This is a genomic window from Flagellimonas alvinocaridis, assembly GCF_965248585.1.
GTDB classification, from domain to species: Bacteria; Bacteroidota; Bacteroidia; order Flavobacteriales; family Flavobacteriaceae; genus Flagellimonas; species Flagellimonas alvinocaridis.
The window spans coordinates 3,608,344-3,665,015 of the sequence record NZ_OZ252111.1 but is presented as its reverse complement, the minus strand read 5'-3'; the positions used below and the strand labels follow the sequence as shown (position 1 = coordinate 3,665,015).

Annotated in this window: 60 protein-coding genes (2 of these 60 only partly in view); 33 read left to right on the top strand and 27 right to left on the bottom strand. The window is 42.9% G+C overall.

Translation table 11 applies throughout. The features are described 5' to 3' along the window. A protein-coding gene (locus tag ACP14V_RS16495; RefSeq protein WP_272609023.1) for an SPOR domain-containing protein crosses the window boundary here: on the bottom strand, window positions 1–511 show its 5' portion. It extends 434 nt beyond the left edge of the window; 511 of the gene's 945 nt are visible here — the first part of the coding sequence; the start codon lies at window positions 509–511; its stop codon lies off the left edge, out of view. Window positions 512–616: 105 nt separating this feature from the next. Here ACP14V_RS16495 and dprA point away from each other — a divergent pair, with 105 nt between their 5' ends. Then, a complete protein-coding gene (gene dprA / locus ACP14V_RS16490) occupies window positions 617–1,723 on the top strand; it encodes a DNA-processing protein DprA (RefSeq protein ID WP_272609022.1) in 1,107 nt (368 codons plus the stop codon). 114 nt (window positions 1,724–1,837) lie between these two features. Here dprA and trpS read toward each other — a convergent pair whose 3' ends face one another. Then, on the bottom strand, window positions 1,838–2,806 hold the full coding sequence (trpS, locus tag ACP14V_RS16485) for a tryptophan--tRNA ligase (protein ID WP_272609021.1): 969 nt from the start codon (window positions 2,804–2,806) through the stop codon (window positions 1,838–1,840). An 83-nt stretch (window positions 2,807–2,889) separates the two neighbouring features. Then, window positions 2,890–3,132 (bottom strand): GlsB/YeaQ/YmgE family stress response membrane protein, encoded by a 243-nt coding sequence (locus tag ACP14V_RS16480; protein WP_116216735.1) that lies wholly within the window; start codon window positions 3,130–3,132, stop codon window positions 2,890–2,892. Window positions 3,133–3,190: 58 nt separating this feature from the next. Between ACP14V_RS16480 and ACP14V_RS16475 the strand changes: the two genes are divergently transcribed. Further along, a complete protein-coding gene (locus ACP14V_RS16475) occupies window positions 3,191–3,931 on the top strand; it encodes a lysophospholipid acyltransferase family protein (protein WP_272609020.1) in 741 nt (246 codons plus the stop codon). Window positions 3,932–3,939: 8 nt separating this feature from the next. On the opposite strand, the gene ACP14V_RS16470 is transcribed toward ACP14V_RS16475, so the two are convergent. The 5 genes from ACP14V_RS16470 to recA all read right to left on the bottom strand — a co-directional run bounded on the left by ACP14V_RS16470 (window position 3,940) and on the right by recA (window position 8,867). After that, window positions 3,940–5,103 (bottom strand): histidine kinase, encoded by a 1,164-nt coding sequence (locus ACP14V_RS16470; protein WP_272609019.1) that lies wholly within the window; start codon window positions 5,101–5,103, stop codon window positions 3,940–3,942. Window positions 5,104–5,239: 136 nt separating this feature from the next. After that, the gene (locus ACP14V_RS16465) at window positions 5,240–6,745 is read right to left on the bottom strand and encodes a hypothetical protein (RefSeq protein ID WP_272609018.1); all 1,506 of its coding nucleotides are present in this window, start codon (window positions 6,743–6,745) and stop codon (window positions 5,240–5,242) included. Window positions 6,746–6,756: 11 nt separating this feature from the next. Next, the gene (locus ACP14V_RS16460) at window positions 6,757–7,287 is read right to left on the bottom strand and encodes an RNA polymerase sigma factor (RefSeq protein WP_136564969.1); all 531 of its coding nucleotides are present in this window, start codon (window positions 7,285–7,287) and stop codon (window positions 6,757–6,759) included. A 36-nt stretch (window positions 7,288–7,323) separates the two neighbouring features. Further along, window positions 7,324–7,761: a hypothetical protein gene (locus ACP14V_RS16455; RefSeq protein ID WP_272609017.1), complete on the bottom strand. Its 438-nt coding sequence runs from the start codon at window positions 7,759–7,761 to the stop codon at window positions 7,324–7,326. A 98-nt stretch (window positions 7,762–7,859) separates the two neighbouring features. Next, entirely contained in the window at window positions 7,860–8,867 is a 1,008-nt protein-coding gene (gene recA, locus ACP14V_RS16450; protein ID WP_272609016.1) for a recombinase RecA, read from the bottom strand. Between the two features lie 286 nt (window positions 8,868–9,153). Between recA and ACP14V_RS16445 the strand changes: the two genes are divergently transcribed. The 7 genes from ACP14V_RS16445 (at window position 9,154) to ACP14V_RS16415 (ending at window position 16,542) form a co-directional block, all read left to right on the top strand. Further along, window positions 9,154–10,185, top strand: a complete 1,032-nt coding sequence (locus ACP14V_RS16445; RefSeq protein ID WP_272609015.1) for a rhodanese-related sulfurtransferase — start codon at window positions 9,154–9,156, stop codon at window positions 10,183–10,185. A gap of 103 nt (window positions 10,186–10,288) precedes the next feature. Beyond that, on the top strand, window positions 10,289–11,443 hold the full coding sequence (locus ACP14V_RS16440; protein WP_136564965.1) for a PSP1 domain-containing protein: 1,155 nt from the start codon (window positions 10,289–10,291) through the stop codon (window positions 11,441–11,443). Next, window positions 11,436–11,921 carry a gliding motility lipoprotein GldH gene (locus ACP14V_RS16435; RefSeq protein WP_272609014.1) on the top strand — a complete coding sequence of 162 codons (486 nt, stop codon included), beginning with the start codon at window positions 11,436–11,438 and terminating at the stop codon, window positions 11,919–11,921. The genes ACP14V_RS16440 and ACP14V_RS16435 overlap by 8 nt, the downstream gene beginning before the upstream one ends. A 3-nt stretch (window positions 11,922–11,924) precedes the next feature. Then, on the top strand, window positions 11,925–14,252 hold the full coding sequence (locus tag ACP14V_RS16430) for a penicillin-binding protein 1A (protein ID WP_136564963.1): 2,328 nt from the start codon (window positions 11,925–11,927) through the stop codon (window positions 14,250–14,252). Window positions 14,253–14,348: 96 nt separating this feature from the next. Continuing rightward, complete coding sequence (locus ACP14V_RS16425; RefSeq protein WP_272609013.1) at window positions 14,349–15,050, top strand: CoA transferase subunit A; 702 nt, start codon at window positions 14,349–14,351, stop codon at window positions 15,048–15,050. A gap of 2 nt (window positions 15,051–15,052) precedes the next feature. Further along, a complete protein-coding gene (locus ACP14V_RS16420; RefSeq protein ID WP_136564961.1) occupies window positions 15,053–15,706 on the top strand; it encodes a 3-oxoacid CoA-transferase subunit B in 654 nt (217 codons plus the stop codon). A 311-nt stretch (window positions 15,707–16,017) separates the two neighbouring features. Then, the gene (locus ACP14V_RS16415; RefSeq protein ID WP_136564960.1) at window positions 16,018–16,542 is read left to right on the top strand and encodes a GNAT family N-acetyltransferase; all 525 of its coding nucleotides are present in this window, start codon (window positions 16,018–16,020) and stop codon (window positions 16,540–16,542) included. On the opposite strand, the gene ACP14V_RS16410 is transcribed toward ACP14V_RS16415, so the two are convergent. Continuing rightward, window positions 16,531–16,851: a hypothetical protein gene (locus ACP14V_RS16410; RefSeq protein ID WP_136564959.1), complete on the bottom strand. Its 321-nt coding sequence runs from the start codon at window positions 16,849–16,851 to the stop codon at window positions 16,531–16,533. The two genes, ACP14V_RS16415 and ACP14V_RS16410, sit on opposite strands and share 12 nt — an antisense overlap. Window positions 16,852–16,998: 147 nt before the next feature. Between ACP14V_RS16410 and ACP14V_RS16405 the strand changes: the two genes are divergently transcribed. Then, window positions 16,999–17,712 carry a helix-turn-helix domain-containing protein gene (locus ACP14V_RS16405; RefSeq protein WP_272609012.1) on the top strand — a complete coding sequence of 238 codons (714 nt, stop codon included), beginning with the start codon at window positions 16,999–17,001 and terminating at the stop codon, window positions 17,710–17,712. An 11-nt stretch (window positions 17,713–17,723) separates the two neighbouring features. Here the strand turns inward: ACP14V_RS16405 and ACP14V_RS16400 are convergent, their stop codons facing one another. The 5 genes from ACP14V_RS16400 to ACP14V_RS16380 form a co-directional block, all read right to left on the bottom strand. Continuing rightward, window positions 17,724–18,869 (bottom strand): methionine aminotransferase, encoded by a 1,146-nt coding sequence (locus ACP14V_RS16400; RefSeq protein ID WP_409557920.1) that lies wholly within the window; start codon window positions 18,867–18,869, stop codon window positions 17,724–17,726. Then, a complete protein-coding gene (locus ACP14V_RS16395; RefSeq protein ID WP_313791637.1) occupies window positions 18,862–19,368 on the bottom strand; it encodes a very short patch repair endonuclease in 507 nt (168 codons plus the stop codon). The genes ACP14V_RS16400 and ACP14V_RS16395 overlap by 8 nt, the downstream gene beginning before the upstream one ends. A gap of 393 nt (window positions 19,369–19,761) precedes the next feature. Then, complete coding sequence (locus ACP14V_RS16390; protein ID WP_116216756.1) at window positions 19,762–20,508, bottom strand: succinate dehydrogenase/fumarate reductase iron-sulfur subunit; 747 nt, start codon at window positions 20,506–20,508, stop codon at window positions 19,762–19,764. 6 nt (window positions 20,509–20,514) lie between these two features. After that, entirely contained in the window at window positions 20,515–22,518 is a 2,004-nt protein-coding gene (locus tag ACP14V_RS16385; protein ID WP_272609011.1) for a fumarate reductase/succinate dehydrogenase flavoprotein subunit, read from the bottom strand. A 2-nt stretch (window positions 22,519–22,520) separates the two neighbouring features. Then, a complete protein-coding gene (locus ACP14V_RS16380; protein WP_136564955.1) occupies window positions 22,521–23,189 on the bottom strand; it encodes a succinate dehydrogenase cytochrome b subunit in 669 nt (222 codons plus the stop codon). A 223-nt stretch (window positions 23,190–23,412) separates the two neighbouring features. Between ACP14V_RS16380 and ACP14V_RS16375 the strand changes: the two genes are divergently transcribed. Further along, the gene (locus ACP14V_RS16375) at window positions 23,413–24,300 is read left to right on the top strand and encodes a RimK family alpha-L-glutamate ligase (RefSeq protein ID WP_272609010.1); all 888 of its coding nucleotides are present in this window, start codon (window positions 23,413–23,415) and stop codon (window positions 24,298–24,300) included. Next, on the top strand, window positions 24,281–25,240 hold the full coding sequence (locus ACP14V_RS16370) for a succinylglutamate desuccinylase/aspartoacylase family protein (RefSeq protein WP_272609009.1): 960 nt from the start codon (window positions 24,281–24,283) through the stop codon (window positions 25,238–25,240). Before ACP14V_RS16375 ends, ACP14V_RS16370 begins: the two co-directional genes overlap by 20 nt. On the opposite strand, the gene ACP14V_RS16365 is transcribed toward ACP14V_RS16370, so the two are convergent. The 3 genes from ACP14V_RS16365 to ACP14V_RS16355 all read right to left on the bottom strand — a co-directional run bounded on the left by ACP14V_RS16365 (window position 25,220) and on the right by ACP14V_RS16355 (window position 27,475). Beyond that, entirely contained in the window at window positions 25,220–25,663 is a 444-nt protein-coding gene (locus tag ACP14V_RS16365) for a hypothetical protein (RefSeq protein WP_136564952.1), read from the bottom strand. The genes ACP14V_RS16370 and ACP14V_RS16365 overlap by 21 nt on opposite strands. A 90-nt stretch (window positions 25,664–25,753) precedes the next feature. Then, window positions 25,754–26,932, bottom strand: coding sequence for a DUF1624 domain-containing protein (locus tag ACP14V_RS16360; RefSeq protein WP_272609008.1), 1,179 nt, complete (start codon window positions 26,930–26,932; stop codon window positions 25,754–25,756). A 153-nt stretch (window positions 26,933–27,085) separates the two neighbouring features. Then, the gene (locus ACP14V_RS16355; RefSeq protein WP_272609007.1) at window positions 27,086–27,475 is read right to left on the bottom strand and encodes a DUF2721 domain-containing protein; all 390 of its coding nucleotides are present in this window, start codon (window positions 27,473–27,475) and stop codon (window positions 27,086–27,088) included. Window positions 27,476–27,553: 78 nt separating this feature from the next. On the opposite strand from ACP14V_RS16355, the gene ACP14V_RS16350 reads away from it, so the two are divergent. The 6 genes from ACP14V_RS16350 (at window position 27,554) to ACP14V_RS16325 (ending at window position 31,147) form a co-directional block, all read left to right on the top strand. Further along, the gene (locus tag ACP14V_RS16350) at window positions 27,554–28,846 is read left to right on the top strand and encodes an aminopeptidase P family protein (protein ID WP_272609006.1); all 1,293 of its coding nucleotides are present in this window, start codon (window positions 27,554–27,556) and stop codon (window positions 28,844–28,846) included. After that, on the top strand, window positions 28,846–29,406 hold the full coding sequence (locus ACP14V_RS16345) for a Crp/Fnr family transcriptional regulator (RefSeq protein ID WP_272609005.1): 561 nt from the start codon (window positions 28,846–28,848) through the stop codon (window positions 29,404–29,406). The genes ACP14V_RS16350 and ACP14V_RS16345 overlap by 1 nt, the downstream gene beginning before the upstream one ends. Window positions 29,407–29,524: 118 nt before the next feature. Next, window positions 29,525–29,728, top strand: coding sequence for a tautomerase family protein (locus ACP14V_RS16340; RefSeq protein WP_136564947.1), 204 nt, complete (start codon window positions 29,525–29,527; stop codon window positions 29,726–29,728). Then, window positions 29,725–30,468: an SDR family NAD(P)-dependent oxidoreductase gene (locus ACP14V_RS16335; protein ID WP_272609004.1), complete on the top strand. Its 744-nt coding sequence runs from the start codon at window positions 29,725–29,727 to the stop codon at window positions 30,466–30,468. The genes ACP14V_RS16340 and ACP14V_RS16335 overlap by 4 nt, the downstream gene beginning before the upstream one ends. Continuing rightward, window positions 30,458–30,844, top strand: a complete 387-nt coding sequence (locus ACP14V_RS16330; RefSeq protein ID WP_272609003.1) for a nuclear transport factor 2 family protein — start codon at window positions 30,458–30,460, stop codon at window positions 30,842–30,844. The genes ACP14V_RS16335 and ACP14V_RS16330 overlap by 11 nt, the downstream gene beginning before the upstream one ends. Window positions 30,845–30,970: 126 nt before the next feature. Then, entirely contained in the window at window positions 30,971–31,147 is a 177-nt protein-coding gene (locus tag ACP14V_RS16325) for a hypothetical protein (protein WP_272609001.1), read from the top strand. A gap of 243 nt (window positions 31,148–31,390) precedes the next feature. Here ACP14V_RS16325 and ACP14V_RS16320 read toward each other — a convergent pair whose 3' ends face one another. After that, window positions 31,391–32,740 (bottom strand): hypothetical protein, encoded by a 1,350-nt coding sequence (locus ACP14V_RS16320; RefSeq protein ID WP_272609000.1) that lies wholly within the window; start codon window positions 32,738–32,740, stop codon window positions 31,391–31,393. Between the two features lie 413 nt (window positions 32,741–33,153). Between ACP14V_RS16320 and ACP14V_RS16315 the strand changes: the two genes are divergently transcribed. After that, a complete protein-coding gene (locus ACP14V_RS16315) occupies window positions 33,154–34,068 on the top strand; it encodes a ketopantoate reductase family protein (protein ID WP_272608999.1) in 915 nt (304 codons plus the stop codon). 45 nt (window positions 34,069–34,113) lie between these two features. On the opposite strand, the gene ACP14V_RS16310 is transcribed toward ACP14V_RS16315, so the two are convergent. Continuing rightward, entirely contained in the window at window positions 34,114–34,725 is a 612-nt protein-coding gene (locus ACP14V_RS16310) for a CPBP family intramembrane glutamic endopeptidase (protein WP_272608998.1), read from the bottom strand. A gap of 572 nt (window positions 34,726–35,297) precedes the next feature. On the opposite strand from ACP14V_RS16310, the gene ACP14V_RS16305 reads away from it, so the two are divergent. Further along, window positions 35,298–36,050, top strand: a complete 753-nt coding sequence (locus ACP14V_RS16305; RefSeq protein WP_272608997.1) for a phosphatase PAP2 family protein — start codon at window positions 35,298–35,300, stop codon at window positions 36,048–36,050. Window positions 36,051–36,060: 10 nt separating this feature from the next. Here the strand turns inward: ACP14V_RS16305 and brnQ are convergent, their stop codons facing one another. Further along, entirely contained in the window at window positions 36,061–37,332 is a 1,272-nt protein-coding gene (gene brnQ / locus ACP14V_RS16300) for a branched-chain amino acid transport system II carrier protein (RefSeq protein ID WP_272608996.1), read from the bottom strand. Window positions 37,333–37,592: 260 nt separating this feature from the next. Here brnQ and ACP14V_RS16295 point away from each other — a divergent pair, with 260 nt between their 5' ends. Beyond that, window positions 37,593–37,847, top strand: coding sequence for a hypothetical protein (locus ACP14V_RS16295; protein ID WP_136564941.1), 255 nt, complete (start codon window positions 37,593–37,595; stop codon window positions 37,845–37,847). A 121-nt stretch (window positions 37,848–37,968) separates the two neighbouring features. Here ACP14V_RS16295 and thiL read toward each other — a convergent pair whose 3' ends face one another. Further along, window positions 37,969–39,015 (bottom strand): thiamine-phosphate kinase, encoded by a 1,047-nt coding sequence (gene thiL / locus ACP14V_RS16290; RefSeq protein WP_424987596.1) that lies wholly within the window; start codon window positions 39,013–39,015, stop codon window positions 37,969–37,971. Window positions 39,016–39,170: 155 nt separating this feature from the next. Between thiL and ACP14V_RS16285 the strand changes: the two genes are divergently transcribed. The 10 genes from ACP14V_RS16285 to ACP14V_RS16240 all read left to right on the top strand — a co-directional run bounded on the left by ACP14V_RS16285 (window position 39,171) and on the right by ACP14V_RS16240 (window position 47,708). Further along, window positions 39,171–39,500 carry a HesB/IscA family protein gene (locus ACP14V_RS16285; RefSeq protein ID WP_136564939.1) on the top strand — a complete coding sequence of 110 codons (330 nt, stop codon included), beginning with the start codon at window positions 39,171–39,173 and terminating at the stop codon, window positions 39,498–39,500. 45 nt (window positions 39,501–39,545) lie between these two features. Beyond that, complete coding sequence (sufB, locus tag ACP14V_RS16280) at window positions 39,546–40,991, top strand: Fe-S cluster assembly protein SufB (RefSeq protein WP_129653989.1); 1,446 nt, start codon at window positions 39,546–39,548, stop codon at window positions 40,989–40,991. 19 nt (window positions 40,992–41,010) lie between these two features. Then, complete coding sequence (locus ACP14V_RS16275) at window positions 41,011–41,886, top strand: N-acyl homoserine lactonase family protein (protein WP_272608994.1); 876 nt, start codon at window positions 41,011–41,013, stop codon at window positions 41,884–41,886. A gap of 18 nt (window positions 41,887–41,904) precedes the next feature. Continuing rightward, window positions 41,905–42,657: a Fe-S cluster assembly ATPase SufC gene (sufC, locus tag ACP14V_RS16270; RefSeq protein ID WP_116216773.1), complete on the top strand. Its 753-nt coding sequence runs from the start codon at window positions 41,905–41,907 to the stop codon at window positions 42,655–42,657. Window positions 42,658–42,752: 95 nt separating this feature from the next. Further along, complete coding sequence (gene sufD / locus ACP14V_RS16265) at window positions 42,753–44,069, top strand: Fe-S cluster assembly protein SufD (protein ID WP_136564937.1); 1,317 nt, start codon at window positions 42,753–42,755, stop codon at window positions 44,067–44,069. A 27-nt stretch (window positions 44,070–44,096) separates the two neighbouring features. After that, complete coding sequence (locus tag ACP14V_RS16260) at window positions 44,097–45,323, top strand: aminotransferase class V-fold PLP-dependent enzyme (RefSeq protein WP_272608993.1); 1,227 nt, start codon at window positions 44,097–44,099, stop codon at window positions 45,321–45,323. Window positions 45,324–45,395: 72 nt separating this feature from the next. Then, window positions 45,396–45,818, top strand: a complete 423-nt coding sequence (locus ACP14V_RS16255; RefSeq protein WP_136564935.1) for a SufE family protein — start codon at window positions 45,396–45,398, stop codon at window positions 45,816–45,818. A gap of 6 nt (window positions 45,819–45,824) precedes the next feature. Beyond that, window positions 45,825–46,154: a DUF59 domain-containing protein gene (locus ACP14V_RS16250; protein ID WP_136564934.1), complete on the top strand. Its 330-nt coding sequence runs from the start codon at window positions 45,825–45,827 to the stop codon at window positions 46,152–46,154. Window positions 46,155–46,218: 64 nt separating this feature from the next. Next, entirely contained in the window at window positions 46,219–46,725 is a 507-nt protein-coding gene (locus ACP14V_RS16245; protein ID WP_272608992.1) for a DUF2480 family protein, read from the top strand. A 50-nt stretch (window positions 46,726–46,775) separates the two neighbouring features. Next, window positions 46,776–47,708, top strand: a complete 933-nt coding sequence (locus tag ACP14V_RS16240) for a DUF3078 domain-containing protein (protein ID WP_272608991.1) — start codon at window positions 46,776–46,778, stop codon at window positions 47,706–47,708. A gap of 277 nt (window positions 47,709–47,985) precedes the next feature. Here the strand turns inward: ACP14V_RS16240 and hflX are convergent, their stop codons facing one another. Continuing rightward, on the bottom strand, window positions 47,986–49,197 hold the full coding sequence (gene hflX, locus ACP14V_RS16235) for a GTPase HflX (RefSeq protein WP_272608990.1): 1,212 nt from the start codon (window positions 49,195–49,197) through the stop codon (window positions 47,986–47,988). A gap of 98 nt (window positions 49,198–49,295) precedes the next feature. Here hflX and ACP14V_RS16230 point away from each other — a divergent pair, with 98 nt between their 5' ends. Both ACP14V_RS16230 and ACP14V_RS16225 read left to right on the top strand, forming a co-directional pair. Continuing rightward, on the top strand, window positions 49,296–50,243 hold the full coding sequence (locus ACP14V_RS16230) for an endonuclease/exonuclease/phosphatase family protein (RefSeq protein WP_272608989.1): 948 nt from the start codon (window positions 49,296–49,298) through the stop codon (window positions 50,241–50,243). Between the two features lie 154 nt (window positions 50,244–50,397). Then, the gene (locus tag ACP14V_RS16225) at window positions 50,398–52,596 is read left to right on the top strand and encodes a S8 family serine peptidase (protein WP_272608988.1); all 2,199 of its coding nucleotides are present in this window, start codon (window positions 50,398–50,400) and stop codon (window positions 52,594–52,596) included. A gap of 246 nt (window positions 52,597–52,842) precedes the next feature. On the opposite strand, the gene ACP14V_RS16220 is transcribed toward ACP14V_RS16225, so the two are convergent. The 5 genes from ACP14V_RS16220 to ACP14V_RS16200 form a co-directional block, all read right to left on the bottom strand. Continuing rightward, window positions 52,843–53,556 carry a 3'-5' exonuclease gene (locus tag ACP14V_RS16220; RefSeq protein WP_272608987.1) on the bottom strand — a complete coding sequence of 238 codons (714 nt, stop codon included), beginning with the start codon at window positions 53,554–53,556 and terminating at the stop codon, window positions 52,843–52,845. 9 nt (window positions 53,557–53,565) lie between these two features. Beyond that, window positions 53,566–54,036 (bottom strand): methylated-DNA--[protein]-cysteine S-methyltransferase, encoded by a 471-nt coding sequence (locus ACP14V_RS16215; RefSeq protein ID WP_272608986.1) that lies wholly within the window; start codon window positions 54,034–54,036, stop codon window positions 53,566–53,568. After that, entirely contained in the window at window positions 54,036–55,157 is a 1,122-nt protein-coding gene (locus tag ACP14V_RS16210) for a CNNM domain-containing protein (protein ID WP_272608985.1), read from the bottom strand. The genes ACP14V_RS16215 and ACP14V_RS16210 overlap by 1 nt, the downstream gene beginning before the upstream one ends. Window positions 55,158–55,233: 76 nt before the next feature. Continuing rightward, window positions 55,234–56,091 carry a hypothetical protein gene (locus ACP14V_RS16205; RefSeq protein ID WP_272608984.1) on the bottom strand — a complete coding sequence of 286 codons (858 nt, stop codon included), beginning with the start codon at window positions 56,089–56,091 and terminating at the stop codon, window positions 55,234–55,236. An 18-nt stretch (window positions 56,092–56,109) separates the two neighbouring features. After that, window positions 56,110–56,672, bottom strand: partial view of an Ig-like domain-containing protein gene (locus ACP14V_RS16200; protein ID WP_272608983.1) — the 3' portion only. It continues 121 nt past the right edge of the window; the window shows 563 of its 684 coding nt (coding positions 122–684); its start codon lies beyond the right edge, outside the window; it ends in the stop codon at window positions 56,110–56,112.

Sequence of the window (56,672 nt, the reverse complement as noted above, 5' to 3'; positions counted from 1 at the left end):
AAGGCCTGAACGAGGTTTGTTCCCGTTTTTCAGGAGTGATGATGAACGGAATCTTTTCTTCGAGTTCCTCAACTTCCTCTTTGAGGACCTCACGCTGGATAGGGGTGGCCGAAAAAGCGGTTAGCCCAAAAGATGACGTCAAAAAGTTGGTTTTGTTCTCTGGTTGGAATTGGATGCGTTGTTCCCTATTGTGCCAAAGCTTTCCAACCCCAAAAAGTTCAATGCTTTCCCCTTGTTCCAACTTATTTTTCCATGAACGGGATACTTCTTCCACTTCTTGCAACAACTCCTCATAGCCCAATTTTTTTTCCTTGGCAATATGGGACACCAAAAGCCCATCATTTTTGGACAATTGGGCATTAAAGGAAATGGTTTTGGAAGGAGGGACCAAAGTGTTGGTGGTCACATCAATCTCTGCGGATTTTCCATGTGCCAAAAAAGCCCCAAAACCGGGAACCACAACACAATTGTAATCGAACAGCAATTTTTCTATGTAAGAATCAATCCGCATGGCCACAAATATTGCAAAAAATATAGGAGAACAAAATAGGAGGGATAACTTTTTATTAACATTTGAAAATCTGTATTTTGTGAACAATTATCACACCCAAATCAAATGACTGAACCTGAAATTATTGCGGCGCTCCGCCTGCAGGCCATTCCCAATATTGGTGATATCACGGCCAAGAAATTAATTTCCCACTGCGGTAGTCCAACGGCCATTTTTAAGGATAAACCACATCACCTTTTAAAGATAGAGGGGATTGGCCGGTTTACTTTGAAGGGACTCCACGATGCCATGTATCTGGATGAGGCCGAATCCGAATACCAATTTATTTCCAAGGAGAACATCAAAGCCTCCTATTTTATGGAGGAAGACTATCCGACCTATTTGAAACATTGTGTGGATGGTCCCATTCTTATTTTTAAGAAGGGTAACATCAATTTAAGGGAAAGAAGGATTATCAGTGTAGTGGGCACTCGAAATATCACAAGCTATGGTACTGCTTTTTGCGAGGCGTTTGTGGAAGAGATTGCCCCATTGGACCCTATTTTGGTGAGTGGCTTTGCCTATGGGGTGGACATTGCCATCCAAAAGGCGGCCATGAAGAAGGGTTTGCAGACCGTGGCATGCTTGGCCCATGGACTCAATCAGATTTACCCTAAAGCACACAAAAAGTATGTGGCGGAAATGGAACGGAATGGAGGGTTTATCACGGAATTTTGGAGCAGCAGCAAACCGGACCGGGAAAATTTTCTAAAACGGAACCGGATCATAGCTGGGATGAGCGAAGCGACCTTGGTAGTGGAGTCGGCCGAAAAGGGAGGAAGTCTTGTCACGGCAGATTTGGCCAATGGGTATAATCGGGAAGTGTTTGCAGTACCGGGAAGGTGTACGGATAAGTATAGCAGGGGGTGCAATGACCTTATTAAAAGGCAAAAAGCCCATTTGCTTACTTCCGCAGCAGATTTAATCTATCTTTTGGGATGGGAATTGGAGGAAAAAAAGGAAAAATCCCCATTGCAAAAACAGCTTTTCATCGATTTGGATGAAACAGAAAATTCAGTCTATTCGTACTTGCAGTTGAACGGGAAACAATTGCTGGACACCGTAGCTTTGGAGTGTAAACTACCTATCCACAAAACCTCATCCACACTTTTGAACTTGGAAATGAAAGGATTGATCCGACCATTGCCCGGGAAATTGTTCGAGGCGATTTGAGGAATACGATTTTATGTCATGCTGAGCGAAGCGAAGCATTTCAACAAAATTTTTCTGTCGTACATTGGATTCTTTACCGTTGCTTTGGCTCAGATTCAGAATGACACTAAAAAATCAATAGCCTAACTTCTCCCGTACCCGTTCCAAAACCCCATTGGCCACCTTTTGGGCCTTTTGAGCGCCAATGGCCAAGGCTTGATCCACCTCATCCAAGTGGTTCATGTAGTAGTCGAACTTTTCACGGGGCTCTTTAAACTTCTCCACGATAAGCTCGTACAAGGCCTGTTTGGCATGTCCATAGCCATAATTGCCTGCCAAATAGTTGGCGCTCATCTCTTCTATCTGTTCAGGAGAGGCCAAAAGTTTGTAGAGGGCAAAGACATTGTCCTTGCTTGGGTCTTTGGGCTCTTCCATGGGCGTACTGTCGGTTACTATGCCCATAATCTGTTTGCGCAACTTTTTGTCTGGTTGAAATAGGTTGATGAGATTGTTGCGGCTCTTGCTCATTTTTTCCCCATCGGTGCCGGGAACATACATGGTGCCTTCATGTACCTTGCCTTCCGGTATTACAAAGGTCTCTCCCATCTGGTTGTGGAAGCGGGAGGCCACATCGCGGGTCATTTCCAAGTGTTGCAGCTGGTCTTTCCCTACGGGAACAATATCGGCATCATACAATAGAATGTCGGCGGCCATGAGCATGGGGTAGGTGAAGAGTCCTGCATTTACATCTTCCAACCGATCGGCCTTATCCTTGAACGAATGGGCCAAAGTCAGTCGTTGGTAGGGAAAAAAGCAGCTCAGGTACCAAGCCAATTCGGCGGTCTGTGGCACATCGCTCTGGCGGTAAAAAACGGTTTTGTTTATATCGAGCCCAAACGCCAACCACGCGGCTGCTATGGCATGGGTGTTGCTTCGCAACAGTTCCCCATCCTTGATCTGGGTGAGCGAATGCATATCGGCAATAAAAAGAAACGAATCATTTTTGGGGTCTTTTGCCATTTCAATGGCAGGCATTATAGCACCCAAGATATTTCCCAAATGGGGCGTTCCTGTACTTTGGATTCCGGTGAGGATACGGGCCATGTTACATTTTTGCCCGTAAAAGTACACATCCGTAGGGTATAAAAAAAGCGGCAAAAGCCGCTAATTTGTTTTCTTTGAAAAAGCTACTTCTTAAACAGACTGGCCACAAAAAGAAGGACAACCGCCCCAATGACCCCAGTAAGTAGATCACCAATGACCCCAGAACCAATATGGATGCCCAGAGTACCAAAAAGCCAATTGCCAACAATACCGCCAACAATACCAAGAATAATGTTCAGTAGAACGCCAAAGCCTCCCCCTTTCATAATTTTCCCGGCTAGCCAGCCAGCAAGTGCTCCGATCAATAATGCATAAAGTAATCCCATTGCTACAAGTTTTAATGGTTAGCCTTATAAAGATATTGAAAAATTCTACTTTTGAAACATGCTTCCAATAATCAGAAATGCAGGGCATGCTCTGTACAGGATTTGGTTTTACGTGCTGGTGGCCGCACCTATTTTTGTTTTTTTTCCTTTTTTACTGTTGGCCACAATATCAGAAAGGACCTATTCCCAATTTTTCTGGATGGCCAAAAACTTATGGGCAAAGCCCATTCTATATGGTATGGGATGCTTCCCAAAGATTATACGGGAGCAAGATATGGAAAAAGGGAAGAGCTATATGTTGGTGGCCAACCATGCGAGTATGTTAGACATTATGTTGATGTTGATGGTAAGCAAAAACCCCTTTGTTTTTGTGGGTAAAAAAGAACTGGTTAAGATTCCAGTTTTTGGATTTTTCTACAAAAGAGTCTGCATTATGGTGGACCGCGAGGATGTGCGGAGCAGGACTGGGGTATATCGTCGGGCCCAACGACGGTTGGACCAAGGCCTGAGCATCTGCATATTTCCAGAGGGGGGAGTGCCCGAGGAACATATTCTTCTGGATGAATTCAAGGATGGGGCCTTTAAAATGGCCATTGCCCATAAGATACCTATAGTCCCGATTACGTTTTATGACAACAAAAAACGTTTTTCTTTTACATTTTTTAGTGGAAGACCTGGCAGGATACGTGCCAAAGTGCACCATTTTTTTGAAACCGGGATATTGGCGGAAGAGGATAAATCAACCCTAAGGGAAGAGGTAAGGGAGGTAATTTTAAAGGAGCTGACCGAAAGTTTATAAAGATTGATTCAGGTAAGATTGGGAAGTTTTAAGGCCATGTTTCTAATGTAGTTGCCTTCATTGTTGGATTCCGTAATGGTATGGGTAATGTTGTACTGTTTCAAGGTGTTCAACAAATCAATTTGATCTTGCCATTGCAAAATATTCTGCCGGTGTTCAGGATGATTTTCGGAGAATGCCCCAGTATTTTGTTTTTTGTGTTGCACCTCCATAGTGACCGAGTTTTCAAAAACTTTAAAAGTGATTTTGAAATGCTGATTCTTTTGTTGGTTGGACATGGACTGTTCTATAGTGTTTTCAAAAAAAGTTTGAACCACAAGGGATGGAATTATAACTTCACCCACTTTGTCTGAACCTTCGGAAATGGAGATTCCAAAATCAAACGAGTCATCATAACGGAGCTTCTGGAGTTTCAGGAATGCATTCAGCATATCAATCTCTTCCTTGAGGGATACTGTGTCCCGCTCCAATTGCTTTAAATAAAACCGAATCAATTTGCTGAAGGTTGATAAGTATTCCAAGGCCAACCTCTTTTTTTCCGAAGTGATGAAATACTGGATGGAATTGAGCGCATTGAAAACAAAATGAGGATTTAATTGGGAGTTCAAGGTTTTCAATTTCAACGCCAACATTTCTTCCTTAATTTCAAGTAATCTATCCTTTTCCTCCATCAAGGCCAAATTGTCCCTGACACTTTTAATTTTTATGGCACAGATGGATGCAATGGCCGAAAGCATTTTAAGGTGATGGGCAGTAAAAAAATTGGCTTGGGGATGTTCGCAATCAATGACTCCGTAAATGGTGTCTTCATATACAATAGGCACACAGATTTCGGAAAGCCGTAGAGCATCATCTTCTATATACCTATTATCTTTTGATGTGTCTTTGATGATTTCTGCTTGCCCGCTTTGGGCCACATATCCAGTAATTCCATCCCCAATATTTATTTCAACGGGGTTGTACAATTTCTGGTCTTTTGGATTTTTTGGACCATAGGCTGCTTTTTGTACAAGTAACCGGTTGTCATGGTCCAACAGATACACCACACAGTCCACAAATCCTAATTTGGCAATACAGTTTTTGGCCAAATCCCATAGGATATCCTCTTCATTAGCCTTTCCCATCAATGATTTTGAAAAATAAATGAGAATATTCTCAAACTGCTCATTCATAGGTTGATATAGGTTAGTTTACAGCCATAATGTACTAAATATTTTTTTAGATGGAGCCATAAAAAAAGTGCTCCAAAGTCTGGAGCACTCAAGTGATTGCCTAAAGGGGCAATCTTCCTAACCAACTTCTTTATAGCTAGAACTTAAAGCTGACACCGCTGTATACACCCAAGGAAAAGGGTTGAAATTCCCCAGCTGTTTTGGAAAAGGTGTTCATTTGATATTTAAAAACAGGTTCTATATTAAGCTGTACTTTAGGGGTAAACTTGTAATTGAATCCCATGCCAAAATTGGCACTGAAGTTTACGTCATTGGCATTAGTGGCCTCTCCAATTTCAGTAACCAAACCTTCCGCTTCCAGCAATACCGAATTGTCCACTAAGAACAGGGAACTTACTCCTCCAATAAGGTCAACGCCAAATTTTCTATCTATCAAGGCATAGTCCACTTCCAAAGGAATTTCTATATAGCCCAATTGTTGTACCATTTTCCCATCCAGAACAGGGATTTCGTTGGATGTAAGCTCTATAAAGGCATCTGTTGGCAAATCGTTGGGTAGATTGTTTTTACTCTGCACCACCAAGGTCTGCGATTTTTGGCTATAATTAATATTATCCAACTTCTCATCTGATGACACCCTTGAAGATGAAGAGAACACTACATCATTGGTGTCGTACCCAAAGTTTACCCTATGTACCCCGGAACGCACCTTTACTTTCTTGCCAACTTCATAGGCAACGGTAAGCCCATAACTTAAATTAAAATTACCGGATTTGGAGTTGCTTGCAAAATCTGAATGTATGGGAGAACCATCTCCAGTAGCATTAAAATATACAGGGGCAACGGAAGGGCCTACGGACCATTTGCCAGAGTTATTGTTGGCCACGACTATTTCCTCTTCTTCTTGTTCTCTTATGGCATCATAAATGGACTTCTTTTCTGTTGACTCTTTTTGACTGGCAGCGATGGCTTCTCCCTTGTTTTTTTGACCCAAAGCTTCAGAATGAGGTTGCTCAATATTGTTTTTGTCCGTGGAATCGTTTTGGGCTATTGCCTCTTGGGATTTGTCCCCTGTATGGGGAATTACCTCTTCTTTGTCTAGAATCTTATCAAGTGTTTGACCTTCTTCTGGAACATCTTCGTTCAAAGCCAAAGCAACATCTTTTTGATTTTGAAGCTGTGCTGGAATATTTTGGTCAGCTTTGGCAGTACCCCTCTTTTTGGAGTCTGTATCGACCACTTGTTCTTTGGAATTGATACTCCTATTAAAGTTCATAGTACCTTCGGAGCCATTTTCCACATTTGTTTTATCTTCTTCCGAAGAAGAATCCACTAAACCTTGTACTTCTTCATTGGTGGAGGTATTGTTGCCCTCACCTGTTGCATTATTTTGTACAGGAGTTTCTGTATCTGAGATGATGATTTCACCTTCTTGGGTTGTTCCCAGCGGATTGATAATGTAAAATAGAATGGCCAATAATGCGGCCACGCCACCCAATTGCCACCAAATAGGCACAACCCGTTTTTTTCGTTTCTTCTTGTCCAAGGAAGCTTCAATGGACTCCCAGACGTTATCGTCCGGGGTTTCTTGAAATCCCTCAAAGGTTTCCTTGAACAATTGCTCTAGATTCTTTTTCCCCATGATCAAGCGCTTTAAGCAATGTTTATTTTTTCTTTCTCTATTTTTTCCCTCAAAATCATTTTGGCCCTGGCCAAATTGGATTTTGATGTTCCAGTGGATGTCCCCAACATCTCACTGATTTCCTTATGGCTGTAGCCGTCCAAAACATAAAGATTGAACGTGAGCCTGTACTTGGTTGGTAATTCTTGGATGTAGCCCAATAGGGTAGACAGGCTTACGTCTGTCTGTTCAACTTCCAAGTCGGGCTCATCTCCCATATTTTCGGACACCACGTCCAAATACTGTTCTTTTCGGTATTTCTGTAAAACGGTATTTACGGTGATCCGTTTGATCCAACCCTCAAAAGACCCTTGGAAACTGTACTGATCTATTTTGCTGAAAATGGTCATAAAGCTGTCATGGAGGTTATCCTCCGCTTCAGCTTTATTCTTGGAGTACTTAAGACACATACCGAAAAGAATACCGGAATATCTCCGGTATAGTTCGGCCTGTGCGTGCCTTTTCCCCTTTTTGCAGTTATATATCAGTTCTTCTAAATCCAAATGTTGGTCAATTTTGGATAGTTACTGTCTAAATTTTTAATTAGTTTGAGCCTCATCCACCGGTACAGTGTATTCCAAGAATACAGCTTCGTCATTGGCATCTTGGCCGGCATAAAATTTAAAATTGTATTCTCCCGTGAAAATTACCCTGAAAGGTAAAGTGGCTTCAACCTCCTGAACAGCTTCTGTGCATGCTGTGTCATCATCGGTCAATACAGAGCCCACTACTACGACCTCGCGGTCGGTCTCTCCCAATTTGGTTACATCGAATCCTTCAAAAAACGTGCAGCCATTGGGCCTCAAATAGGTAACTTTAATGTTGTAGGTTTGGTTGAGTTCAAAAGACTCAGGCATTTCCGCTTCCACGGCAGCCAAGGTGGTAAAATAAAAATTTGGGGTATCATCGTCCAGATTACAAGCGCTGAACAACGAACATGCCACAAGTACCAATATGGGCACAAACACTTTTTTCATATAAATCCTTTTTAGTCCCTAGATGTACAGTATTGTCAAGGGTTGCGTTGGATTTTCACAGGAAAAAGTTAAACCTGTCCGGATATATCGGGCTGGGTTTACGAAGTAACTGCGGAAATAGCTTCCTTGATTTTGGTTTCAAGTTCTTCGGATAGTTCTGGGTTGTCCAATAAAAGTGCTTTTACGGCATCCCTTCCCTGGCCCAATTTGGTGTCGCCATAACTGAACCATGAACCACTTTTCTTGATGATTTCATAGGCTACACCCAAATCGATTACTTCTCCTACTTTGGAAATCCCTTCGCCATACATGATGTCAAACTCAGCAGTTTTGAACGGTGGAGCCACCTTGTTCTTTACCACTTTCACACGGGTCTTGTTTCCTTGTACATCCCCATCGGTGCTCTTTATCTGGGTGGAACGTCTGATATCCAATCGTACCGAAGCATAGAATTTAAGCGCATTACCCCCGGTGGTGGTTTCAGGATTCCCGAACATGACCCCGATTTTTTCCCGCAATTGGTTGATGAAGATTACGGTACACTTGGTCTTGCTTATGGTAGAAGTCAGTTTTCGCAAAGCCTGAGACATAAGTCGGGCATGGAGTCCCATTTTGGAATCTCCCATTTCGCCTTCAATTTCACTTTTTGGGGTCAAAGCCGCAACAGAATCCACAATAACAATATCAATGGCCCCGGAACGAATCAGGTTGTCGGCAATCTCCAACGCTTGTTCCCCATGGTCGGGTTGTGAAATGATGAGATTGTCGATATCCACCCCCAATTTTTTGGCATAAAAGCGATCAAAGGCATGTTCCGCATCGATAAAGGCAGCAATACCCCCAGCTTTTTGGGCTTCGGCAATGGCGTGCAAGGTCAATGTGGTCTTACCGGACGATTCGGGGCCGTAGATTTCGATGACCCTTCCCCGTGGGTATCCGCCAACGCCCAAAGCAACATCCAATCCCAACGATCCAGTGGGGATTACCTCAACATCTTCCACTACACTATCACCCATTTTCATAACGGCACCCTTGCCGTAAGTCTTGTCCAACTTGTCCAGTGTTAGTTTAAGGGCTTTTAATTTTGCTTCTTTTTCGTTGCTCATGGTTCAATGGATTAGGAAGGCTAAAATACCATTTCTTTCTTCATACGGCAAAGGCCACGCAACCTTTTTATCAGATATGAATCTAAGGGGTACTAACTCAATATCCATAGGGCGAACATTAGTTCGACATTCAAGGTAGGGAGAAAATTTAGCTGTGAAAAAGACCAAAGTGGTTTTAAAAGGGTTTCTGTATTAAGGAAACCCTTTTCTTTTTACCTCAACGGGAATTTGTATCTTTGCATCCATTTTTAGAGAACCATTCTTTAACTTAAAATATTGGTATAGCATGCAACTGTACAATACATTAAGTGCAAAGGAAAGGGAGAAACTCATTGAGGAAGCGGGCAAAGATCGGCTTACCATCTCTTTCTACAAGTACGCACATATTGGGAACCCCAAAATTTTACGAAACCATCTTTTTTTGGCTTGGAATGAGATGGAGGTTTTAGGCCGAATCTATGTGGCCCACGAAGGGATCAATGCGCAACTTTCTGTTCCTGCGGAAAATTTTGAAATCTTTAAAGCGCACTTGGACAGCATTACTTTCTTGGAAAACGTTCGATTGAACATTGCCGTTGAGCAGGACAATAAATCCTTCCTGAAGCTGAAAGTCAAAGTCCGTGAGAAAATTGTGGCCGATGGATTGAACGACAACACCTTTGATGTCACCAACAAAGGAATTCACGTAGGCGCCGAACAGTTCAATGCGCTTATTGAGGACCCTGATACGGTTTTGGTGGATATGCGAAACCACTATGAAAGTGAAATAGGCCACTTTAAAAATGCCATTACACCGGATGTGGATACATTTAGGGATTCTTTGGATATTATTGAAGCTGATTTGGCCGAACACAAGGAAGATAAGAAATTGGTCATGTACTGTACCGGAGGCATTCGTTGCGAAAAGGCCAGCGCTTATTACAAACACAAAGGTTTTAAAAATGTGTACCAGTTGGAAGGTGGTATCATTGAGTATACCAGACAGGTCAAGGCCAACAATCTTGAAAATAAATTTTTAGGCAAAAACTTTGTTTTTGACCACCGAAGAGGGGAGCGTATTTCGGATGACATCATTTCCAATTGCCACCAATGCGGTAAACCTTGCGATACCCATGTCAATTGTGCCAATGAAGCATGTCATTTGCTGTTTATCCAGTGCGAGGAATGTGCTACGGCAATGGATAATTGCTGCTCTACGGAATGCCAAGAAATCCATGCCCTGCCTTATGAGGAGCAAAAGAAACTCCGAAAAGGCAAGGAAGTCAGCAACAAGATTTTTAAAAAAGGACGTTCTCCCGTGTTGAAATACAAAAACTAGCATTTCACGATAGCCACAAATTGTGCTATATTTACAATTGAGTAATTTTTATGAACCCTATTTGGGAAAAGGGCATACCTTTTCTTGAATCAAGATACAAAATATGGCGTGTAGCAGTTGTTCAACCGGCAAGGATGGACAACCGCGTGGTTGCAAGAACAATGGGACTTGCGGCACTGATGGTTGTAACAAGCTAACGGTCTTCGATTGGCTTTCCAATATGTCGTTGCCCAACGGTCAAAAATCTTTTGATTGCGTTGAGGTGCGTTTCAAGAACAGTAGAAAAGAATTTTATAGGAATGCGGACAATCTTCCATTATCCATAGGTGATGTTGTGGCTACCCAAGCCAAATCGGGTCATGATGTGGGCATGGTGACCCTTACCGGGGAATTGGTGCGTATCCAGATGAAACGAAAAAAGGTCGCAGCGGATGACAAAGCTCTCCCAAAAATCTACAGAAAAGCCACCCAAAGGGATATTGACATCTGGCAAAAGTGCAGAGACCGAGAAGAAGAAATTAAAAAACGATCTCGGGAAATTGCCATTTCACTAAAGCTGGAAATGAAACTCAGTGATGTTGAGTTTCAGGGTGATGGATCTAAGGCAACTTTTTACTACACGGCGGAAGATCGGGTCGATTTTAGACAATTGATCAAAGACATGGCCAAGGCTTTTGGCATTCGAATTGAAATGCGCCAAATAGGCTACCGCCAAGAAGCACAACGTTTAGGAGGCGTTGGTTCCTGTGGACGGGAACTTTGTTGCTCCACTTGGTTAACAGATTTTAGATCGGTAAGTACGGCATCTGCCAGATATCAGCAATTGGCATTGAACCCACAGAAATTGGCAGGTCAGTGTGGTAAACTAAAGTGCTGTCTAAACTATGAGTTGGATATGTACTTGGAAGCACTCAAAGGATTTCCGTCTCAAGACAGCAAGTTGTTGACCAAAAAAGGATTGGCCTTTTGTCAAAAAGTGGACATCTTTAAAGAAACGCTATGGTTTTCTTACAAGGACGACCCCGCCACATGGCATGCCCTGAACAAAGAACAGGTTTTGGAAATTCTTGAACTGAACAAGAAGAATGAAAAGGTTGATAGTCTAGAAGACTTTGCCCAAGAAAATATCGACGAAGAGAAAACAACATTTGAAAATGTTGTGGGGCAAGACAGTTTAACCCGGTTTGACAGGCCTAAAAAGAGACGAAAGAAAAAGCGCCGGAAAAAACCCAATCCAAAAGCATCCTCCAATGCGTAATGTCCTAATTTTTCTTGTATTTGCTATGGCTATGTCATCCTGCGATGATCAATTGGTGTTTTCCGAATACAAGCCCATAAACAAGGGGGAATGGAATATGGACTCTGAAGTGGAGTTTGAATTTTATGGGTTGGACTCGACGGTAACGCACAACATGTTCATCAACATAAGAAATGATGATTCTTTCCCGTTCAGCAATCTTTTCCTGATTACGGAATTGGAATCACCGGACGGGAACACCCTTAAAGACACCTTGGAGTACAGAATGGCCGAATCCACGGGGGAATGGTTGGGGAAAGGTCTTGGTGGTGTAAAAGAAAGTAAACTTTGGTTCCGTGAAAACATCGTTTTTCCAGATTCTGGCGTATATAAAGTGAACATTTCCCATGCCATGCGAAAAAATGGCGATGTGGAAGGCCTCCATACTTTAAAAGGAATTACAGATGTTGGTTTGGAAATTGAAAAAAGCACCCAATAAGCAATGACAAAAACAAAACAAAAAAAGCAGCAAGGCTTTTTTACCTACATTAAATGGTTTTGGATTCTATTTGGGTCCGGTGTTCTTATGGCCATATTAGTTTTTCTTTTAGCGTCATGGGGAGTTTTTGGTCCGATGCCCACATTTGAGCACTTGGAAAACCCAAACACCAATCTGGCAACAGAAATTATCTCCTCAGATGGTGAAACCTTGGGAAAATACTATTTGGATGACAATAGAACTCCGGTCGCATATGAAGAATTGCCCGAAAATTTGGTAAATGCCTTGGTGGCCACAGAAGATGCCCGGTATTTTCAACACTCAGGAATTGATGCTCGCGGTACATTGCGAGCCTTTATCTTTTTAGGCAGTAAGGGAGGCGCAAGTACCATATCCCAACAGCTGGCCAGACAGTTGTTTGTGGGGGTTCGTTCCAGAAACCTTTTTGAGGCCGTTACACAGAAAATCAAGGAATGGGTCATTGCAACCCGTTTGGAGAGAAACTATACCAAAGAGGAAATCATATCTATGTACCTCAACCAATATGATTTTCACTACAATGCCGATGGTATCCGTTCTGCGGCCAGAATTTATTTTGGAAAAGAACCCTCTGATTTAAGGACAGAAGAATCTGCGGTCTTAGTGGGAATGTTAAAGAACTCCTCACTTTATAATCCAATCCGTAGGGAAGAATTGGTCTTTAACCGAAGAAACACCGTATTGGCGCAAATGGCCAAATATGGCTATATCACCGAAACACAAAAAGATTCACTTCAAGGGCTGAAGATGAACATCAATTTTAATCCAGAATCACACCGTGAGGGATTGGCCACGTATTTTAGAATGCATTTGCAGCGTTTTCTAAATGGTTGGATTAAGGAAAACCCTAAACCAGATGGGGAAAAGTACAATATCTACCTGGATGGTCTAAAAGTCTATACCACCATCGATTCGCGTATGCAAAAGAATGCGGAAGAAGCGGTAGAGGCCCATATGAAAAATTTACAGGCTGAGTTCTTTCATCAGAATACTCCGGACAGAAACCCGACTGCCCCATTTTTGGACATTAGCAAAGGGGCCATTGATACGATTATGCGGAGTGCCATGAAGCGTTCGCCCAGATGGAAGAATTTAAAAAATGATGGTTTGTCTGAAGAAGCTATCGAAGCTTCCTTCCACGAGAAAACCGAAATGACGGTTTTTGATTGGAACAGTGATTCCTATGAAAAGGACACCATCATGACACCCTTGGATTCCATTCGGTATTACAAGACATTCCTTAGAACAGCTATGATGTCCATGGAACCACAGACTGGGCATGTAAAAGCTTGGGTCGGTGGTGTGGATTACAAGCACTTTCAGTATGATAATGTGATTCAAGGAACAAGACAGGCCGGGTCTACTTTTAAACCCTTTGTATATGCGGCGGCCATGGACCAATTAAGGTATTCTCCATGTTATACCCTACCCGATAATCAATATTGTATTGAACCCGGAAAACATGGAAATATAGATGCATGGTGCCCTAAAAACTCTGATGGAAAGTACTCTGGAGAGGACATGACCTTAAAAAGTGCCTTGGCCAATTCCGTGAACACCGTTACTGCCCAGTTAATAGACAGGGTAGGGCCAGGGTCAGTAGCCACCATAGCAAGGAATATGGGAATTACCCAAGAGATCCAGGAAGTACCTGCCATTGCATTGGGTACTCCCGATGTAAGCGTATACGAAATGGTGGGGGCCTTTGGAACATTTGCCAATCAAGGGGTGTATGTAAAGCCTGTTACAGTAACACGCATTGAAGATAAAAACGGAACGGTGCTGTATGAATACACTCCTGAAACAAAGGATGTACTTAGCAAAGATGTGGCCTATGCCATGATCAACCTTATGGAAGGGGTTACATTATATGGCTCTGGCGGTAGATTGCGCCATTCCTATGCCAAGAATCAGACCGTATATAAAGAAATCGTTACAGGATATCCTTACGAATTGACAAACCCGATTGCTGGTAAAACAGGAACTACCCAAAACCAAAGTGATGGATGGTTCATGGGGATGGTACCTAATTTGGTGACCGGTGTTTGGGTAGGTGGAGACGATAGGTCCATCCACTTTTCTAGACTTCTTTATGGCCAAGGGGCGTCCATGGCATTGCCTATTTGGGCAATTTATATGAAAAAGAATTATGAAAACGAGGAGCTGGGAATTTCAAAGGATGCCTTTGAAGAACCAGAGGAAATGTCCATAAATGTGGATTGTACCAAGCAAACCCAGGAAGAACAAGATGATTTGGATACCGAGGACGATTTAGAGGACATCGATTTTTGATCATCACATACTAAAAAAAGTAAGCCCCAAGTAGTATTGTCTTGGGGCTTTTTTATTTAAATCGTAATTTCAAGCAATCGGAAAAAGACAAGACATATGATCAATAAAACTGTTTCTAACGTCCAAGAAGCCTTAAAGGGTGTTGCTGATGGCATGACCTTTATGTTGGGTGGATTCGGGCTCTGCGGAATCCCGGAAAATGCAATCGCTGAACTGGTTCGATTAGGCATCAAGGATATTACTTGTATATCTAACAATGCAGGGGTAGATGATTTTGGACTGGGGCTTCTATTGCAAAAACATCAAATTAAAAAAATGATATCCTCCTATGTGGGTGAAAACGATGAGTTTGAACGTCAAATGTTAAGCGGGGAATTGGAAGTTGAATTGACCCCACAAGGCACTCTGGCTGAAAAATGTAGGGCCGCCCAAGCAGGCTTCCCAGCATTTTATACTCCTGCAGGATATGGCACCGAAGTGGCCAAAGGAAAGGAAACCCGCGAGTTTGATGGGAAAATGTATGTTCTGGAACCCGCATTTAAAGCCGATTTTTCCTTTGTAAAAGCTTGGAAAGGAGATGAGGCGGGTAATCTCATATTCAAGGGTACGGCCCGAAACTTTAACCCTTGCATGTGTGGGGCTGCCAAGATTACGGTTGCCGAAGTGGAAGAACTGCTTCCGGCAGGTAGTTTGGACCCCAATCAAGTTCATATCCCTGGAATATTTGTACAACGCATTTTCCAAGGAGAAAAATTTGAGAAGCGAATAGAGCAAAGAACGGTTAGGACAAAAAATTAGTTATGTTAGACAAAAACGGAATAGCAAAACGGATAGCAAGAGAGGTAAAGGATGGATATTATGTCAATTTAGGCATAGGCATTCCCACCTTGGTGGCCAATTTTGTACGGGACGATATCAGTGTGGAATTCCAAAGTGAGAATGGGGTTCTTGGTATGGGGCCTTTCCCTTTTGAAGGAGACGAGGATGCTGATATTATTAACGCAGGAAAACAGACCATAACCACATTGCCAGGAGCTTCTTTTTTTGACTCGGCATTGAGTTTTGGTATGATTAGGGGAAAACATGTGGACTTAACGATTTTGGGTGCCATGGAAGTAGCTGAGAACGGCGACATAGCGAACTGGAAAATACCAGGGAAAATGGTGAAGGGTATGGGCGGTGCCATGGATTTGGTAGCTTCGGCTGAAAATATCATCGTTGCCATGATGCATACCAACAGGGCTGGAGAGTCCAAGCTTTTAAAAAGGTGCACGCTGCCGCTTACTGGAGTGGGCTGTGTAAAAAAAATAGTGACCAATTTGGCGGTTCTTGAAGTTACTTCGGAAGGATTTAAACTACTAGAAAGGGCACCTGGGGTCACAGTCGATGACATTGTGAATGCTACCGAAGGGAAATTGATAGTGGAAAAAGAAATCCCGGAAATGAAGATTTAGCAAATATCATTCGATTTTTTACAACAAAAAAAACACGTTACACAACATAAGTTTTAGATTACCAATCATCGACTTTATATTTGGTTATATCGAATTTTTTACCCAAATTGACAACCGTAAAAACAGCACCATGGCAACCAAATTAAACCACACAACTATGGACGAAAGCGTTCAAGTTTACCGAAACGATTTTTTCACAGGATTTATGCTACTCATCAAAAAGCTATTCATGCTTTAGACTGACAATCCCCCCTGTAAAAATTTGGAGCCAACACATTGTTAGGCTCTTTTTTTTGCGATAATTTTACTACATGACCACAAAGAACCTATCCTTTCCATCATGTACATTATCTGATTTGGACACTTTGGTGCAAACATCAATAAGTACGTTCGTGGCCGCTTTCGAAAAGGACAACAACCCAAAAGACTTTCAGGACTATATTGACAACGCCTTTAATAAGGAAACACTTGCTGCTGAACTGGCAAATACAGATTCCCTGTTCCATTTTGCATATGACGGAGATATTTTGGTGGGCTATTTTAAATTAAACGTCGGCGGTGCCCAAACAGATGTGCACGACAAAAATGCCATGGAGATAGAACGTATCTATGTTTTGGGGGAACATCAGGGCAAGCAGATTGGTAGCCAAATGCTAAAGCAAATAATTTCCTTGGCAAGGGAGCACCAAAAGAAATACCTATGGCTTGGCGTGTGGGAGCACAACCCCAAGGCCATACGCTTTTACCAAAGACATGGCTTCCAAAAATTTGGGGAACACCCTTACCTTATTGGAAGCGATGAGCAGACCGATTGGCTTTTACGCTTAGAACTTTAACAATCCACCTAAAAACAGAATATCCCCTTCCGCCCTTAACTTAAAACCAATGGAGTTTTCAAATGCAGCATGGATAAGCAATGAAATTGCCAATGCATTTGATTTTGTAAGACTGTTGGTTCGGTACACAACATCCCTAATGGTTGAAAAACTCACTTTACTTTGGATAGCGATGTTTGCCAAATCATTTTTGGAGACGTTTCTGCGCAAAATTTCGGAAAGCCTTTCATCAATTGGTTTTCCATAGTCGTCCGTGGTAAAAATGTCATCACTTTTGATGACAAGGTTCAAATTGTTCCTTGACCCCATACTTAAATACTTTAAGGGATTAGTAATTATTTTATTGGGGTCTGATCCTATTTTCTATATTTGGCTTGTAACCCAATTACAGAAAAGTGGCGGAATCGCTGCGGCTATAGTGTATTGCGTAATAATTTTACACAATATAATAATTTTATGGTTATAATTAAACAATTAAGGCGCAAAAAGAAAATCAGCCAAACGCAATTAGGAGAAAAAATAGGGGTGAGCCTGCGTACCATACAGCTTTACGAGCGAAAGAACGCGAACATACCCATTAAAAATTTAACCAAGATTGCCCAATATTTTGATATGACCATCGCGGAACTTCATCTGCGGGAAATCAATGATCTGGGTGAAAATTATACCAAAGACCAACCCTTTACAAAGCACGGATGCGTTTTTTACCCCTTGGAACATGGCAAATATTTGGCAATGGCCCCTTTGGTTTTGGTGGAATGGTACAATAAATACATTGAGGCATTGGATAAGCCGGATAAGAATGATCCAAAAGTACCTTTTCAATCTGCATTTATTATTGACTCCGTGGCCAAAGAACCTCACCGTATTTTTGAAATTTCCGGAGACTCTATGAACGATGGTAGCATACATGCCATCCCCAATAAAGCTTTTGTACTAGGGTTAGGTCAAAAAAAGGAATGGCTGGTTAAAAATGATGATACACTTTGGAATAAGCCCTATGTTTTGGTATGCAAAGACCGGATTACCTGTAAGCAACTTACAGGATATCGCAAAGAAACCAAAGCTTTACAATGTCATAATCTAAATTCGTCCCCAGAATATCAGGATTTTGAGCTGCCGTTAGAAGATGTACTGCAGGTCTTTATGATTGTAAAAAAGCAGCTTTAGCCCTATAATACTCAAATTGAATTCAAGATTTGGCAAGCTTTATCCAAAACATCATTGGTCTTGGCGAAGCAAAACCGCAGAAATTTTTGGTCATAATCTGCTTTGCAAAATACAGAGACCGGAATACTGGCAAGCTTATGTTGTTTGATTAAACGTTCCGCAAAGACCGTATCTTTTTCGTCCGTGATATCGGAATACTCCAATAATTGAAAATACGTACCGCCTGAAGGAATCATTTTGAACCTAGAACCCTTTATACCTTTTAGGAAAACATCCCGTTTCTCCTGATAAAAGCTACCCAGGTTTACGTAATGCTTGGGGTCCTTTACATATTGTGCCAAAGCAACCTGCATGGCATGGTTGACCGAAAATACATTGAACTGATGTACTTTTTGAAACTCCTGCATCAAGGGTTTTGGGGCCACGCAATACCCCATTTTCCAACCCGTGGCATGAAACGTTTTTCCGAAGGAAGAGCAGATGACGGCTCTAGCTGCCAAATCGGGATATTTGGCCACACTTTGATGGGGCTTGCCATCAAAAACAATGTGTTCATAGACCTCATCACTCAACAAGATAATATTGGTATCCCTTAAAATATCCTGAAGCTGTACCATATCACTTTTGGACCAAATGGTACCGGTGGGATTGTGTGGGGTATTGATGATGACCATTTTGGTCTTGGGACTTATCGCTGATTTAAAAGCACTCCAATTCATTTTAAAATCATTTCCCTCCAGAACCACTGGGATACTTTTACCCCCAAAAAGCGTTATGGCCGGTTCGTAGCAATCAAAAGCGGGTTCTATGACAATGACCTCATCGTTTTGGCGTACAAAGGCGGCAATCGTCGTAAAAATGGCCTGTGTGGCTCCGGCCGTAGCGGTGATTTCAGATTCGGGATGGTAATAATGCCCATAGAGATGTTTAATTTTTTCTGAAATGGCTTCCCGAAGGGAAAGCACGCCCTGCATGGGGGCATATTGATTATGACCTTTTTTGAAAGCTTCACCCACAAGCTCCAACAGTTTAGGGGCCGGGTTAAAATTGGGAAATCCCTGGGATAGGTTAATGGCATTATGCTCTTGGGCCAATTGGCCAATGGTGGTAAAAATGGTGGTGCCTACCTGCGGCAATTTGGAGGATGGTTCAATCATTGGCGTCATGTTCTTTTAATGTGTCAAGCACTTTTTGCAAGCAACTTTCCAAGTCTTTTTTTACTTCGGTCTCCCAAAACCGAAACACGGTATAGCCCATTTTTTCCAAGGCTTCGTTGACCTCCTCGTCCCGTTGGATGTTGCGTTCAATTTTTGCGATCCAAAATTCGCGGTTGGTCTTGATTTTATGCTTGCGCTCCTCCCAGTTATAGCCATGCCAGAACTCTCCATCAATAAAGATGACCGTACTATACTTTTTTAAGGCGATATCCGGCTTTCCAATGAGTTTTTTGTAATCGATGCGGTATCGGTATCCCGCTGCCCATAAAGCTTTTCTAAAGGCAAGCTCTGGCTTGGTGTTCTTGCCGCGGATCTTGCCCATGATCTTGGAGCGTTCCGGAGTGGTATAAAACCCACTCTCCTCATTGAACCGAGGCACTTTGATACGCTGTGTGGGATACTTTTTGGACATCTTGGAATATACGAAGGTTTCGATCAAAAATAAACTGTTGAAATATCATTCTGAGCAAATGAAAGAATCGATTAGTGGACAACAAAATGGTTTGACACGAATATGTCATGTCGAGCGCAGTCGAGACACAATGTAAAATCCAATCACTCATATGAGATGCTGAAACGAGTTCAGCATGACGCGGGTGCGTCATTTCGAACTGTCAGATTTAGCGCAGTCAAAATCGAAGTGGGAAATCTCAAAAAGGATTAAAGATTTCTCAACCGTCATTTCATTCCTCATTTCGAAATGACATAAGTGGTGTGTGTTATTTTAACCTTGTCAGTATGGTCTCTAATGCGCTCGACTTGACAATATCCAAAGCAACAAAAAACCCAAACTCTTAAGAGTTTGGGTTTTTCCATATATGATGTCTATCACTTATCCCTTTAGGGTAGCGGATAAGTATTCACGGTTCATTCGTGCAATATTGGTCAAGGAAATCCCTTTGGGGCATTCCACTTCACAAGCTCCGGTGTTGGTACAGTTTCCAAAACCTTCCAAATCCATTTGGCGTACCATATTCTGAACACGTTCCACAGCCTCGACCCTTCCTTGGGGCAGGAGTGCAAATTGTGAAACCTTGGCAGAAGTGAACAACATGGCACTTGCATTTTTACAAGCGGCCACACAGGCACCACAACCAATACAGGTAGCGGCATCCATGGCCTCGTCTGCAGCATGCTTATTGATAGGAATGGCATTGGCATCCACGGTATTTCCAGAGGTGTTTACCGAGATATACCCCCCCGCTTGTTGGATACGGTCAAAAGAACTACGGTCCACGATCAAATCCTTGATTACCGGGAATGCTTTGGCACGGAACGGTTCGATTACAATGGTATCTCCATCATTGAACTTACGCATATGCAATTGGCAAGTGGTCACCAAGCGGTCTGGACCGTGAGGTTCGCCGTTGATCTGCAAGGAACAGGTTCCGCAGATACCTTCCCTACAATCATGATCGAACTCTACCGGTTCCTCACCTTTGGAAATCAATTCCTCGTTCAAGATGTCCAGCATTTCCAAGAAAGACATGTCCCCTTCTACACCGTCAAGCGTATAATCCACTATTTTTCCTGCTGAGGACGCGTCTTTTTGACGCCATATTTTTAAATATAATTTCATAGTTTCTTATTTGTAGGATCGTGTCTTCAGTTCAATGTTTTCATAAACCAAATCCTCTTTGTGCAATTTGGCATCTTTGGGCTCACCGGCAAACTCCCAAGCGGCCACATATTTAAAGTTCTTGTCGTCACGCAATGCCTCACCTTCTTCGGTTTGGTATTCCTCACGGAAATGTCCACCACAGGATTCGTTTCTGTGAAGGGCATCCTTGGCAAACAGTTCGCCCAATTCCAAGAAATCGGCCACCCGTCCGGCTTTTTCCAATTCTTGGTTTTTGGAATCGATGGTCCCGGGAACCTTTACGTTCTCCCAGAAATCCTTGCGCAAGTCGGAAATCTCCTTGACGGCCTCTTCCAGCTCTTTGGCGTTTCGGGCCATACCACATTTGTTCCACATGATCTTGCCCAACTTCTTGTGATAGTAGTCCACAGAATGGATTCCAGAACCACCCATCAGTTTTTCCATACGATCACGGACTTGCTTCTCCGCCTCATCGAAGGCTGCGGAGTCGGTCGGGATTTTTCCGGTACGGATATCATCGGACAAATAATCACCGATTGTATAAGGCAGTACAAAGTATCCATCGGCCAGACCTTGCATCAAGGCCGAAGCTCCCAATCGATTGGCACCGTGGTCGCTAAAGTTGGCCTCGCCAGCTGCGTAGCAACCTGGAATGGTGGTCTGGAGGTTGTAATCCACCCAAAGTCCACCCATGGTGTAGTGTACTGCAGGATAGATCATCATCGGGGTTTTATACGGATTCTGATCCACGATTTTTTCGTACATCTGGAACAGGTTTCCATATTTGGCTTCGATAACTTCCTCACCCAATTTTATGATGGTGGCCTCATCTGGATTTTTAAGTCCAGAGGTCAAGGCTTTTTCTTTTCCATATCGTTTAATGGCCGAAGCAAAATCCAAATACACGGCCTCTCCGGTCTTGTTCACACCAAATCCGGCATCGCAACGCTCCTTGGCAGCCCTTGAAGCCACATCACGGGGCACAAGGTTACCGAAAGCGGGATAGCGTCGCTCCAAATAGTAATCACGATCTTCTTCCGCAAGTTGCGTAGGCTTCAATTTCCCTTCACGGATGGCCACGGCATCTTCCATTTTCTTGGGCACCCAAATACGACCATCGTTTCGTAGGGATTCGGACATCAAGGTCAATTTGGATTGATGCTCCCCCGAAACCGGAATACAGGTCGGGTGGATTTGTGTAAAACATGGGTTGGCAAAGAAAGCCCCTTTTCGGTGTGCTCTCCAAGCCGCCATTACGTTACTTCCCATGGCGTTTGTGGATAGGAAAAACACATTTCCATATCCTCCAGTGGCCAAAACCACGGCATGGGCACTGTGTCGTTCAATTTCCCCACTTACCAAATCCCGGGCGATGATACCACGCGCTTTGCCATCCACTAGGACCAAGTCCATCATCTCATGGCGATTATACGCTTGGATCTTACCCCGATTGATTTGTCGGTTCATGGCCGAATAGGCCCCTAAAAGCAACTGTTGCCCAGTCTGGCCTTTCGCATAAAAAGTTCTTGAAACCAATACCCCTCCAAAGGAGCGGTTGTCCAAAAGCCCTCCATATTCACGGGCAAAAGGAACCCCTTGGGCCACACATTGGTCAATAATGTTTCCAGATACTTCGGCCAATCGGTATACGTTGGCTTCACGGGAACGGTAATCCCCTCCTTTGATGGTGTCGTAGAAAAGGCGATAGTTACTGTCACCATCCCCTTGATAGTTTTTTGCCGCGTTAATTCCTCCCTGAGCAGCAATGGAGTGTGCCCTACGTGGGGAATCTTGATAGCAGAAAGTCTTTACGTTGTAACCCAACTCGGCCAAGGTGGCGGCAGCCGCACCTCCAGCCAATCCTGTTCCAACCACAATAACATCGATGTTCCTTTTGTTGGCGGGATTTACAAGATTGATATCGTTCTTATGTTTGGTCCATTTATCGGCCAAAGGCCCAGATGGAATTTTAGAATCCATTATGCCCATACTTAATGTGTTACTGGGTTAAGGTGGTGATACAGGGCGATGAAAGCAAAGCCCAAAGGAATGACCACCGAAAATATTTTTGCAAATGTCTTGATACCCGGAGTGTACTTGTTGTTCAATCCCATACTCTGGAAAGAAGAAGCAAAGCCATGCCATAGGTGAAGACCCAAAAGGAAAAATGAAACGATGTAGATGATGGTCCTCCAGAAAGGAGCGAACTTCTCTACGGTTTCATGGTAATAACGCGTTGGGTCCTCAGGAGAAACCTCTATGTATTTGTAGGCCATTTCATGAACCCAAAAATCATAAAAGTGGAGTGCCAAAAAAGCCAAGATCACCAATCCGGAATAGATCATGTTTCTGGACACCCATGGCGCGTTGGCACTTCCCTTGTATTTCACATAACTGCCGCCCCTTGCTTTTTTGTTCTGGATCTCTAAGGCAAAACCCATGACAAAATGGATGATCACCCCCGCAATCAGAACGGGCTGAAGAACAAATTGAACCAATGGATTGTATCCCATAAAATGGGACCAAGCATTAAAGGTTTCAGGGTCTAGGACCGAGGTAATGTTAATGGTAAAATGTTGTGTAAGAAAAACAACCAAAAAAAGACCCGAAAGCGCCATCACAACTTTTCGGGCAATTGAAGATTTTATCAATCCACTCATCAGTGCTGGTTTTGAGACAAATTTACAGCACGGACGAGTTTTTAACAAGCTTTCAACATTGGAAAACAGCTTATTTAGATTGATTTTAAGCTGTTGGATTCCCAACGATAGAAATGACGAATACTATAAAATAATCCAGGGTTACGTTTTCAAAACCTTATCCAGACATTAAGTCTGAAAATTTTGACCGATATTACCGATAATTACCAACCGAAACCTTATCATGGACATTGCCATTTTATCCGTTAGCCTCAATGTGCATTCCACCAGGAGAATAGCACAGGAGGCCCAAAATGCAGGACATTATGTGGAAATGATCGATCATACCCGATGTTCGGTACAGTTGGGCACGGACAAACCCAAGATTTATTTGGATGCGGAGGATATTACCGATGAGTTCGATGCCATTATTCCCCGTATTGGTACAACGGTGACCCGGCATGGCGCTGCCATTGTGAAGCAATTTGAGATGAACGATATCTTCAGTACAGCAAGGTCCTTGGGAATAACCCGGGCCCGCAACAAGGTGCGGACCCTCCAGATCATGTCCAGAAAGGGAATCCCTATTCCTGAAACCGTATTTTCCATCAACCCCCATAATGTTGAGGAGCAGATCAAGTTTTTGGGTGGCGGTACGGTCATCATAAAATTGCAGGAAGGCACCCAAGGCAAGGGGGTGATGTTGGCCGAGAGTAAAAAATCCGCCAAGTCCATCATAGATACGCTTTACAATATGAATACCAGTATCTTATTGCAGGAATATATTGAGGAAGCCCATGGGGAGGATCTTCGAATCATTGTGGTGGGAAACAAAGTGGTGGCCAGCATGAAGCGGATCAGCAATATCGATGATTTTAGGTCCAATGTGCACCGTGGTGCGGAAACTGAAGCCGTCCAGTTGACCCCAAAAGAAAAATATATTGCCCTCAATGCAACCAAATACTTGGGTCTTGGAGTTGCTGGAGTAGATCTTATCCGTTCCAAAAAGGGGCCTTTGTTGATAGAGGTAAATGCCTCTCCGGGATTAAAGGGCATAGAGGCTGCCACAAACGTGAACGTGGCCAAGCACATCATCCAATATGTGGAAAAAAATGGACGTAGAAAAAGATAACAAGACCATCACCATAAACGGGGAAAGCATAGCTCCCGGGGAACAAAAATCCGTTGCGTTGAACATAGCCCGTTTGCCCACGGGAACGCTGATCGATATTCCCGTACATGTGTTCAATGGAAAAAAGGCAGGGCCAACCGTATTGGTACAAGCTGGATTGCACGGTGATGAAATCAACGGGGTGGAAACTTTAAGGCGAATGCTTCAAGAAAAGAAGTTCAATGTGAAAAAGGGGGCGGTAATGGTGGTCCCCATTCTCAATATTTTTGGATTTATCCATTTTTCAAGGGATGTGCCGGATGGCAAGGATGTGAACCGCAGTTTTCCAGGACGCAAAACAGGGTCACTGGCCAGCAGGATTGCCCATACCTATGCCTCCCAGCTATTGCCACAAGTGGATTTTGGGATTGACCTGCATACCGGGGGAAGCCAACGCCATAATCATCCCCAAGCACGCTATACCCAAGAAGACCCCAAAAGTAAAATGCTGGCGGAATCCTTCGGGGCGCCATTTCATTTTGCCTCCAAACTGATAACAGGGTCTTTTCGGAAGACGACTTTTAAAATGGGCATACCCACCATGGTGTATGAAGCAGGGGAGAGCATGCGGTTTGACGAAAATGCCATTGCGTTTGGCATGCAAGGGATTCAAAATGTAATGAATGGCCTGAACATGTTTGCCAAAAGTGAACCAAAAGAAGAAAAGCAATCGGTCCACTTGGAGTATACCCGATGGGTAAGGGCGCCAAGGGCAGGGATGTTCATACCAGAGATTGCGAATGGACAATCGATTAAAAAGGGAGAAGTTTTGGGACTGATTACGGATACCTATGCGAAAAAGAACAAAAAAATCAAGGCGCCATTTGATGGTTATGTGCTTTGTATCAACCACCAAGCAGTGGTGAACCAAGGAGATGCCCTATTTCATTTGGGGTGTTAGACCTTTCTTCTCCTCTTCAATTTTGGAAAGACTCCATGCAATGGCACTTTCCAAATCTTCAAACTGGCGAATTTTTTCCTTGAAGAAAAGTCGCTCCAAAACAATGCTGGACAAACCACCTTTGTCATAGCTCACAATGGAATAGTACTTGAGTTGATGTCGATTTCTATAAAACTTCAACCAATCCGTGGGGACAACAGAGTAAGGGTTGATGCGATTGGAAATGTAGGCAACGGGTTCATCCCTCCCAATGATTTCGTAGGCAATGTCTATGATTTTTTTGGCCATGGACCAGTTAAAGACCACTCCTTCCTTGATTTCAGAAATGACCAATCCATCAAAGAAATAGAAAATCCCGAACTCACATTCCCGTATTTCACGGATGTTCTTAAAAAAGTCTATGTTCTTGACGGTTTTCTGCATGCCAAAAAAACTTGGACCGTAAAATTAATCAATCCCAAGACGTATTCCGACACCGTTTTATGAACAATTTTTTTTAATCTAAAAAGGCTTTTATATATAGGTCAACCACCATTTCTCCCTATGGTTGGTCTTATAATCATTATACCAACTACAAATAGGATACAAGGCCAAAGTCAGAAGAATCCAAATGAGATATACCACCCACAGACTGAACCCATATCCCCTCAATTGAGGTTGCAAGGTGACCCATAGATCGATGACCATATCGGAAAAACTGAACCCGGTAAAGATGGCAGCAAATACGGCCAATATATGGATCACATAAATATGGACGATGTAAAAAAACATGGGCACCCGACCAATGACCACCAATTTTTGGGTCCAGCGGTTTTGCCAGTTTTCCACCAAGCCCAAAAAAATGAGGGAAGGACCAAGGGTGATTAATAAGTAAAGCAAGGATGGGGGGTATTTGGTTACATTAAAAAAGGAGGCTATGGTTAGCCCAATACTATCTTGTCCTGCCCAAAGGTAAGGGTCGCCATAGGTGTTGAAGGCCCTCAGCGCAAAAAATATCAGAACCATCCCAGCACCCAGCTGGAACAACCTTTTAATCCGAAACTTGGAATCAAAGGAAGGTAAATAGAAGCTTCCAAAATAATATCCGAGGGGCATTACAAATATCCAAGGAATCATAGGGTATCCTACAAAGACTTGGAAACTACCCAAATCCACTAAATTGAATACATGCAATAACGACCATAGGATTGAGGTCGTTGGGTCGGTTGGAGCAACGGAGTCCAACAGGTTATGACCAAAAATGACAATAAGGGATACTGCAACCATAAGCTTTTTGGGAAGATGGATAAATCCGGCCAAAAATATCATGCTTATGCCCAATACCCAGATTACCTGAAGAAGAACGATGGAATAGTCCAGCTTGAACATCCATGCCAATTTTATGACGGTGAACTCAGCGATCACCAACCAAAGTCCACGTTTCAACAACCATGTGGAGAGCGCTTTTTTAGTGATGCGCTGTCCTACAAAAAAAGCTGAGGTGCCCGCCAAGAAAACAAAGACCGGAGCACAAAAATGGGTAACGAACCGGGTCCAGAATAAAGGAACATTGGTTTGGGACATGTCCGTTGGATCAAAGAAATAAGCATCGAAATGAAAATAATCACGGACATGGTCCAATGCCATAATGACCATGACAAGTCCTCGGAGCATGTCAATGGATTTGATTCGGTTTTTTCGGTTGGTCTGCATGATGATGTGTGTTGATGGTTGTTTTTATCAAAAGGAATAACCTTCTGTACAAGTGTCTATTAGCATCACCAAATTACGCAAAAGCCTTGGAAGAAAATAACCCGAAAATTGCTTTGTTTCATGAAACTGTGAATTCCTCCGTCATCGTACGGCTCATTTTTCCATATTCTTCAATTGAATCCCCAATGCTTTGGTGGAAAGCTGCACTTCCAACAGGGACAGGAGCAGGGAAATGACCAAAAAGACCAGACTGACCCCAAAGATGACATTGGCCCAAACGTTCAGTTCCACATAGATGAGGAACATGGTCACCGCCGCCAACAAAAAGCTTATGATGGCTGTGGCCTGCATGTTTTTGATAATCCCCAAACGTTTTCTGAGCTGGTGAATCTGTTGTTTCAAGGGCTGGGCCGAGGTTTCCTCAAACTGTTTGTGCAACTGTCGGATCAGTGCCGCAATGGCCAAATATCGGGCATTGTAGGCCAACATGGTCAGGGAAATGGCCGGAAACAAGAGGGCGGGGATGCTTAGGTTGAGCTGCATGGATTTTATTTTAACGGGAAGGTATGAATTTGTCTTCGGGAACACAATTACCTACATTTGGACAAATCCTTTTTTGACATGAAATACTTTCCCATTGACCAGAATCTATTCATTAAGAACCGCAAGAAATTTATGGCGCAGATGAAGCCCAAAAGTATTGCGGTGTTCAATTCCAACGATGTCTATCCCATTGGGGCGGACAGTACCATGCCCTTTGAGCAGGCGAGGGATATTTTTTACTTGAGTGGAGCGGATCAAGAGGAAACCATTCTGCTACTTTTTCCGGATGCCTTGGACAAAAAACACAGGGAGATCCTCTTTGTGAGGGAGACCAATGAACATATTGCGGTTTGGGAAGGGGCGAAGCTCACCAAAGAACAGGCTACCGCCGTATCAGGAATTGAGACTGTATACTGGCTCACGGATTTTGACAAGGTCTTTTTTGATTTGATGACCGAAGCGGATACCATTTATTTCAATACCAATGAGCATTACCGTCAGTCTGTGGAGACCCAGACCCGGGAAGACCGTTTCATCCAAAAATGTAAACAGGACTTTCCTGCCCATCAATGGGCGAAGAGCAATCCAATCTTACAGGAGATTCGAGGGGTAAAGGAACCAGAGGAAATCGCGTTGATGCAGACCGCTTGTGACATCACCGAAAAAGGTTTCCGAAGGATTTTGGGGTTTGTGAAACCCGGTGTTTGGGAGTATGAAATGGAAGCGGAGTTCCTCCATGAGTTTATACGGAACCGTTCCAAAGGGTTTGCCTACACACCTATCATTGCATCAGGCGCCAATGCCAATGTGCTCCACTATGTGGAAAACAACCAGCAGGTGAAGGATGGGGATATGATCTTGATGGATTTGGCCGCGGAATATGCCAATTACTCCAGTGACCTTACCCGGACCATACCCGCCAATGGAAGATTCACCGACCGTCAAAAAGCAGTGTACAGTGCGGTACTCAGGGTAAAGGACCAAGCCACTAAGATGTTGGTGCCTGGAACTCTTTGGGCCGAATACCATAAAGAAGTGGGCAAAATTATGACCTCGGAATTGTTGGGTCTTGGACTTTTGGATAAAGCTGATGTGCAGAACGAAGACCCCAAATGGCCCGCCTACAAAAAGTACTTCATGCACGGTACCAGCCACCATATTGGGTTGGATACCCATGACTATGGCGAATTGAAAACGCCTATGAAGGCCAATATGGTCTTTACGGTGGAACCTGGCATCTATATCCCAAAAGAGGGAATGGGTATCCGTTTGGAGGACGATGTAGTCATCCAGGAAAAAGGAGAGCCGTTCAATTTGATGCGCAACATCCCCATTGAAATTGAAGAAATAGAGGAGTTGATGAATGCCTGATGGACTTCCTAAGGAAACATATTGAAGAAGTAGTTGAATTGACTGACGAAGAATTCGGTTTTATTCAAAGTCATTTTGGCCATATCCAAAAAAGAAAGCACCAATATCTTGTTCAGGAAGGCGATATTGTGGACAAGGAATATTGGGTGGTGAAAGGATGTGTGAAAAGCTATTTTTTGGATGATGATGGCAAAGAGCACATTTTAAGGTTTGGAATGGAAAATTGGTGGATTACGGATTACGAATCCTTTGTAAAACGTACTCCCTCAAGGATGTCCATAGATTGCATTGAGGACACCGACCTTCTGTACATCACATACGAGAATAGGGAAAAGCTAACGAGCCAAATGCATAAGATGGAGCGTTTTTGGGCCAAGAAGAGCAAGAACGGAACGGTTGCCATGCAAAACCGGATTTTATCGCTTTTAAAAAATTCTGCCAAAGAACGATACGACCTCTTGTTGGAAGAGTATCCCAGTCTTTTTCAACGTGTTCCGAAGAAACTGATCGCAGCTTATCTTGGGGTTTCCCGCGAGACACTCAGCCGACTGCATCCTTAACTGTCACAGTATTATAACTTTAGTGTGACCTATATCACACCAAATATGTGATATAGGTCTTTTTACGTCTTTACCTTTCCATAGACCTTTGTATGGTACTAATTTAAAAATGAATGTTATGCCATACGTTAACATTAAGGTCACCGATGAACAGGTGACCAAAGCACAAAAACAGCAATTGATAGAAGGAGTAACCCAATTGCTCGTAGAAGTTCTCCACAAGAACCCACAGACCACCCATGTGGTCATCGATGAGGTATCGGTGGACAATTGGGGCCATAATGGGAGACAATACTCGGAAACCAAAAAACAGAACGCATGAAAGGCAAGACCATAATTATTACAGGAGCCTCATCAGGTTTAGGAAAGGAAACGGCTCGCTATTTTATTGAAAAGGGGAGCAATGTGGTCATGAACTCTTCCAACGAGGAGTATCTTGAAAATGCATATCGCTCGCTTGGAAGCCCATCGCAGGCAATCTATTTTGCCGGGGATATCAGCAAGCGTGAAACTGGAAAAAAATTGGCAGGAATAGCCTTGGAAAAATTTGGTTCTGTTGATGTCCTTATCAATAATGCTGGAATTTTTTCCCCCAAACCCTTCCTTGATGTCAAGGAGGATGAACTGGAGCATTTCTGGAAGGTAAACCTCATGGGAACCTATATCGCATCCCAAGAAGTCATCCCCCACATGATAAAACAGGGAGGAGGCTACATCATCAACATAGGAACGGTATTGGTAGACCATGCCATTGATGGGTTTCCGGCCACGGCACCACTTACCAGCAAAGGGGCCATACATGCCCTTACGCGACAATTGGCCGCTGAGTTTGGAAAACAGAACATACGGGTAAACACTATAGCTCCGGGCATCATCAGAAGCCCATTGCAAGGTAAAATAGGAGTGGAGGATGCCGATAGCTTGGCTGGCCTACACCTGCTGAACCGGATTGGGGAGGCGCATGAGGTTGCAGAGGCGGCCTACTATTTGGCTTCGGCAGATTTTATTACGGGGGAGACCATTAACGTTGCAGGCGGACATACAGTGGGGCATGCCATTTAAAGAAAGGATGATGTATAAAGAAAGTAGAGAATCAATTGAACAGCTGATCACCGATTACTTTGATGGTATCTTCAACGGAGATGTGGACAAGTTGGATGCATGTTTTCATGAAAACACCCACCTCTATGGCGATATAAAAGGGGTGGACTACCTAAAGAGCAAACAGGAATATTTGGAAACGGTGAAAAACCGCCAAAGTCCAAATGCATTGGGAGAGGAATTTCAAATGTCGGTCATTGGCCTCGAGATAATAGGCAAGATAGCCATGGCCAAACTGCATGTGCCTTTTTCTGGCTATAATTATTACGATTACCTCTCCTTGTCCCAGATAGACGGAAGCTGGAAAATTGTAAACAAAGTTTTTATCCATGTGTAAGATGAGATAATTAAACTGAGGATGTAATGGATATTGGGGCGGCCTTGAAGATGCAATTAGAGCTGCCCCCAATGTTTTATATCGTATTTTAGCGGGGAAATTTTTTTGACTTCTACCCAAGTGACCATGAAACCACTTTTCCTAATACTCCTGCAAGCCGATATAGAAAAGAAAATACAGGAAGCGCCGGACAGCGCCTATGAAATTGGGGTTGTGATTGGGAGTTATTTGCCCTTTGTGATTCTAATAGGAATTGCTTATGCTCTCTATTATTACAATAAGAAGAAGCGGGGTTCGGAATAATTCCTCTCTTTTTTTAAAAACTTTTATCAATTGGTATGGATTAACGGATGGTCAGGATATATTCAACCATTTTGCATGACATTTTAGAGATATACATCATTAAATTTTTTTAGGTGGTAGCACTAAAAATACCATGCATGTTCGTGACAGCTTTATTTTCAATTTCCGAAAACCAACAACAGGTTTCTTCTTTTTGAGCCATAATAACAACTCAACCACACGATGTATAACTAAGTTTTAGGATTAAAGGGTAAAATAAATATCTGTTTTAAGTTTATTTGATTGACTTTCACCACTGAAAACAGCATCCATGTACTCGCTATGGGTTTTCGAATCTATAAAAAGGAGACTTGACTGGTAGCTTAGTTCTGAAATATCCATTTCTGGATACATGGTCATTAGCTCTTCAGGCAGAGCACCAATAGCAACAGAAGATGCTGATGATGAATACACGTACCAATAGGTAGGTCTTTGGGCCTGATCAGAAGCCCAACTATTCACTTTCCTATTATAAGCTATATCTGTTGAAAACTTAAAATCCTGAATGTCTGGATTATCTATCGTAAAACTAGGTCGTTCAGGAACTATTAATTCATTTGGGAGTTCTGTTCCAAGATAATAATGAGTGTAGCTGTAGTCCTCCAAGATAGCGTTTAAATAAAATGAGTAGGCTTCAAACTTATTTCCAAAATAGCCTACATTAAAATCATGATAAATGCCATTACCAGAAACCAGTCCATTTATTTTATAAAAATCATACCCTGGACTTGCAATTGAGGTTGGTGTTTGCGTGTAACCTCTTAGAGAAAAATATATTTTGGATGTAAGAGGTGAAACCATATTCATGTGTGAATCAAATTCAGAGAAAGAGTCGTATTCTAGATTATAAACATCACCATTTTGCACATCTGTCAGTAAATAATAACTAGTTTCTCCAGAACCACTCATTAAAGTGATATAGTAGTCATTTTCAACAAATAATTCAGCATTTTTTTTATAAAGCCAATCCCCTGTAAAAGAATCTGTAGTAATGGAAAATGCACCATTTCCCTCTCCATTTCCTTCACTGTTGGAAATAACTCGCATGGATGGGGGAACAAAATCGCCGGCAATAGTAATATCAAAATTACCTGTGACCTCCGGTTCCACATATGTATAGGGCTCAGAATTTAGATTCCCAACAATCCACTTGGAGCCTTTGTTAACCTCAGTATAGGTGGTAAGATTAAAAGCAGCATTGCCGGTCAAAGTAAAAACAAAAAAATGGGTGACTGTAAATTTATCAGGCACCTTGTCACTATCCATTTCAAAAATTAAATTATCATTTTCCTCGAATGGTTTGTAGTCCAGTAATACCCCTTCTTCATCGTGAACTAATAGCCAGTTATCCGAATCTTCAGTGTTCAAATTTTTACCTATAAAGGCTTCAAAATAGACCTCCTTATCTACTACTGGTTCTGGTGCGGGTGTTTCAGGTGGATTTTGGGTTTCATTTTCTTCTAAATCCGGAGATTGCACGTTGGCTTCATCCTTTGAGCAACTAAAAAAGAGAGTGCATAGCGCAAACAGCACTCCTAGTTGGGCTATTTTCATGGAGAGGAGGTTATTGTTTAACAAAAATTAAATAGGGTTATGTAAATATTTTGGGATTTCAGCATATTTCCCACTCTGTTCGCAAGATATTTTGATATTGTTGAGGAAAAATACAACAAAAGAAGGAACTGAAAGCACTAAAAATTATGAAAATAGCCGCGTCGCTAAATAGCACCTGGACTTCAGGGAAATAAGATGGTTGTACTAAGGCCTTTTGCTTATCTGTTGTCTTAGGGTTAGGTCGTCTGAATTTCTGTCACAACAATATCTGGGCCTGCATAAAAAGCATATTACGTATTGAGATGGTGACCTAATTGATATGGTATGTGAATAAGGAATATTGGCAGGTTCTGTCTTTGGATAGATAAGATGGCTTCAAGATTATCTGGTTGAATCTTGGTACCTTTAGTTTTATGAAAACATACATCATCGGGGCAGGTTCTGTGGGAAAAACATTGGCCGTTTGTCTCCATCATCAGGGAAAGGAAGTGGAGTTGATTCGAGGTCGTGAGGGTCAGGGCAAACCTCATCAGCAAAAGATCACCTTGCAGTTTAAGGATGGGTCCAGTATAGAGGCGAATATCAGCATCAGCACCTTGGATAACCACAAGGCATTGGAGGGATTGGTGGTCCTCACGAACAAGTCGTTTGGGAACGAGGCACTTGCCGAAAAGCTGGAAAGCATAGCCAAAAAATCACCCTTAGTTTTGCTGCAAAATGGACTGGGCGTGGAACAACCTTTTTTGGAAAAAGGTTTTGGTGAACTGTATCGCTGTGTTCTTTTTATGACCAGTCAGCACAGTGCTCCCAATACTGTTAGCTACAAACCTGTTGCGGAATCACCCATTGGGATTATCAAACAAAAAACTTCGAGCTTGGAAACGGTGGTCGGCCTATTGGATACGCCCAATTTCAGGTTTGTGGCGGAAAGGAATATCCAGCGCACTATCTGGAAAAAAGCCATTGCCAACAGCGTCTTTAATTCCATTTGCCCCTTGTTGGAAGTGGACAATGGTATCTTCCACAGGAACAAGGAGGTATTGGCCATTGCGCAACGGGTGATCACGGAATGCGTGACCATTGCCAACAAAAAAGGGGTAGATCTGGGCACTTCGGAACTGGAAGATCAAGTATTGACCATAAGCCGAATGTCCGACGGCCAGTTTATCTCCACCTTGCAGGATATCAATAACAAAAGGGAAACGGAAATTGACACCCTGAACTTTGAAATTTATCGAATGGCCCAGGCCATGAACCTATCCGATCGGGTAAATGAAACCCGATTGTTGGGCGAGCTGGTAAAGCTAAAGTCTGAACTGCACCGATAGGGCTATTCTTATTCTTTTTTTGCAGATTTTTTGACACCCCGTTAATCACTCTACGGGATTGGGGTACTCTAACTTAGCTTTTCGTGTATTTTTTATAAGATACCAAGTTACAACTCCTGGCACGACCAATGCCTGCCAAAGAAAAAATAATAATTGTTCCCATCCTCCTAAATCCACACCTTCACCACCCGGAACGAATAATGAATTGCCCAATGGGCCAGCGGAAAAAACAACGATACTGACCACGATCCATCCAAAATGTAATCCTAATGGAGCATACAAGGATTTCGTTTTTGCAAAGGCATAAGCAAACATCCAACCTCCTGCTCCGGTCAATAGAAAAACATAGGCCATTGGAATGAGACCGCTACCAAACATTTGATAACTGAACCAATGGTATATTCCAAATGCCGATGCACTGATGATGCATGCCCAATTAATCCCTAATATTTTGATTAGGAGGTATAACAACGCACCTCGAAAAATAAGTTCTTCAAATAAGGCGGCTTTAAACGCCCACCATATACCATTTATACTCTCCCAAATGCCATAATCTGTATTTCTTATGTAGCTAATATCTTTAAAATAGGACTGTCCCAGTAGATTAATAGCGCAAAACAACGCCATGAAAATCAAACCAATAAAAAAACCTTTCAAGCGTGTATTGGTTGGGAGTATTCCTAGAACAGTGATGTGTTCTTTTGAAATTAACCAAAGAATTAACCATGAGAGAGCAAAAACAACTACAATACCTAACAAACTGAGCTAAAAAAGAATAAGATGCTCCAATATACTCTTAATTATTTTAATGTATACCAGAGCTGTCACGTGTAAAATTTATACTGAACATGAGTTTCAATTTCTCTATTCAACATTTGGGCTTGTAACCGAATCTGACTGTAGTATGATTCCGCAAAAATCATAGACTCAAATCAAATATTGGATTCTGAAAACAAGGGTAAATACAACACCATTTCATTTTCCCCTTCCCAACCCACGTAACTTTTTACTCACCTCACAAAACCTGTTCTTCTTTTTACGGTTTTCTATAAACCTCGTCAATTACTTTCTGGGATTGATGAACCCATAGGGGCCATTCATCAATTTGGGTTAATTGCTTATGCCTAGAATGTTGAAATTCACAGCGTTATTCCAGAACTGTCCCAAGTTTTGGCATCAATTAAGTTTAACCTACTTCATGCCTTGGAGGCGTGTACAATTAAAAAAGAATGACAGATTTTATAAAACTGGCAGTACTGTTCTGTTTGTTTTGCCCGAATCTGTTTGCACAACGCATACAGCCAGATTCCCTAGAACAAAACATCGATTCCGAGTTCAATTACAAAAAACTGATTATCCCTACTGCTTTAATAAGCTATGGGTTTATAGGTCTTGAAAGTGAAGGCATCAAACGCTTTAATATGCAAATGAGAAGTGAGATGAACGCCATCCGGAAGCGGGGCACTTATATAGATGATTATACCCAGTACGTTCCCGTGGTATCTGTGTATGCATTGAATGCTATAGGAGTTAAGGGAAAAAGTAATTTTAAGGACAGGACCATCGCCTTGGGCACCGCATATGTGATTATGGGGGCTACGGTGCAGGGTCTTAAGAGACTTACGGCAATCCAAAGACCGGATGGAACGGCCTATAATGCCTTCCCTTCGGGGCATACGGCTACGGCATTTATGGCTGCGGAATTTTTGAACCAAGAATTTAAGGAAGTATCCATTTGGTATGGAATATCTGGATATGTAGTGGCGGCGAGTACCGGCTTTTTACGGATGTACAACAACCGTCATTGGTTTACCGATGTGGTTACGGGGGCGGGCATTGGGATTTTAAGCACAAAGCTAGCCTACAAAATTGCTCCTTTTGTGAAGAAAATGGTGTTCGGGGATAAGGACTTTTTTAGAGGCATTAAAATAGACTTCCATGGAGGGGAAACATTTGGAGTGGTGCTATCGGCATCGTTCTAATAAATAGTAATCACCCGGTTTTTTTCTGAAATAAATTGGAGGCCACAAAGACCACTAAGGCGGGGAGCACCCACCCCAATTGATAATGGGTTAGGGGCAACCACTCAGGGGATAGATTCGTTGCCAAACCAAAACCTAGACTTCCTAAAAAATCGGGGATACTAAAAACTATGGTGGTTCCAACTACCCATCGGAATACCTTGGGCGAGGCAAGTTTTTCAGGTACCACATTCAGTACGATCAACACAATGGTAATGGGATAAATGAGCATAAGGGCTGGAAGAGCCACAGCAATGATATAGTCCACATTAAGTTGTCCCATGAGAACGCCCAACACACAACCTATGATCGCGGTGATACGGTAGGCTAAAGCAGAATCATTGAATTGGCCCCTAATAAAATCGGAAGTTCCCGTAACAATACCCACGGCGGTGGTGAAACAGGCAAGACTTACCAAAAGACTAAGGAATAAATGTGCAGTATTGCCCAAGGTCTGCAAACTGATACCGCTTAAAAGTGCAGTTCTTGAAATGGAAGGGTCAAAGGAGTCTCCAAACACAGCTCCGGTAAAAATAAGTCCGGCATAAACCAAGAACAACCCTAAACCTGCTAAAAATCCTGCTTTTCGGATGAGACTTTTTTTGGATTCAAAAGAGGCCTCCTTGTTTTTTAGATTGATGGAAATAATAATGACGGCCCCTACCACAACAGCCCCTATGGCATCAAAGGTTTGATAACCTTCCAAAATGCCAAGACTAAAAGGATGATCTAAACTATGGGCCGTAAAGTTAAAATCGAAAGAAAAAGTCGCAATAACGAAAATAAACAGCAATATGATTAAGATGCCTGGAGTGAGCAGTTTTCCCACTAAATCCAATACTTTGGAGCGATTGACTACAAAAATATAGACTAGGACAAAATACAGGACGCTGGTCATCCATGCTGGACTGTCCCATAAAGGTTGAATGGCCATTTCATGTGTAACGGAGGCCGTCCTGGGAGAAGGAAGGGCAATGGCAATGGCATAGACTATATAGCAGTATACCCAACTGAATACGGGAGAAACCTTTTTTGCAAAATCGAACATGGTGCCCTGCAAACGGGCATGGGCCAAAATACCCAATAGAGGGATGACCACTGCTGAAAGGCAAAACCCCAAGGTGACCAACCACCATAATTCGCCAGACTTAAATCCCAATTGAGGTGGTAAAATAAGATTGCCTGCACCAAAAAATAGGGAGAATAGAGCAAAGGAGGTAACTGTTAATGATTTTTTGTTCATAAAGTGTTGATAATATTTTCTTAAAGTGTTATATTTCGAAAGTGCAACTCAACGAAATAAGTTGACTTTTTGTCGATTAGAGTGTATTTCATCGAAAAAAATGATTTGCTGAAATATCCGTAAAATAAAAAGTTATTAACATTCGTTCAAAAAGAAAACCGTTCAACTAAAAACCAACGTATAACAAAAAATTACAGTTAACTAATTACGGCATTTTTTCGATTCCCCAAATCGCACATGCTCTCCAAACAACACCGACTATGAAGACTTCCTCTACCCAAAATGGCAACAAATTCTCTTCTTTCTTCTGCAACCTTTTTGGCCACCATTATGTGGTCTCCAAAAAAGTGACCCAACACATCAAGGAATACAAATGTATCCATTGCCAAAAACAGGTCACTACCGATGTAAGTGGCAAACTCTCTGCACTTACGCCCCAAATGCAGGAAATCAACAGCACATTGGAAGACATGTACAGAAAAAGAAAAAGTAGGGTGGTGCACCAAGTAGCATAGCCCTTTTTTCTTTTAGGGAAAGTATTGATTTATCCCGGAAACTTAAGTAAGTACCTACAGCTATCGGTTGCGTGCCCCAAGACCATGACGTGGATACCCTTGATTTTCGGGATTTTTTCTGTTAGCCACTAAAAGAGTTCCATCCTTGGGCCGTTAATGGAATTTTGGTTTTTGCCCGTGTAACTAAATGTGTTCCCTCTGCTTTCTCGGTCATATGTCCAATAACGGTAAAATTGGGATTGGCCTTGATTTTAGGATAGTCTTCTTGATCAATACTGAACAACAGCTCATAATCCTCACCACCGCCCAAAGCAATCATGGTGCTATCCATTTTAAATTCTTCGGCAGTGGAGATGACTGTTGGGTCCAATGGGATTTGATCTTCAAACAGATTACAACCAACTTCACCCTGCTTGCACAAGTGCAATATTTCTGAGGAAAGTCCATCGCTAATATCAATCATGGAAGTGGGTTTTACCTCCAATTTTTTTAACAGCTCCACAACGTCCTTTCTGGCTTCAGGTTTTAGTTGACGCTCTACAATGTAGGAGTAGGGTTCCAGGTCTGGTTGACTATTGGGGTTCACTTTGAACACTTCTTTTTCACGCTCCAACACTTGCAGCCCCAAGTAGGCTCCTCCCAAATCGCCACTTACCACCAATAGATCATTGGCTTTGCTTCCCTTTCTGTAAACAATGTCTTTTTCATCGGCCACACCCAAGGCAGTGACGCTGATGATCATACCCTTATTGGAAGAGGTCGTATCCCCGCCAACAAGGTCCACATGGTATATTTTACAGGCTGTGGCAACACCTTCATAGAACTCCTCAAGTGCTTCCAAAGGAAACCTGTTGGAAACCGCAATGGAAACAGTCACCTGGGTGGCCATGGCATTCATGGCATAGATATCGGACAGGTTTACAATGACCGATTTGTACCCCAAATGCTTCAAAGGCATATAGCTTAAATCAAAATGAACACCTTCCACCAACATATCGGTGGAAACCACGATTTTTTTATCGGCAAAATCCAGAACGGCAGCATCATCACCAATACCCATTAGGGATGAAGGCTGGTTCAGTTTGAAATTTTGGGTAAGGTGGTCAATAAGTCCAAACTCCCCCATTTCCTCCAAGGATGTTCGCTGCGGATTTTTATCTTCTATCATAAGGCAAAAGTAAACAGGATAATCCTAACTTAAAACAGAGAGCCTTCACTATAGAAAACCCCTATGGGAATATTCGTTATTATAATGTTAGGATGTATGGTAAAACCCTACAGATACAGTATATTTGTAGGCTATTTAGAACAAATCCAGTTAAGATGATCAAAGTTTCGGAAACAGCTAAGCAGAAAGTCGTGTCGCTCATGACCGAGGAAGGTTTTGATGCCAACACCGACTTTGTGCGTGTAGGCGTAAAAAGTGGAGGGTGCAGCGGTTTGTCCTATGAATTGAAATTTGACAAATCTGCATCAGATACCGATAAGCTTTTTGAGGATAATAATGTACGCATCATTGTGGACAAAAAGAGTTTTTTATACCTGGTAGGCACCACCTTGGAATATTCAGGAGGACTGAATGGGAAAGGCTTTGTCTTTAACAACCCCAATGCACAGCGCACCTGTGGTTGCGGAGAGAGCTTTTCTTTATAAATGAAATTGATGATTGGTCATTGCCAATTTACTTATTGACAGAACATGGCGTATACAGAGGAAGAATTAAAAAAGGAACTGGAAACCAAAGAATATGAGTATGGTTTCTACACGGATATAGAATCGGACACCCTGCCGAAAGGGTTGAACGAGGAAATCGTCATTGCCATTTCCAAAAAGAAGGAAGAACCCGATTGGATGACGGAATGGCGCTTGGAAGCGTTCAAGGCATGGAAGGAAATGGAAGAACCCGAATGGGCCAATGTCACCTATAAAAAACCCGATTTTCAAGACATTTCCTATTATTCCGCACCCAATAAAAAGCCCAAATACAACAGCTTGGATGAGGTAGATCCTGAGTTGCTGGATACCTTCAAGAAGTTGGGAATCTCGGTAGATGAGCAAAAGAAATTGGCCGGTGTTGCCGTGGATATTGTCATGGACTCCGTTTCTGTGGCCACGACTTTTAAAAAGACTTTGGCTGAAAAAGGAATCATCTTCTGTTCCATTTCCGAAGCCATTCAGGAACATCCTGAGTTGGTTAAGAAGTATATCGGAACAGTAGTTCCCAAAAAGGACAACTTCTACGCAGCTTTGAACTCAGCGGTCTTTTCCGATGGATCATTTTGTTACATTCCGAAAGGGGTGAGATGCCCCATGGAACTGTCCACTTACTTCCGTATCAACCAAGCGGGTACAGGACAATTTGAGCGCACTTTGGTCATTGCCGATGAGGGTAGTTATGTGAGTTATTTGGAAGGTTGTACCGCACCTTCGAGGGATGAGAATCAATTGCATGCGGCCGTGGTAGAGCTGATTGCAATGGATGATGCCGAAATAAAATATTCAACCGTTCAAAACTGGTTTCCTGGCGACAAGGAAGGCAAAGGAGGGGTTTTCAACTTTGTGACCAAGCGTGGGCTTTGCGAAAAGAACGCCAAAATTTCTTGGACGCAGGTGGAAACAGGATCGGCCGTGACTTGGAAGTACCCTTCCTGTGTGTTGAAGGGAGATAACTCCATCGGGGAATTCTACTCCATTGCCGTGACCAATAACTTTCAACAAGCAGATACCGGGACCAAGATGATCCACTTGGGCAAGAATACCAAGAGTACCATTATTTCCAAAGGAATTTCGGCCGGGCAGTCACAAAACAGCTATCGCGGATTGGTACAGGTGAACAGCCGGGCAGAAAATGCGCGGAATTTTTCACAGTGCGATTCCCTTTTGATGGGCAATCGATGTGGGGCACATACCTTCCCGTACATCGAGGCCAAGAACAAGACGGCACAAATAGAACACGAGGCCACGACAAGTAAAATTGGTGAGGACCAGATTTTCTATTGCAACCAACGGGGTATCGACACCGAAAAAGCCATTGCTTTGATTGTGAACGGATTTAGCAAAGAAGTGTTGAACAAACTACCCATGGAGTTTGCCGTGGAAGCCCAGAAATTGTTGGAAATTAGTTTGGAGGGATCAGTAGGATAATCAAACAACACAAATGAATATGAAAAAGCTACTTATACTACTATTGGTTGTTGGCGCATTTTCATGCAAGCAGGCCAAAAAGGAAGCTGCTGAAACCGAAGTAGGCATGACCGAGGCAGCAAAGCCAGAACTGAAGCTCTATGCTTTTAGTGGAGGTACCGTAAATGCCAATATGTTGGAGCTCTTTTCACAGGATACCACTTATACGGGCCAGTCCAAGGAATTTGCCGATGCTTTTTACGTTATCGTTCACCCCAAAGGCACTTTGATGTGGGATGCAGGCCTTCCCGAAAGCTTGGTAGGTCTTCCAGAGCCCTTTACATCACCGGATGGAGCATTTACTGTTTCCCGAAAGGATTCTGTGGCCAACCAATTGGCCAGCATCGACATGACTGTTGATGATATTGATTTTATTGCGTTGTCCCACACCCATTTTGACCATATTGGCCATGCCAATGTATTTGCAGGGTCCACTTGGTTGGTACAGGAAAAAGAATACGACTTTGTGACAAGCGAGGACAATCAAAAGAATAATCCAGACATCTATAATTCTATTAAAGAGCTTACCAACGTTAAGAACATCAATGGGGATTACGATGTGTTCGGGGATGGAAGTGTGGTAATGAAATTTATGCCGGGCCATACCCCTGGCCATCAAGTGTTGTACTTGGATATGGTAGAGCATGGACCGTTGATGCTTTCAGGTGACATGTACCATTTTTATGAGAACCGGGAATTCCGAAGAGTGCCCATTTTCAATTATGATGTGGCCCTCACCAAGAAAAGTATGGGAGAGTTTGAAGCTTTTGCTGAAGAAAATGGGGCAAAAGTGTATTTACAACACTCCAAGGAAGATTTTGAAAAACTGCCCCAGGCACCCAACTATTTACAATAATATTTGAAGAAGAACAGAATGCTAGAGATTAAGAATTTACACGCAAGCATAGAGGATAAAAAAATCCTGAAGGGGATCAACCTTGAGGTGAACGCGGGAGAGGTACATGCCATTATGGGACCCAACGGTTCAGGGAAGAGTACCTTGGCCTCCGTAATTGCCGGAAAGGAAGAATTTGACATTAAAAAAGGGACCATTTCCCTTGATGGCGAGGATTTGGAAGAACTGGCCCCCGAAGAAAGGGCACACAAAGGTATTTTCCTGTCGTTCCAATATCCTGTTGAAATTCCCGGGGTAACGGTGACCAACTTTATAAAAACGGCCATCAATGAGTCCAGAAAGGCTAGGGGACTGGAAGACATGCCGGCCAACCAGATGCTCAAGTTGATTCGCGAAAAATCGGAACTGCTCGAAATTGACCGCAAGTTTTTGTCCCGTTCCTTGAATGAAGGATTTTCCGGTGGTGAAAAGAAGCGAAACGAGATTTTCCAAATGGCCATGATGGAACCCAAGCTGGCCATTTTGGATGAGACCGATTCTGGATTGGATATCGATGCCCTTCGTATTGTGGCCAATGGGGTCAATAAATTGAGAGGTAAGGACAACGCGATCATCGTAATTACACACTATCAGCGTTTGTTGGACTACATTGTTCCAGACTTCGTCCATGTACTTCACGATGGTAAGATCGTAAAATCCGGCACCAAGGAATTGGCATTAGAGTTGGAAGAAAAAGGATACGACTGGATTAAGCAGGAGGCCACGGTATAGAATCACATTGTCATTCCTGCGAAGGCAGGAATCCATTACAAAAAACTGTGTTTATAAGATTCCCGTTTTCACGGGAATGACAACGAGAATGAATTATGGATTTAAAAGATAAATTACTTTCCTCTTTCTTGGCTTTTGAGAACAATGTGGATTTGGAGAACCCGGTCCATGAGATACGTTCAGAGGCCATAAAGAATTTTGAGGAAAAAGGATTTCCCTCCAAAAAAGAGGAAGCTTGGAAATATACCTCCCTGAATAGTCTTCAAAAAGTAGACTTCAGTATTTTTCCAAAGCAGGAAAACACTTTGGAGTACAAGGATATTAAAAAGTATTTCCTGCACGAGATAGACACCTATAAGATTGTTTTTGTGGACGGGGTCTATAGCTCATACCTTTCAGAGACTACCCATGATGGGGTGGATGTCTGCTTGATGAGTTCTGCATTCACCAAGCCCATGTTCAGGCAGGTGATAGATGTGTATTTTAACCAAGTGGCCTCCAAGGATGAGTCCCTGACCACCTTGAATACGGCTTTTTGTAAGGAAGGGGCCTATATCTACATTCCAAAGAACAAAATGCCCAAGAAGCCCATCCAAATATTGCATTTGGCAACGGGTAACGAGGCAGCTTTGATGTTACAACCCAGAAATTTGGTTGTTGTTGAGGAAAATGCAGAGGTACAGATTATTGAGCGACACCAAAGTTTAACGGAGAACGAAGTCTTTACCAATTCCGTAACCGAAATTTTTGCGGCCAAAGATGCCAATGTGGACTATTACAAAGTGCAGAATGATGCCAATACGGCCTCGTTGGTGGACAACACCTATATTTCCCAAAAGGACAATAGTGTAGTGCGGGTGCATACCTTTTCATTTGGAGGTAAATTGATTAGGAACAACCTGAACTTCTATCAGAATGGGGAACGAATAGACTCTACTTTGAAAGGAGTGACCATTTTGGGTGAAAAGCAGCATGTAGATCACCACACCTTGGTACACCATGCCCAACCCAACTGCGAGAGCCATCAGGATTACAAAGGAATTTTTGGGGAGAAATCCACAGGGGTTTTTAATGGAAAGATCATCGTGGACAAGATTGCCCAAAAAACTAATGCCTTTCAGCAGAACAATAATATTTTGATCAGCGACAAGGCCACCATCAACACCAAACCACAATTGGAGATTTTTGCTGATGATGTAAAGTGCTCCCACGGATGTACCATTGGCCAGTTGGATGATGAGGCATTGTTCTATCTGCGGTCCAGAGGAATCCCAAAAAAGGAAGCTACCGCTTTAATGATGTATGCTTTTGCCAACAACGTTTTGGAAAGTGTGCGTATTCCAGAGGTGAAGACCAGAATCAACAAGATCATTGCCAATAAGTTGGGTGTTCGTGTTGGATTTGAGCTGTAATCCTATAACAATCTTTAGGCAATTTTCATGATAGAGACCTCTTTGGACATAGCGGCCATCCGAAAAGACTTTCCCATTTTAAACCGGGAAGTCAATGGGCAACCTTTGGTGTATTTGGACAATGCGGCCACATCTCAGACCCCTCAACAGGTCATTGATGTGATCGTGGACTATTACCATAACTACAATGCCAATATTCATCGTGGGGTACACCGTCTTTCGCAAGAAGCTACCGATGTCTATGAAGAGGCCCGTAAGAAAATCCAGAAGCATTTTAACATCGCAAAATCCCATGAGGTGATTTTTACCTCGGGAACTACCCACGGCATTAATTTAGTGGCTACCGGTTTCACCTCCTTTTTGAAGAAAGGGGATGAGGTACTGGTATCGGCCATGGAACACCATTCCAACATAGTGCCATGGCAAATGCTCTGTGAGCGTACCGGTGCCCAATTAAAGGTGATTCCTATGAACTTGGATGGGGAATTGGTCATGGAGGAGTACCATTCGCTTCTCTGCGAGAATACCAAATTGGTGTTCTGCAACCATGTATCCAATGCGTTGGGGACCATTAACCCCATTAAAGAGATTATTGACGCGGCCCACGAGGTGGGTGCAGCGGTCTTGATTGATGGTGCGCAGGCAGCGGCCCATATCAAACCGGACCTGCAGGCCTTGGATGTTGATTTTTATACCGTTTCCGCCCATAAAATGTGTGGACCTACCGGTGTAGGGATGCTCTATGGTAAGGAGGAATGGCTCAAGAAACTACCGCCTTATCAAGGAGGTGGGGAGATGATTGCGGAAGTCACTTTTGAAAAGACTACTTATGCTGATTTGCCCCATAAGTTTGAAGCGGGAACACCCAATATTTGCGGTGGAATCGCCTTTGGGGTAGCCTTGGATTATATGAATCATCTTGGTTTTGATGCGATTTCCCAATATGAGGATGAACTTATCCAATATGCCACAGCGCAATTGCTTGCTATTGATGGACTCAAAATTTATGGGACGGCAAAGCATAAAACATCGGTCATTTCTTTCAATATTGAAGGTATACACCCTTACGACATTGGTACCATTCTGGATAAATTAGGCATTGCTGTTAGAACGGGGCACCATTGTGCACAACCTATTATGGATTTTTATAAAATACCTGGAACGGTTAGAGCCAGCTTTAGCTTTTACAATACAAAAGAAGAAGTGGACAAATTGGTAGAAGGGGTGAAAAGGGCCAAAAGCATGCTACAATAGTAGAGTAGTTATCTTTATCTTAAATCCTTGATAAGCAACTGGCCGAGTTGTATTTTTGAATAAAACCAAAGCATGACCATACAAGAAATACAGGAAGAGATCATAGACGAGTTCTCCACGTTCGATGATTGGATGCAACGTTATGAGTACATGATTGAGCTAGGAAAGTCCCTTCCCATAATTGATGAGCAGTACAAAGTAGATGACAACTTGATAAAAGGCTGTCAGAGTAAGGTTTGGGTACACGCAGAACTGGATGACGACAAACTGGTGTTTACCGCAGATAGTGATGCGATTATCACCAAGGGAATCATTGCCATTTTGATCAGAGCGTTCAGTAACCAAAAGCCCCAAGACATTATTGATGCAGATACAGCATTTATAGATGAAATTGGATTGAAGGAACATCTATCACCCACAAGAGCCAATGGCTTGGTGAGCATGGTGAAGCAACTGAAATTGTATGCCGTTGCCTATCAAACACAATTAAAATAGCAGAAAATGAGCGAAGAAACCACTATAGATACACAGGATCTGGGAGAAAAAATTGTTAGGGTACTAAAGACCATTTATGACCCTGAAATCCCTGTGGACATTTATGAATTAGGCTTGATTTATGATGTATTCGTAAATGAAGACTACGATGTTAAAATACTAATGACCCTAACATCGCCTAACTGTCCTGTGGCGGAAACACTGCCTGTGGAGGTTGAGGAAAAAGTGAAATCTTTGGACGAATTGAAAGATGTGGAGGTTGAGCTGACTTTTGACCCTCCTTGGACCCAGGAATTAATGAGCGAGGAGGCCAAGTTGGAACTAGGATTGTTGTAATTTTTCAGACATCAGACATCAGACATCAGACATCGGACATCGGACATCTGAAGTCAGAAAAGAAATGGAAAAAGAAATTGTAAATAGGGTTGCCCAAAGCAAATTGGTCACTTTTGATCTGGAGGACCTGTATCCAGCCGGAGAGAGAAGGGTATTGGATATAAAAGACTGGTTGCACGAAGGCTTTATTTTGCGTGAGAAGGAATTCAGAACCCACGTGGAGGGACACGATTGGTCTTCCTACCAAGATGCCTTTGTGGCCCTACAATGTTCCACGGATGCCATTGTGCCCGGTTGGGCCTTTATGTTGGTGGCCTCACGACTGAATCCCTATGCCAAAAAAGTAGTTATAGGTTCCTTGGAAGACTTGGAAACCTCAATCTACCAAACCCTTTTGGATGATTTGGACGTATCTCAATTTGAAGGTAAACCTGTGATTATTAAAGGGTGCTCTAACAAACCCGTCCCTGAAAATGCCTATATCATGGCCATGGCCAAAATCCAACAAGTGGTCAAGAGTGTGATGTATGGAGAGGCCTGCTCCTCAGTGCCCATTTTCAAAAGAAAGTAATAGGTGACATTTCTTACTTTTGTGGTTCTAAACAGTAAACTCCATACACTATGAAAAAACTACTTTTTACCTTGTCGGCGTTTTTTGTGCTGGTCACTGCCCTGGCCCAGACCGAAGAGGAGCTAAAAGCACAGATTGCCCCTAAAAAAGATTCCATTGCCGCAATTCAGGGACGTGTAAATGCCCTACAGGCCCAATTGGATGCCCTGCCCGGTTGGAAAATAGGCGCTTTTGGCACCATTGGAGGGAACTTTTCCAATTTTGATAATTGGTATGCCCAAGGTATCCCGAACAACTCATCAGGGAATATTGGCTTTACGGTGAATGCCTATGCCAATCTGCAAGAAGAGAAATTCTTTTGGAGAAACGCGGCCACGGTAAACCTTGCTTGGGTAAAGTTGGATGATAAGGATGATCCCACTGATGATGATAGTTTCAGACAGGCAACTGATGTATTCAATATTTCGTCTTTGTACGGAAGGAAGCTGAGCGAGAAATTTGCCATATCTACCTTGGCGGAATATAGGACCACGCTTTTGAGCAATTTCAATGATCCCGGGTATCTCGATTTGGGTATCGGGGCCACATGGACGCCGATTACCGATTTGGTGGTGGTGATCCATCCACTCAACTACAACTTTGTGTTCAGTAGTGAGGATACCATTTTTGAATCCTCCTTGGGAGCCAAGATCGTGGCCGATTATACCAAGAAAATCGGAGCGGTAAACTTTAAGAGTAACCTGTCCCTTTTCCAGAGTTATGAGAACAGCGATTTGAGCAACTGGACCTGGACCAACTCTTTTGGCTATACCTTATGGAAGATGATCGGGGTTGGGTTTGATTTTGGTTTGAGGAACAACAAACAGGAAACTTTGAATTATGTGGTCAACAATGCCCCTACACCTGACCCCGATGCCACTTTTGATACCATTGATAATAAGTTGCAAACCTACTGGACTTTAGGATTGAGCTATAAGTTCTAGAGGAAATCACGTACATATAAAACATAAAAAAAGCCCTCAATCAAGAGGGCCTTTTTTGTGGGGTCTAATATGATTTTTTCCGTTTTTAAGACCATGGTCTAAGTAGGTTAAGATCATGTGAAGATCAAGGGTCGACACTAATGACTTAAAAACAGGATGAAAATAGTTTTTATGTGGTTATCCTTTAAACTTTTGTTGTGAACTGCCTAAAATATGTGGTGGAACGATATTTGGAAAGTAGTTAGTCGGAGAATTTAAACACATCATCCTTTCGGATTTAGTATTCATCCAAGTGCTCTGGATACAAAAAGTTGTTGTACGGAAAACGTGTTACATGAATATCCCTTACTTCATCATATACACGCTTTCTGAATTCATCCAGATTTTCCTTGTTCAAAGCGGAGATGAACAAGGCCCGGTCCCCAATCTTGTTGAACCAGGTATTCTTCCATTCCTCCAAGGTAAAATGGGCGGAGGTGCGTTCGGTGACCAGATCATCCTCATCTATGGTCTCTGGATGGTATTGGTCAATTTTATTGAAGACCATAATGGTCTTTTTGTCGGAACTTTTGATTTCATCCAAGATTTGGTTCACGGATGCGATATGTTCCTCAAAGTTGGGGTGCGATATATCTACCACATGCAACAATAAATCGGCCTCACGAACCTCATCCAAGGTACTCTTGAAACTTTCCACCAATTGGGTAGGGAGCTTTCGGATAAATCCAACCGTATCACTCAATAGAAAAGGGAGATTGCCAATGACTACTTTTCGTACCGTGGTGTCCAGCGTGGCAAAGAGCTTGTTTTCCGCAAAGACATCGCTTTTGCTGATCACGTTCATCAAGGTGGATTTGCCCACGTTGGTGTACCCCACCAAAGCCACTCGGACCAAAGCCCCACGATTGCCACGTTGGGTCTCCATCTGGCGGTCAATTTTGGTAAGCTTCTTCTTCAGAAGTGCTATGCGGTCCCGAACGATACGCCTATCCGTTTCAATCTCGGTTTCACCGGGGCCACGCATACCAATACCCCCGCGTTGTCGCTCTAAGTGTGTCCAAAGACCTGTCAGTCGTGGGAGTAGATATTCGTATTGGGCCAGTTCTACTTGGGTACGGGCGTAGCTGGTCTTGGCGCGTTGTGCAAAAATGTCCAAGATCAATCCTGTACGATCCAGTATTTTACAGCGAAGTATTTTCTCAATATTGTTCTGCTGGGCAGGAGTAAGCTCATCGTCAAAGATGACAGAGCCTATTTCATGCTCCTTAACATAGTGCTCCACCTCTTCCATTTTTCCACTTCCAATATAAGTCTTGGGATTGGGCACCTCAACCCGTTGGATAAATCGCTTTTCCACCTCACCACCAGCGGTATAGGTCAAAAATTCCAATTCGTCCAGATATTCATTTACTTTGGTCTCATCCTGACTTTGGTTGATGACCCCAATGAGTACCGCTTTTTCGTAGTCTATGGTTTTCTTTTCTAGCATGCAATCAATTAAAGTGCAAATCTAATCAATGTTTTGGAAGCGGTTTTTTGTACTTTGGGTTTTATTAGAATTATCCTTCATTAGAAAAACAAGATTCATTGTATCATCATAAGAACCGATATAGCATAGCCTTTTACAATCTTGAGAATTTTTTTGATACCAAGAATGACCCCCATTCACTGGATGATGATTTTACTCCGGAGGGGGATAGGGAATGGAACGAATCCAAGTACAGCAACAAAGCACATAAAATAGCCCGGGCCATATCAGAAATAGGCTTGGAGGATAGCGATGTTCCTCCAGTGCTGTTGGGCATTGCCGAAGTGGAGAACAAACAAGTCATCCAAACCCTGCTCAACACCAAGGAGCTAAAAGGAGTGGACTACAATTATGTGCATTTTGATTCCCCGGATGAACGAGGTATAGACACGGCACTGATCTATCACAGCAAACACTTTACGGTATTGGATGCTGAAACCATTCCCTTGCTGGTGGACAATACCAATGGGGAACGGGACTTTACCAGAGACATTTTATATGTGCATGGAAGACTGCATTCCGAAGAAGTCCATGTTTTTGTAAACCATTGGCCTTCGCGAAGGACAGGAGGTGTTGAAACCAGCTACAAACGGATAAAGGCGGCCGAGACCATTCTACACAAATTGGAGACCCTTGAAGAAGATCACCCCAATTGCATCATCATGGGTGATTTCAATGACGACCCCAATTCCGAGAGTATACAAACCTTGATGGAGACGGGCCGATTCATTAATCCCATGAAAAAGCTGTTGTCCCCCTTTTCCGGAAGTGCCAACTATAGAGGGGAATGGAGTCTCTTTGACCAGGTGATACTTTCCCACACCTTTTTGGACTATGAAGTGGGCACCCATAGTTTTAAAAAGGCTGAAGTATTTGCTCCAAAGTTTCTTAAGGAGTGGAAAGGGAAGTACAAGGGCAACCCGTTTAGGACCTATGTAGGGGAAAAATATTTAGGCGGGTATAGCGACCATTTTCCAGTATATGTGGTACTGGAGGAAAACCTATAATTTAACTAAGAAAAATACTACACAACACAAAAGTGAATTTTCACAACACCTTTACGAAAAGGAGTGTGCATTTCATCGAAAAAACAACAGTTTTTATCGAGGATATTGACCGGTGCCAATATATTCGTAGTCCAAATCTTACCATAAAATCAACATGGACTACAAAAGACCTATTCGGGCGACAGGAATTCTTCTTCCCCTTATCTTTTCCCTTCTAGGTGTTTCTATTGTAACGGGGCAATCCAAAAAGGCGAAGGAACAGATAAAGGCCACATACAACCAAGGAAAAATGGCGACGCTGATTTCTGAAATGGAACAGGAGCATCAGTCCAAATCCCTTAAAATAAACCAACTTCTTCAATCCAATAAAGGATGGAAGAAATCTGAAAAACTTGCCAATGGAGGCCACATAGCCCTTAAGGATATTGGTTCTGATGGTACCCCACTTTACTATACCACCTTGAGCGATCCATCGACCAAGACGGCAAGGGCCTATACGTTGTACGCAGATGGCCTTATGAATCTTGGCTTGAACGGTGCTGGAATGCAGGTGGGGGTTTGGGATGCCGGTGTGGCATTGACCAGCCATCAAGAATTTGGTACCCGTGCACTTAATGCAGACAATACGGATGAAGTTAGCCTACATGCCACTTTGGTGACCGGAAACCTTATCGCATCTGGGGTGGAGCCCAGTGCCAAAGGGGTTGTCTATGGCGCACAGGCCATGACCCACGATTGGACCCGTGACAAAATTGAAGTGGCCGAAGCGGCAGCCAATGGATTGTTGTTGAGTAATCATTCCTACGGAATACTTTCGGATCGAGTGCCGGATTGGTACTTTGGGTCTTATATTAAAGTAACCCAGGATTGGGACCGAATCATGTACAATGCACCTTACTATTTAATGGTAACCGCTGCGGGAAACAATCAGAAATCCTACGACAACGCTTCCCCAAACTTTGGTAAAACGGCAGATGGGTTTGATCTTCTGCTCGGATTCACCGTAGCCAAAAACGGACTTACCATTGCGGGCGCCAATACTGAAATTGGCAGCAAAGGGGAGTTGAAGAATGCTACAGTTGCTGGGTACAGCAGCTTTGGCCCTGTTGATGATGGACGTATAAAGCCAGATTTGGCCGGGGACGGATCTAATATCCTAACCACCAGTTCCGAAACCAATTCCAGTTACCAACTTTCTGCCGGGACTTCCATGGCGGCGCCAGGGGTTACTGGATCTCTTTTGTTGTTACAGCAATACCACGAAGAACTCTATGGCTCTTACATGAAGGCAGCAACCCTAAAAGGTCTTGCCTTGCATACTGCGGATGATGTAAATGCCCAAGGACCTGATTATAAAATGGGGTGGGGAGTGATGAACGCCAAGACTGCTGCCGAAGTTTTGCAGAACAAAGAATTTACCACTTTGATCAATGAAGAAAGCCTGGCCAACGGGGAAACCTTTTCCGTTACCCTTATGGCCAATGGGACGGAGCCTCTAATGGCTTCCATTTCTTGGACTGATCCTGAGGGAAATTACATCAATAGGGGAGAGTTGAACAATACCACCGCTGCCCTTACCAACGATTTGGACATCAGAATCACCAAATCTGGGGAAACCTACTATCCCTGGAAATTGAATCCTGCGAAAGCCAACGATGCAGCGACGCAAGGTGACAATACAGTTGATCCTTATGAGCGAATCGAAATTGGGAACGCCAACGGACAATATACCATCACGGTTACCCATAAGGGTAATTTGACCAATGGACTTCAAGATTTCTCGTTAATTGTTTCCGGGGCACAGGTTTCGCAGTGTTCCATTGAGATTCCATCCGATGTTGAATTGGTTTCATCAACGGATACAGGTTCCACCATCTCATGGTCCGATGCCAATGAAACTCTTTTTGAAGTACAATACAAGGCTATTGACAAAGATGAATGGACTACTGAACTTCTTTGGGACAATCAACTTGAGCTTATCAATCTAGAGGTTGGAACGGTTTATGAGTCTCGAATCCGTTCCATCTGTACTGAGAATGCGGTTTCAGAATTTTCAGAAGTTTTCCAGTTCGAATTCAATGGTGAGGATACCGAAGCGATGGTTTATGAATCTTTAACCTATGCCCAAGATTACCAAATACAGGTATATCCCAACCCAACCGTGGATTACTTGAGTATTCAATCAGATTTATCTCCTGATGCAGAGTATTCTGTAGTTACTACCTCGGGGAACATTATAGATAGCGGAAAGATTACGGGGTCTATAAATGTTTCTGCGCTGGCTTCGGGCTTGTATGTTTTGGTGGTACAGGATTATGCCGGTATCAGAAGCACCAAATTTTACAAAAACTAGAGCATATGGACATGTCCATTCCAATACAGGTGATAGGGTCCGAAGCAAGAAAGGCAAAGCGGTTCATCAAACTCTTTTTGATGCCCATTATACTTTTCTGAAATACAAAAAATAAAATTTGAAGGGATTCCTCGCGCCACTCATAATGGGAATGGAATATTATAAAAGTGATACGATTTGTGCCAAGGCTAATATTCAGACATCAGACATCGGACTTCTGATATCTGAATAAAACACACCTCATCGTTAGACCTTCTTGATTTCTTCCTCGGAAAGCAACTCCTCGTTCCGTAACCTCAGAAATACCTGGGCCGTGGTCACCACATCCAATTCGCAATAGGAGATGATCCTATCAATATCCTTGCTCTCATAATAGACATCCTTTACCATACTGCCATCCATGTCCTCTTTGGGGGACGGAATGCCAAGAATGTGGGCCAGTAATTTAAGGGAGGTATAATGTTTGTAATCTCCGAATTTCCAGAGTTCCATAGTGTCCAGATGGGGCACTTCCCATGGTTTTTTGCCGAACAAGTCCAATTTATAGGGCAGGTTAATGCTGTTGATGACCATACGGCGGGCAATGTAGGGAAAGTCGAACTCCTTTCCATTATGGGCGCACAGCAGATGTTTGGTTTGGCTAAAATGGTCTTTCAGCAATTGTTTGAACTGTTTCAAGATTTCGGTTTCCTCCCCATGAAATGAGGTGACCCTAAAGCTTCGGGTTTCTCCCTTGATGACAAAATACCCAACCGAAATGCAAACGATTTTTCCGAATTCGGCCCAAATTCCAGCCCGTTCATAAAAGTCCTCGGCACTGATTTCGTCCTTTCGCTGGTATTGTGTTTTCTGCTCCCAGAGCAATTGTGTGGTTTCATCCAAATTGGGGAAACTCGAATTTTGGGGTACGGTTTCGATATCCAAAAAGAGGATATTCTCTAGGTTAAGTTTATAAAGCATGGCAACGTATTAAAAAAGAGTGGTCTGCTTAGCAGGACTCTCATGTTCCAATAACCATTTTTTTCTATGCAGGCCACCTGCATATCCAGTGAGGTCTCCGTTGGTCCCAATAACGCGATGACAGGGAACCACAATCCAAAGAGGATTTTTGCCATTGGCCGAGGCTACTGCACGAATGGCTTTTACATCGCCTAGTCTTTTGGAAAGTTCCAAATAAGAAATGGTTTTTCCAAATGGGATTTCAAGAAGGGCATCCCAAACCTTTTTTTGAAAATCGGTTCCGGAAGGATTCAGCTTTAGGTCAAATTCCTTTCGGGAACCCTCAAAATATTCCTTGAATTGGTATATGGCGTCTTCCAACACCTCAGGTATTATACCAATAGGTTTTTTGTCGTCAAATACAGACACGGAGGCTAGCCCATTTTCATCACCTTGAAATTCTGCAAAACCTATAGGTGTTTGTAAATAAGCAATTTCCATTACTTTATTTTACCTTTAGATTCAATGATTCCCAATCGCTTGGCCCGGGTCTCCCAATTCCTTCTCGCCAACACTTGCAGGTCTTCCACGTTGTCACTTTCGTCCATGATTTCCAATCCCAACAAGGTTTCAATGACATCTTCCATAGTCACCAGCCCACTTACGGAGCCATACTCGTCCACCACCAAGGAAACGTGTTCCCTTTTCTCCACAAACTTTTCAAAAAGTTCCGGGATCGGAATACTTCGGTTGGATACGAGGATTTCTCTTTTTAAGGTAGAAAGCTTTTCCTTTCCTTTTTTATTGATGATGGCTTCCATGAGTTCATCTTTTAGACAAAAACCGGTAATGTTGTCCATGCGACCTTGGTACAGGGGTATTCTTGAAAACCGTAACGGTTGGTTGGCTTCAAAAAAGTCTTGGATGGTAGTATCCTCGGAAGCGATTTTCATTACGGTCCGGGGCGTCATCACATCCTTGGCCAATATCTCATCAAACTTGAGGAGGTTCTTGATAACCTTGGATTCCGATTCATGAAAAACCCCTTCCTCATGGGCAATATCGGTCATGGCCGTAAAATCCTCACGGCTTAATACACTGCCATGTTCTCCCTTCGCTCCAATCAACTTGGTGAATAGTTGCAAGACCCATAATAACCCTGTCCATTTGAGGGCAAATACCATGATGCTAAGCGCTTTGCTGGTAAAGTTGGCCAATTGTTTCCAATAGGTGGCCCCAATGGTTTTGGGAATGATTTCCGAAGCTACCAAGATTAAAATAGTCATGATAGTGGAGACAATACCTACCATAAGGTCTTCGGTAAATTGAAACCCTAATATGGTACGTTTTGTGGTTCCATAGAGATCGGCGTAGGCTACCTTGGCCTGTACTCCGACTAATATGGCTCCTACGGTATGGGCAACTGTGTTAAGGGTAAGAATGGCAATCAACGGTTTGTCCACATCTTTTTTTAAAGCTTCCAAGGTGCCAGCATATTCCTTACCTTCTTGTTTTTTTAGATTGATGAACGTTGGTGTGACGCTCAACAGTACCGCTTCCAAAATGGAGCATAAAAAAGAAAAGAAAATGGAAATAAGGGCGTAGAATAATAGTAGTCCCATGAATCTAAGTATTGATTCAAAAGTAGCTAAAATTCCATACAGCCAAGCAGTTGCTTGCCTTCATTTTATAAACGGGCTACTTGATATCCAGAAAAACTCCAATAGCAAAGGAAGGGTCGGCATAAATAATACGACCATCCAGAGCCCCGCCATAGGTTGCGGATATCCCCCATTTGGGAGAAATATAATAGGCAGCTTCGGCTCCAAGGCCAATAAATTCAACATTGTTGGCAAAAATACTTCCTTGGCTATTTTGGGCACTTAGGGTGCCGTTGTGCATGGATTGTACCACATCCAGTTTTCCAGCGACCCATAGGCGGTTAAAAAATTGCAAACCCAATTCAGTGCCTGCCCGTAATTCGTCCGAGAAATTCTGGGTTCTGTTGTTGTAGCCTAGATATGCTTTGGCATAGGCAGGGAGTTTGGCAAAGGAAAAGGGTTTGCCTGCAGCTATCCGAACCATTTGGTTGAATTCTCCATCCCCGGTCTGATAACTCCCGTCACTGCCCCCAGAATCGTTTCCAGAGGGTATGCCAAACAGCAATGTGCTTGAAAGGGCCAGTTTTTCATTTTGAATCAGGCCATAGGTAATACCAAGATCAATATCTCCAATAGAGTTTGCCGATTCTCCTGGGGTTATAAGTTCCCCAGTAGTCTTTGAAAAAATATCGTTCTGATAGGTCCGGGAGAAAAAGGGAACATAGCCCACCATATTCCAGCGATCGGTTATGCCATATTCCGCATACAAGTTCAGGTTGAACTGCCCCCGAGTGGCATTGGGTTCTATAGCTCCGGTATCCGTGTAATGTTGGTCGGCTTCAAGGTACCATGCGGACAATTTGTAGTATCCGTTTCCGCGTTCGCGCGTCCATTGTCCAAGGACGGTTTGACCAAGTATTAAAAACCCAAATAAAACAAGTTGGTATATTTTCATGGCTGTTCGATGTATGATTCAATTAATGAGACCCTCTCCAACTTTAACATTAAAGGGTTTACACCAATACAAAAGATATTGGTACTCATTGAGGCCAACATCCTCAATGATATAGGTATGTGCCCCTTCAAAAACGGTTACAGCACCCACTTCCAATGCTCCATTGACAGAATTGGGGTTGTTGGATAGATACAAATAAAGCCCAGGTAAACTTGATGAAGCTTTATAATCTGAATTGAAGGATAGGTTGAGGTTGCCCTTATCGGCCCGAAGGGTAAAGGTTCCCTCAAGGGTGTAGGCACTCGTGGTGGCAATGGTTCCATCTCCGTTGGATTCCTCGCTATTTTCAACAGGATCAGAAGAAATGGTAATGGAATCCTCGGCGGTCAACGTGCTCCCGTCAATCAGAATGGTAGCACTAATGGTGGCCTCGCCTTCTGCAATGGCTGTTGCTACTCCTTGATCATCTATGGTGACGATGGATGCATTGGAGGTAGACCAAGTGACCTTCACATCTTCTGGTTGACCAATATTGTTCAAATATGTAGCCGAGTAGGGATGACTATCCGAGATTTGGATAC

What these genes read in the sequence shown, in the direction of transcription:
- dprA (WP_272609022.1), top strand. Translation starts at nt 617, where the DNA reads ATGACTGAACCTGAAATTATTGCGGCGCTCCGCCTGCAGGCCATTCCC.
- trpS (WP_272609021.1), bottom strand. Translation starts at nt 2,806, where the DNA reads ATGGCCCGTATCCTCACCGGAATCCAAAGTACAGGAACGCCCCATTTG.
- ACP14V_RS16480 (WP_116216735.1), bottom strand. Translation starts at nt 3,132, where the DNA reads ATGGGATTACTTTATGCATTATTGATCGGAGCACTTGCTGGCTGGCTA.
- ACP14V_RS16475 (WP_272609020.1), top strand. Translation starts at nt 3,191, where the DNA reads ATGCTTCCAATAATCAGAAATGCAGGGCATGCTCTGTACAGGATTTGG.
- ACP14V_RS16470 (WP_272609019.1), bottom strand. Translation starts at nt 5,103, where the DNA reads ATGAATGAGCAGTTTGAGAATATTCTCATTTATTTTTCAAAATCATTG.
- ACP14V_RS16465 (WP_272609018.1), bottom strand. Translation starts at nt 6,745, where the DNA reads ATGGGGAAAAAGAATCTAGAGCAATTGTTCAAGGAAACCTTTGAGGGA.
- ACP14V_RS16455 (WP_272609017.1), bottom strand. Translation starts at nt 7,761, where the DNA reads ATGAAAAAAGTGTTTGTGCCCATATTGGTACTTGTGGCATGTTCGTTG.
- recA (WP_272609016.1), bottom strand. Translation starts at nt 8,867, where the DNA reads ATGAGCAACGAAAAAGAAGCAAAATTAAAAGCCCTTAAACTAACACTG.
- ACP14V_RS16445 (WP_272609015.1), top strand. Translation starts at nt 9,154, where the DNA reads ATGCAACTGTACAATACATTAAGTGCAAAGGAAAGGGAGAAACTCATT.
- ACP14V_RS16440 (WP_136564965.1), top strand. Translation starts at nt 10,289, where the DNA reads ATGGCGTGTAGCAGTTGTTCAACCGGCAAGGATGGACAACCGCGTGGT.
- ACP14V_RS16435 (WP_272609014.1), top strand. Translation starts at nt 11,436, where the DNA reads ATGCGTAATGTCCTAATTTTTCTTGTATTTGCTATGGCTATGTCATCC.
- ACP14V_RS16430 (WP_136564963.1), top strand. Translation starts at nt 11,925, where the DNA reads ATGACAAAAACAAAACAAAAAAAGCAGCAAGGCTTTTTTACCTACATT.
- ACP14V_RS16425 (WP_272609013.1), top strand. Translation starts at nt 14,349, where the DNA reads ATGATCAATAAAACTGTTTCTAACGTCCAAGAAGCCTTAAAGGGTGTT.
- ACP14V_RS16420 (WP_136564961.1), top strand. Translation starts at nt 15,053, where the DNA reads ATGTTAGACAAAAACGGAATAGCAAAACGGATAGCAAGAGAGGTAAAG.
- ACP14V_RS16415 (WP_136564960.1), top strand. Translation starts at nt 16,018, where the DNA reads ATGACCACAAAGAACCTATCCTTTCCATCATGTACATTATCTGATTTG.
- ACP14V_RS16410 (WP_136564959.1), bottom strand. Translation starts at nt 16,851, where the DNA reads ATGGGGTCAAGGAACAATTTGAACCTTGTCATCAAAAGTGATGACATT.
- ACP14V_RS16405 (WP_272609012.1), top strand. Translation starts at nt 16,999, where the DNA reads ATGGTTATAATTAAACAATTAAGGCGCAAAAAGAAAATCAGCCAAACG.
- ACP14V_RS16400 (WP_409557920.1), bottom strand. Translation starts at nt 18,869, where the DNA reads ATGATTGAACCATCCTCCAAATTGCCGCAGGTAGGCACCACCATTTTT.
- ACP14V_RS16390 (WP_116216756.1), bottom strand. Translation starts at nt 20,508, where the DNA reads ATGAAATTATATTTAAAAATATGGCGTCAAAAAGACGCGTCCTCAGCA.
- ACP14V_RS16385 (WP_272609011.1), bottom strand. Translation starts at nt 22,518, where the DNA reads ATGGGCATAATGGATTCTAAAATTCCATCTGGGCCTTTGGCCGATAAA.
- ACP14V_RS16380 (WP_136564955.1), bottom strand. Translation starts at nt 23,189, where the DNA reads ATGAGTGGATTGATAAAATCTTCAATTGCCCGAAAAGTTGTGATGGCG.
- ACP14V_RS16375 (WP_272609010.1), top strand. Translation starts at nt 23,413, where the DNA reads ATGGACATTGCCATTTTATCCGTTAGCCTCAATGTGCATTCCACCAGG.
- ACP14V_RS16370 (WP_272609009.1), top strand. Translation starts at nt 24,281, where the DNA reads ATGGACGTAGAAAAAGATAACAAGACCATCACCATAAACGGGGAAAGC.
- ACP14V_RS16365 (WP_136564952.1), bottom strand. Translation starts at nt 25,663, where the DNA reads ATGCAGAAAACCGTCAAGAACATAGACTTTTTTAAGAACATCCGTGAA.
- ACP14V_RS16360 (WP_272609008.1), bottom strand. Translation starts at nt 26,932, where the DNA reads ATGCAGACCAACCGAAAAAACCGAATCAAATCCATTGACATGCTCCGA.
- ACP14V_RS16355 (WP_272609007.1), bottom strand. Translation starts at nt 27,475, where the DNA reads ATGCAGCTCAACCTAAGCATCCCCGCCCTCTTGTTTCCGGCCATTTCC.
- ACP14V_RS16350 (WP_272609006.1), top strand. Translation starts at nt 27,554, where the DNA reads ATGAAATACTTTCCCATTGACCAGAATCTATTCATTAAGAACCGCAAG.
- ACP14V_RS16345 (WP_272609005.1), top strand. Translation starts at nt 28,846, where the DNA reads ATGGACTTCCTAAGGAAACATATTGAAGAAGTAGTTGAATTGACTGAC.
- ACP14V_RS16340 (WP_136564947.1), top strand. Translation starts at nt 29,525, where the DNA reads ATGCCATACGTTAACATTAAGGTCACCGATGAACAGGTGACCAAAGCA.
- ACP14V_RS16335 (WP_272609004.1), top strand. Translation starts at nt 29,725, where the DNA reads ATGAAAGGCAAGACCATAATTATTACAGGAGCCTCATCAGGTTTAGGA.
- ACP14V_RS16330 (WP_272609003.1), top strand. Translation starts at nt 30,458, where the DNA reads ATGCCATTTAAAGAAAGGATGATGTATAAAGAAAGTAGAGAATCAATT.
- ACP14V_RS16325 (WP_272609001.1), top strand. Translation starts at nt 30,971, where the DNA reads ATGAAACCACTTTTCCTAATACTCCTGCAAGCCGATATAGAAAAGAAA.
- ACP14V_RS16320 (WP_272609000.1), bottom strand. Translation starts at nt 32,740, where the DNA reads ATGAAAATAGCCCAACTAGGAGTGCTGTTTGCGCTATGCACTCTCTTT.
- ACP14V_RS16315 (WP_272608999.1), top strand. Translation starts at nt 33,154, where the DNA reads ATGAAAACATACATCATCGGGGCAGGTTCTGTGGGAAAAACATTGGCC.
- ACP14V_RS16305 (WP_272608997.1), top strand. Translation starts at nt 35,298, where the DNA reads ATGACAGATTTTATAAAACTGGCAGTACTGTTCTGTTTGTTTTGCCCG.
- brnQ (WP_272608996.1), bottom strand. Translation starts at nt 37,332, where the DNA reads ATGAACAAAAAATCATTAACAGTTACCTCCTTTGCTCTATTCTCCCTA.
- ACP14V_RS16295 (WP_136564941.1), top strand. Translation starts at nt 37,593, where the DNA reads ATGAAGACTTCCTCTACCCAAAATGGCAACAAATTCTCTTCTTTCTTC.
- thiL (WP_424987596.1), bottom strand. Translation starts at nt 39,015, where the DNA reads ATGATAGAAGATAAAAATCCGCAGCGAACATCCTTGGAGGAAATGGGG.
- ACP14V_RS16285 (WP_136564939.1), top strand. Translation starts at nt 39,171, where the DNA reads ATGATCAAAGTTTCGGAAACAGCTAAGCAGAAAGTCGTGTCGCTCATG.
- sufB (WP_129653989.1), top strand. Translation starts at nt 39,546, where the DNA reads ATGGCGTATACAGAGGAAGAATTAAAAAAGGAACTGGAAACCAAAGAA.
- ACP14V_RS16275 (WP_272608994.1), top strand. Translation starts at nt 41,011, where the DNA reads ATGAAAAAGCTACTTATACTACTATTGGTTGTTGGCGCATTTTCATGC.
- sufC (WP_116216773.1), top strand. Translation starts at nt 41,905, where the DNA reads ATGCTAGAGATTAAGAATTTACACGCAAGCATAGAGGATAAAAAAATC.
- sufD (WP_136564937.1), top strand. Translation starts at nt 42,753, where the DNA reads ATGGATTTAAAAGATAAATTACTTTCCTCTTTCTTGGCTTTTGAGAAC.
- ACP14V_RS16260 (WP_272608993.1), top strand. Translation starts at nt 44,097, where the DNA reads ATGATAGAGACCTCTTTGGACATAGCGGCCATCCGAAAAGACTTTCCC.
- ACP14V_RS16255 (WP_136564935.1), top strand. Translation starts at nt 45,396, where the DNA reads ATGACCATACAAGAAATACAGGAAGAGATCATAGACGAGTTCTCCACG.
- ACP14V_RS16250 (WP_136564934.1), top strand. Translation starts at nt 45,825, where the DNA reads ATGAGCGAAGAAACCACTATAGATACACAGGATCTGGGAGAAAAAATT.
- ACP14V_RS16245 (WP_272608992.1), top strand. Translation starts at nt 46,219, where the DNA reads ATGGAAAAAGAAATTGTAAATAGGGTTGCCCAAAGCAAATTGGTCACT.
- ACP14V_RS16240 (WP_272608991.1), top strand. Translation starts at nt 46,776, where the DNA reads ATGAAAAAACTACTTTTTACCTTGTCGGCGTTTTTTGTGCTGGTCACT.
- hflX (WP_272608990.1), bottom strand. Translation starts at nt 49,197, where the DNA reads ATGCTAGAAAAGAAAACCATAGACTACGAAAAAGCGGTACTCATTGGG.
- ACP14V_RS16225 (WP_272608988.1), top strand. Translation starts at nt 50,398, where the DNA reads ATGGACTACAAAAGACCTATTCGGGCGACAGGAATTCTTCTTCCCCTT.
- ACP14V_RS16220 (WP_272608987.1), bottom strand. Translation starts at nt 53,556, where the DNA reads ATGCTTTATAAACTTAACCTAGAGAATATCCTCTTTTTGGATATCGAA.
- ACP14V_RS16215 (WP_272608986.1), bottom strand. Translation starts at nt 54,036, where the DNA reads ATGGAAATTGCTTATTTACAAACACCTATAGGTTTTGCAGAATTTCAA.
- ACP14V_RS16210 (WP_272608985.1), bottom strand. Translation starts at nt 55,157, where the DNA reads ATGGGACTACTATTATTCTACGCCCTTATTTCCATTTTCTTTTCTTTT.
- ACP14V_RS16205 (WP_272608984.1), bottom strand. Translation starts at nt 56,091, where the DNA reads ATGAAAATATACCAACTTGTTTTATTTGGGTTTTTAATACTTGGTCAA.